Below are 57,671 nucleotides of genomic sequence, written 5' to 3'. Positions count from 1 at the left end.
AGGTACCTATACCGTAGTAGCCAGCTTTGTGGGACTCACCACTCAGTCAGAAAAGGTGGTGGTGGGTGAAGACGAAAAGAAAACCATCAATTTCAAGTTGCAGGAGAACAGCCGGCAACTACAGGAAGTAATTGTTTTTGCCAACACCAACAAGTACAAAGCCGATTATACCTCCAAGTCGCTTCGGCTAATGTCGCCGATCCTCGAAACGCCGCAGAACATTCAGGTGATCGGCAAGCAGATCATTGCCGATCAGCAGGCCTTCGATATGCTGGAAGGCATTCAGCGCAATGTGAGCGGGGTGCAGAAACTGGAACACTGGGACAACTACGCCTACCTCAACATGCGGGGTTCGCAGATTACGGCCTTCCGCAACGGTATGAACGTGCAGATGCCCTGGGGCCGCTGGCCGAGGATATGAGCATGGTCGAGCGCATCGAATTTGTAAAAGGGCCAGCCGGATTTATGCTGGCCAACGGCGAACCGAGCGGATTTTATAACGTCGTGACCAAGAAACCTTCGGGGATCACCAAAGGCGAGGCGTCGTTCAGCCTGGGTAGTTTTGAAACCTACCGCACTACGCTGGACCTGGACGGAAAGCTTTCCAAAGATGGTAAACTACTGTACCGCCTGAACGTAATGGGTCAGCTGAAAGGCTCGCACCGCGATTTTGAATACAACAACCGGTACTCCATCGTGCCCGTGCTCAAGTATCAGATCGATAACAAGAGTTCGCTCACGCTCGAATACACGCATCAGTTTTCGGAAATGAGCGTCATCGGCAGTAACTACGCTTTCTCGAACAACGGTTACGCCGACCTACCCCGCAACTTTACTACCGCTGAACCCAACCTTGATCCTACCATAATTCATGACCAGAGTGTGCTGGGGATTTTTGAGCACTTTTTTAATGAGAAATGGAAGCTCACCGCCCAAATGGCCTACTTCAACTACGATCAGGTAGGGCAAAGTATCTGGCCCTGGGGGATTTCGTCGGTAGACAACCGGTCCATGCAGCGGGGGATTAGTGTGTGGGACGCACTGGGCCTGAACAGAACCGGGCAGATTTTCCTGAACGGTACCGCTCAAACCGGCGGCATCACGCATAATCTGCTGGGTGGCATCGACATGAGTAAAAAAGATTATTTCGCGGATTTCAACCAGGGAGCCGCGCTGGGCGATAGTACTTTCAATATCTACAATCCTGTGTATGGTACTGTTCCCGTCGCCGAAATCCCGACCTGGGACCGCAGCCGCAGCGTCCGGGAACGGGGCGTCAACTACAATTCCAGCTATAGCTCGTTCTACGTGCAGGATGAAATCAAGTTTTTCCAGGATAAGCTTCGCCTGACCCTGGCCGGACGCTATACTACCCTCAAAGATATTAATCCGTACAGCGGTTCGACCGACGACGGTAAGTTTACCCCCCGGGCGGGCGTCAGCTACTCCATCAACAAGCAATCGTCGGCCTACTTTGTGTACGACCAGGCCTTTGTGGCCAATCCCGGCAGCGACTGGCAGGGTAAAAGTTTCGACCCCATCACGGGCAATAATCTTGAGCTAGGCTTTAAGAAAAACTGGATGGGAGGCCGCTGGAACTCCACCATAGCCGCCTACCGCATCACGAAGAACAACGTTCTGACTACCGACGTAGACCACCCGAATCCCATCACTGGCCAGCTGGTATACAGTCGGCAAACGGGTCAGCAGCAGGTCGAGGGCGTGGAGGTAGATATCAAAGGCGAGTTGCTACCTCACCTGGACCTGATCCTGAACTACGCCTATACCGACGCCAAAGTCACCAAAGATTCTGACGAGTCGGTAGTGGGCAATCAGGTACCCGGTGCCACCAAGCACATCCAGAATGGCTGGCTTTCCTATAACCTTCCCAAAAGTGCGCTAAAAGGTCTGAAATTCTCGCTGGGCTATCAGTACCAGGCCGGGCGCTCGTCGTGGTACATCTTCGATAATTCCGAGAGCTCCCTACCCAACTACTTCCGGCTCGATGGCGGCGTATCGTACCAGTCGGGTGCTTTCGGCGTGACGGTCAATGTCAACAACCTGCTGGATAAGTACCTGTATTCGGGCTCGCCCTACGGAGAAATGTACTACTGGCAAACCGAAGCTGGTCGCAACGCCCGTATGACTGTCAACTATCGTTTCTGATCCAGCATGACGTTCAAGAAAATCATTGGAAAAATTCACCTCTGGCTCGGACTAAGTACCGGGCTGGTGGTGTTTATTATCGCCATCACGGGTTGTTTGTACGCGTTCCAGGCCGAGATTCAGGACGCCACGCAGCCCTATCGTTTTGTGGAACCGCAGTCGACCAACTACCTGCCGCCTTCGGTCCTGAAATCCATCGCTGAAAAAGAACTGCCCGACAAGCACCTCCACGCCGTAGAGTACGGGGTACCGGGCAAGGCAGCGCAGGTGTACTTCTACCACTTCGAGCCTTCGTATTATTACAGCGTGTACCTGAATCCCTACACCGGCAAAGTATTGAAGGTAAAAGACATGGATGCCGATTTTTTTCGGATCGTGCTTCTGGGACACTACTACCTCTGGTTACCTCCCGTCATCGGCCAGCCGCTGGTAGCATCGGCTACCCTGATTTTTGCCCTCATGCTCGTGTCCGGCATCGTACTGTGGTGGCCCAAAAACAAGGCCGCTGCGAAGCAACGGTTCTGGCTGCGCTGGCGGGATGGTCTGAAATGGAAGCGCAAAAACTATGACCTGCACAATGTACTGGGCTTTTACTCTTCCTGGTTTGCCATCGTCGTTACCCTCACGGGGTTGGTGTGGGGTTTTCAGTGGGTGGCCCAGGGGGTACATTGGAGTTTGGGAGGAGAGAAATCCCTGCTGTACGAAGAACCGGTTTCGATTAAAAGTACCTCTCCGGCTCTGCTTTCTGATCAGACACCCGCCATCGACAGGGTATGGGCGCTGATGAACAAAGAGCATCCCGATGCCCAGCGGCTGGAAGTACACGTTCCCGAGACCGATACGTCGGTCATCGCCGCTAACGCCAATCCCGACGCCGCTACCTTCTGGAAAACCGATTACCGCTATTTTGATCAATATAGTCTCAAGGAACTACCCGTCAATCATGTGTATGGTCGCTTCAAAGATGCCCGGCTGGCCGATAAAGTCATTCGCATGAATTATGATATTCACGTGGGGAGTATTTTTGGGCTACCGGGCAAAATCCTGGCCTTTCTGATCAGTCTGACCGTCGCAAGCCTTCCTATCACGGGTACCCTGATCTGGTGGGGGCGGCGGAAGAAAGAGCGCGTTTCTCGCCCGAAAATGCAAGCAGCCCGAAGAAAGGAGGTAGAGGTGTAGACAAGCCTAGTTTCCACTGATTGAACAAACAGGGCTTACTGCTGTACAAACATTTTAAATTCGTCGTGTGCTGCGCCTGGCCTTTTTTTGTAGGACAGCCTGGTAGTGTCTACTAATTAAGATATTCTGAAGTAGTAATAATCTTATAATTAGGATTGGCTTCGAGTAAATCTTTTAACACGCCAATGTGCAATTGTCCCATAATCAAAAAGATTCGCTTTGAATTATGATCCAGCTGGGCATTTAGTATGTTTGAGTATATTTTTAGATTTCTGTTATAAAATAAAGTAATATATTCCGCTCCAATATATTTCTCATCTATTTTACCTATATCGACTGTATTAGTTCCATTTTCCGAAAATTTGCCGTTTATCACATAAGCAGGTAAGTTAAAAATCAGGTTGTGAGAGAGGTCGATAAATTTTGGTTGGTTTATTGTTTTTATATAGTCATAAATGGAAAGACTATCTTGCTGGACTTTCTTTTTCATTGGTCTTGCAGTATTCATGAGTTCCAGTAATCCATTTTTGAAAATATCTATATTCTTACCAGAACTTAATAAAGATTGAGAAGTCGATTCATAATGATCAATACCGTAAACGGTTTCTAAGTTTAACATTTTGGCCAGCCTGAAACCAATTTGATACGTTTCTGAAGAGCCGTATTCTATTTCAGAAAGTTTCAAAGTATTTTCCCTATAAGCTTTATACAAACTATCCACCTGTTTTTGTTCACTGGGTTCTTTTTCAACCATTATTTGGTCTGGTGAAAAGGTCCGAAGCTTCTCGGTAAGCTTAATAATTTCTTTTTGTTTTTTGGGGCTGAAAATATCTGAGGAAGGTGTCCCATTATCCATTTGACCCAAATGATCAAATCCAACTAGTAAAATCTCTGTTTTTGGACTATTTTGTGAAAAAATTGGATTTAAGGTTAAAATTATTAAAGCTACTGACAGGATATATCTTTTTTTACTCATTAGTATTGGTTTTGTTATTTGCATTATGCGCAGCGGTCGTATACAACACATTGTTGCGTATCTCGGTTAATAAAAGAACTGCACTTCACGCTTGCATCTGATTTCCCCTACTCTTCTTGGTTGTATCAAATGATAAAAATAAGGGTTTCTTCGTTCAAATTAACCTTTTTGAATCACTTTTCCCAAATCTCAAAACCAAAATCTCTTATTTGGCTTCTGCTTTAAAACCTCTGCTACCTCGTTAACTCTCTGTTTTGTGACCCGGCAAAATCCTGGCCTTTCTGATCAGTCTGACCGTCGCCAGCCTGCCCAGCACAGGTATCCTGATCTGATGGGTGGCGCAAAAAGGCGTTGGCGAAAGCGCCGAAGCCTAGGGTGGAGTTGAGGAGGAAAGTAGAGGCGTAGCAAAGCTCAGTAATTTACGCTTGCTAATTCTGGTTGTCATTCGGTGGCCCAATAAGCAAAAATTACTGGTAACGTTTAGTATATGGAAAGTAGGCGATTTCGAAGCACCAAACTTTCTGTTAAACACAAAGTTTGAAACAAGCCAATACCCTTGAATTCAGTACTATATCGCCTATTTTTTATATACATTGTTGTAAGGCGTTTTCCATTCTTTCATTAAATTCTTTTGGTTCGTCAATATGTAATCCAAGTAGATTAAATCTCTTTTTCATTCCATAAAGACCAACTAATTCGTTCTCCTTTTTCAAGTAAATTATGACATTATGACTTTCAAGTTCTCCAAGTGGCGAAAGTGTTTTGGTCAATTCGTTCTTTCCTAATGATTTTCTTGATAGTTCTACTTTGTCAATATCTGAAAAGGGAATTTCAACTTCATTTAAAATGCCATATTTTAAAGTCAAACTGTTTTGATTTATAGAAATAGGTCTTTGTGTCAGCGATTTCGCGAATCCAAAAATTTGAATAGCTGTATAAATACTTAATGCTGTTAAAATCCAAGCAGCAATAAAACTCAATCTAGTAAGTAAAAAATGAATAGCAATTGTTTCAACGGCAATAATTAAAATGAATACATAAAAAAGAGCAGGTGTTCCGCTTTTTTTATGATAAGTAAATTCATTATCCTTAGTTTCTTTTTTTTTCCAATTTATGAAACCATAGTAGAAAACCGCAACTTCTGTCGAAAATGGTAGCACAAGTTTTTTCGGAAGAATTTCATAGCAGATACTTTTAATGGCGTTAAAGAAGTCTGGTGTAGTACCTTTTAATCCTTTGTATTTTCTAATAGCACTCCGAACTTTAATTACGACAAAAGTCAATATTGAGATTTCAATTACTGGCAAAGCCCAAGTTTTGAAGATTGACAAATATGTTTGACTTTGTTGGGGTAGAAAATATGAACCAATTAAAAGCCCAATTACCATAACAGGAATAACCGTGGTATTCGGGATTTCAGATTTTCGTATTAGCAGAAAGTAAACAAGTGGAACGGTCAAAAGTAGGTCAGCCGTTATGGCGAAATTCAAAGCGTCATTCCCATTTAGAAATGAAGATTTCATCAGCAAAATTAGAGTCCCTAAAAGTGTAAGAGGAATACCAAAATTGATAAGATTCCGATTAATATGTATTATTATGTTCATCCCTTTTTTTTAATGCCTTACAACTCAAATATATACGAAAGTTCTCATGCTGTATCTTCGCTTTTACCTATAAGCAGGCTGTATTTGCAAAAGTCAACAACTAATACTCGTTTACTCAAATTCCATATCCTCTAGTGGACTTTTGATTTTTGCAGATTAATGCAGTTGCTCCGCTCTGTCGAGTGACGATTATCCGTTAGCCCTCCGAGTGGCGCTCCCTCCCGGCAAATTACAATTTATTCAAAATATCCCTTACTACCCCTATCAGCATATAAATAACTACACTCACCAAGCAGGAAAAGGCAAGGTACCCTGATACTGGATAACCCAATATGATAAGTACCCGCGACTTCCATTCCTAACCACAGGTAGGTACCCCTACAAACTACCCTGCCCAGCAACGCATGTCGCCGGACAGGGTAAGTTAGAGGTAGGTAGCATCAAAAATTATAGCGGAGCGTAACCCCAAAGGTCCTTTGATCGCCCAAAACCGCCGCGTACTGTCCGGCGTTTCCCGAGGCGGGCAACAATTGCTCAAAATAATTTGTATTCAGCACATTACGAGCCAAAACCAACACCGACACACCATTGGAAGCCCGAAAACCAAGCCGCCCGTTCAGGAGCGCATACCCATCAATGTTGAGGTACCGGGAAGGCGAAGGACTCGACGAAAACGAGGAACGGTAGTAGGTATCTAACGCGACAAAATAGCGGCCTTTCAGGTTAATCAACTTACCAGAGCTTGAAAACTCCCCGCCCAGCGAGCCCGACCAGCGGGATATGCCGGGTAGCGCCCCGCCCGAGACATCCTTGAAGGCAGTTTCGCCGCCTACTTCTTCCAGGGGTACGGGCGCATTGGTAAACGAAATATACTTCCCGTCCGTGTAAGCCACCGCTCCGTTGACCGAAAGGTGCTCATTCACCCGGATATTTCCATCCAGTTCGGCTCCTGTGACCCGCACCCGCTCCGCATTGGCCAGGTACCCCCGGTTTACGCCCAGCTCGGCCGTCTGAACCTGTATCTGGTAATCCTGAATGTCGGTATTATACACCGTAAAGTTCAGCGTTGCCTGCGGGAGCGGCCGGGTTTTTACTCCTACCTCGTAGTGCGTGACGTATTCGGGCTTTACTTTGGCCAGGTCGATGAGTACTTTTCCGTTGGCGGTAGGCAATCCCCCAAGGTTGACGCCCACGGGTTTGTAGCTGTTGGCGTAGGTAGCGTAGGCGTTCACGGCTTTGGAGGCCTTGTAAGCCAAAGTCAGCTGTCCCGAAAAATTATGCTCATCGACCTGCACGTTAAATTCCTGATTGGAATACACCGCATTTTTGATAGCTAGCAAAGCCGGATCATGGGTTGGCAGGCCCCCATAGGTTTGCCGATTGTAGGCCGCTTCTTTTTGGTCGTAGTTGAAACGGATACCCGGCAAGAGGTGCAATTTGTCGGTGATCGACCAGTCCAGTTGTCCGAAAGCAGCGCCACCGAACGATTGCAGACGGGAGGTAGTGCGGATGCCGTACCCATCGAGGAGGCCGGGCGTCCGCCAGAGCGGGCTGGTAGAGTTCTGGGCAAACCGCCACTGCGCAGTACCGGATTCTTCAGTCTGGTAGGGAGTAGTCCTTAAATCCTGCCAAATAGCAAATACGCCCAGTACCCCACTGAGTCGGGATGTCAGGTGTCCGGTATAGCGGATTTCCTGCGTCCACTGTTCATGGCGGGAAGGCGCCTGGGAAAGGGTCAGTACCGGTAGGCCCGTAAAATCGCGGTCGTTAGAAGGATCCCAGTTCCAGTACCGCCAGGCGCTGGTGGCCGTGAGGGTACCCCCACCTACCTTCGCTTCCACATTGAGTGAAACGCCTCCTAGCTCACTTCTGGATCGCCAGGGCGTATCGTGGTCGATGATCCGATCGAAAGGATTGGTGCTCGGCAGGGCGTAGTTCAGGTCGGCGATGATGTTGTTGAATTGCCGGTAAGGCGCTCGTTGGGTGGTCACCACCCCGGCAATTACCTGGGCGTAGCCGTTGGGATTTTGCCGGGAATTATCGGCCGCCAGGGTAATCCTGACATTTTCTGAGGGCGTATAAAGCAATTGTCCCCTGGCACCCAGATTATTCAGGTCATTGACCGAACTCTGCGTCGCAACGTTGTGGAGGAGGCCGTTTCGCTGGGTACCGGAGAAGGATATACGTCCGGCCAGCTTCTTGCTCAACGGACCTGTCAGGGAGGTTTTGGCCTGGATGTACCCATAATTCCCGTAGCTGACCTCGAAGCTGGCTCCCGGCTGGAAGCTGGCACTCCGGGTGGTAATATTGAAAGCCCCGGCCGTGGTGTTCTTGCCAAACAGGGTACCCTGCGGCCCCCGCAGTACTTCGATCTGCTCGATGTCGATGAAATCAAGCGTCGTGGCGGCAGGACGGGCGTAGTACACACCATCGACGTAGAACCCTACCCCCGGATCAATTCCGTCGTTGGCAAGTCCAAAGGTAGACCCCAGCCCGCGGATGTTCAGGGTAGTATTGCGGGGATTGGACGAGTACAGTTGCACGGTAGGTACCAGCTCTTTGAGCCGGTTGACGTTGAAAGCACCGGCATCCTCCGCCGTGGCCCCCCGAATGACCGTAAGTGGGATAGGTACCTCCTGGGACGATTCCTGCCGCCGCCGCGAGGTAATCAGTACATCGTCAAGCTCATTCGCCTGAGGCTCCAGCCTGATTTCCACCGGACTTCCCGTAATCGTAATTTCCTTTTTCTGATATCCCACGTAGGTAATCACCAGGGTGAAAGGAAGCTTTTGACCCGTTACGAGCGAGAACTCGCCGTTGGCGTCGGTCACGGCTCCATTCGTGGTACCCTTGATAACTACCGAGCAAGCGGGAAGCTTTTCACTGGTACGGGCATCGAGCACCGTACCTGCAATCGTGGCATTGATGATGGGGGCCTGCTGGCCAAAAAGAATTGTCTGGGTGCCGAGAATGCCAAAAATTAGGTATGCTAAAATCTTTTTCATGCGTAGATTGTAAAAAAATGACAGCGAGTATGCTTGATATAAAATAAGATAGGTCAGGTCACCCAGTAAGCCGATTTATAATCAGCGGCGGGTACAACAGTAAGGCCTTCTGAATAGTATAATTGTGTGCATGGTTTAGCTTAGGTTCTGGTTTCGGAAGCAAATATATATTAGTCTATTAAATTTATAGACCATATAGACTAATTCTTTTCAAACAATTTTTACAATGCATCGAAAGGCATTGCATTATCCATCAATTAATAGCACTATCCAGTTCTATAAAGAAATAAGAAAACAGACCCAGGGTACCCTGATCAAGTGGGGAACGTAAAATGTCTTGGGTGAAACAGTCGACGCTTAAAGTAGAGAAAATGAGGAAAGTAGAAATGTAGGGCAAATGATCCAGCTTGACCGATTGGCCAAGCTGGACATGTAGATGAGCCATCCGTATTTGACAAGGTACCCCTACCAAACGACGATCCGTTCGCTTTCGGGTTTGTACATTTTGTCGCCCGGTTGCACATTGAAGGCTTTGTAGAAGGGTGTGAAATTCATCAGCGGTCCGTTCACGCGCCACTTGGCCGGTGAGTGCGGATTGGTATTTACGTACATGCGCAAAAACTCGTCCCTGGTTTTGACGCGCCAGATTCGGGCGATCGAGATAAAGAAACGCTGATCGGGGGTGAATCCATCCAGTTTTGTGGTACTCTTTCCCTGCTCGGTCAGTTTGAAGGCATCGTATGCAATGGCGACCCCGGCAATATCGGCGGTGTTTTCGCCCACGGTCAGGGCTCCTTTTACGTGCACCGAGTCGAGCACGGTAAACTTGTTGTATTGGTCGATTACCTGCTGGGTCCTGGCTTTGAATTTGGCGTAGTCTTCGGGTTTCCACCAATTGGTCACGTTCCCTACCTTATCGAATTGCGCCCCCTGGTCGTCAAAAGAATGCGTTATTTCGTGCCCGATCACCATGCCGATGCCGCCGTAGTTCAATGCGTCGTCGGCATTCACATCGAAATAGGGCGGTTGCAGGATACCCGCCGGAAAAACGATTTCGTTGAGCGGAGGATTGTTATAGGCCGTTACCGTGGGCGGGGTTGTATGCCACTCCGTCCGATCGACCGGCCGTCCTACTTTCGCCAGGCTGTAGAGGTACTCGTTTTTCGTGGCCGCCAACCGGTTTTCAAAGTAGGCGTCGCGCTTCACATCCACCTGCGAATAATCCCGCCATTTATCAGGGTACCCAATTTTCTCCGTGAAGGCGTACAGTTTTTCTTTCGCCTTGGCCTTGGTCGAATCGCTCATCCAGTCCAGCTGGTTGATGCGGGCTTCAAAGGCTTTTTCCAGGTTGGCTACCAATACCTTCATGCGTTTCTTGGCCGCTTCCGGAAAATATTTTTTTACGTACAACTGGGCCAGCGCATCGCCGATCGACCGATCCACCGCCTGTGTCATTTCTTCGGCCGGGGTCTGTTTGACCGCCTGTCCGGTCAGGATTTTGGCGTACGCAAAGGACGCATCCACAAAGGGCTGGCTCAGGTAATTGGCATAGTTGGTCAGCGCATTGGCTTTCAAATAGATTTTCCAGTCTTCGATGGGTACCGATACCAGCATCGCATTCAACTTGTCATAATAGGCCGGCTGCCTTACGTTGACCGAATCGACCTTAAGACCCAGGTCGCTTAGCAGCGTCGTCCACCGCAGGGTAGGTTGCTTCTGGGCCAGGTCGCTGACTGCCATTTTGTTGTAGTTGGCCTTGACGTCCCGGCGTTCGATATTGGTTTTATGCGCGGTTGCCAATTGTTTTTCCAGGTCATAGGCCACGCTTGCGTTTTTCTCCGCCGCCGTCGCCCCGGCTCCGGTCAATTCAAACAGAGTCGCGAGGTACTTTTTATACGCTTTCTGAATCGTGGCGGTTGATGAATCGGTCTTGAAATAATAATCCCGTTCCGGCAAACCAATCCCGGTTTGCGAAAACTGGGCAATGTTGATCGTACTCCGTTTGTTGTCGGGACCGATCTGTAAACCGATGATGGACCCATCCCCTACTTTTTGTTCTTCAACCACCAATTTCAGCAACGAAGCCACATCGGTCACGGCATCGATGCGGGCAAGCAGGGGCCGGATGGGTTCATACCCCCGCTTATTAATAGCCGCCATATCCATGCCCGAAGTATAAAAATCGCCTACCTTTTGTTCGATGCTTCCAGGCGTATTGCGGCGAGCGGAAACGCTATCCAAAATTTCCTGTAACCGGATGCGCTGCGGGTAGTTCATAAACGAATACGAACCTACCCCCGTCTGACTGGCCGGTATCTGGACGCTATCGTACCACATGCCATTGGCGTAGGTAAAAAAATCATCGCCCGGTTTCTTGGTGGCATCTATCCCCGTCAGCACTACGCGGTTGGTATTCTGTGCCGAAACACAACTGAAAGCTCCGGCCGAAAACAGGGCTAACACAAAAAATAAAAATTGTTTCATGGATAGTTTATAGATATGGGGAAAAGTACAGTCGATTCACTCGAATTTGTCAGGAAAGATAGAAATTATGTGGGAAAATGAGTGATGTTTTCTTTCCTGGAAGCGGTCAATCCCCAACGGTGTGAACCTGGTAGGGTACGTAGTCTCCCTTCGGAGGGAATATCTAGAATGCGCGAAAGTAGGCGGATAAACTACAGGTTTAAATTGTACCGTTTGATAATTTTTTTGTATTTATTTGATTAATAAAGCTTTAAAGTTCATCTGTTTGTGGTACTTTGAAGAGCTTCCTGGGCTACCACCCTTGCTGACTACACTTGATTGTCAGGTATTTTGTCCTCAATTTAACCGGGTTTATGTGCTCACATTGATCAAAACCCGATAAACTCCCCTTACGATGAAAAATCCGTTACCCTCTAAAACTGATGTACAGAGTGGCTTGCTGTTGCTGGGAGTACTCCTGCTGCTCATTTCACCTGCTTATGCCAACATCCGCTACGTAGACGCCACCCGCTCAAGCGACAGCGGCAACGGCCTGAGTTGGGTCACGGCCCGCAAGTACCTGCAGACTGCCCTGGACGACGCCGTTTCCGGCGACCAGATCTGGGTGGCACAGGGCACCTACAAGCCCACGACTAGTACCACCGACCGCTTGGCTTCTTTTATCATGAAGGAAGGCGTGAAAATCTACGGCGGCTTCACCAGCGGGCAAACCAGCCTGAGCCAGCGTAACTCCAACCCGGCCACCAACGGAACCGTCCTGAGCGGGGATATCAACAATGACAACGACAAAGTGGGAAATAGCTACCATGTTATTTTTAATGATCAAAATGGTTTGACCGCAGCGGCGGTATTGGATGGGTTCACGGTCACGGGCGGGAATGCTGATATATCTTCTCCGAGTGATGATGGGGGGGGATGTACAACACTTCCAGTAGCCCCACGCTCACCAACTGTTCGTTTCTGAATAATTCCGCTAACGAAATCGGGGGAGGGATATTCAACGATTTCGGTAGTAACCCTACACTTACCAACTGCTCTTTCTTGAATAATTCTGCTTATCTGGGGGGGGGCATGTGCAACTTTAACAGTAATAGCCCCACGCTGACCAACTGCTCTTTTCTGAATAATTCTGCTGATCGCGCCGGGGGGGCATATACAACTTTGACAGTAGTAGCCCCACGTTCACTAACTGCACTTTTCTGAATAATTCCGCTGACTATGGAGGGGGCATTGGCAATAAATACAGCAACCCCTTGCTTACTAACTGCTCTTTTCTGAATAATACCGCTTATACAAACGGGGGAGGGATGTTTAACGAAGGCAGTAGCCCCACACTCACCAACTGCGTATTGTTTGGCAGTGGGGGACAGAATACCATATTCAATTTCGATATAAATAGCACTTTAACGGCCAATTACACCCTTTTCGAGGCATCGGAATCCGATTATACAGGTTCCAACAACCTCACTACTACGGCCAGCCCATTCATTTCCACCAATAGTACCGAGCTAAGGTCCGGTTCACCCGCCATCGACGCGGGTAATAACGCAGCCTACAACGGCCCCGCCACCGATCTGGCGGGCAATCCCAGGACGGTTGGAGGCAGGATCGACATGGGGGCTTACGAGTTTCAGGGAACTGTCCCACAAACCCGCTACGTGAACGCCGCCCGCCCCAACGACAACGGCGACGGACTCACTTGGGCCACCGCCCGCAAGTACCTGCAAACCGCCCTGGCCGACGCCCAATCCGGCGACCAGATCTGGGTGGCGCAGGGTACCTACAAGCCCACGACCGTCATCACCGACCGCTTGGCCTCTTTTATCATGAAGGAGGGCGTGAAAATCTACGGCGGCTTCACCAGCGGTCAGATCAACCTGGCCGACCGCAATACGAATCCGGCCACCAACGGCACCGTACTTAGCGGGGAAATCGACAATGTCAACGGCCTAACCGGAAACAGTTACCACGTTGTTTTTAACGATCAAAACGGGTTGACCGCAGCGGCGGTGCTGGATGGGTTTACCATCGCGGGCGGGAATGCCGACGGAGCCTCATCTCCGAATACTTTCGGGGCAGGTATGTACAACGACGCCAGTAGCCCCACGCTGGCTAACTGCTCGTTTCTGAATAACTCCGCTGGTATTGGGGGGGCATCTACAACAATTATTGTAGCCCCACGCTCACCAACTGTTCGATTCGGAATAATTATGCTGATTTCGGGGGGGCGTGTACAACGATTCCAGTAGCCCCACGCTCACCAACTGTTCTTTTGATAGCAATGCCTCCGGAACCAATGGGGGGGCAATGCACAACGCCGATAGCAGCCCCTCACTTTCCAACTGCTCGTTTCTGAACAATGCCGCCCGTAACGGGAACGGAGGGTGCGTGTACAACACTTCCAACAGTAGCCCTTCGCTGACCAACTGCTTGTTTCTGAGCAATACCGCTAACAACGGGGGAGGAATGTACAACTTTGTCAGTAGTAATCCAATACTGACCAACTGCTCGTTTCTGAACAACTTCGTTAAAAATAGCGGGGTGAGCATGGCCAACTTTTCCAACAGTAACCCCACGCTAACCAACTGCGTACTGTTTGAAGATAGGGGGCAGAATACCATAGTTAATTCTGGAAACAGCACGCTGACGGCCACCTACAGCCTTTTCGAGGCTACGGAAACCGATTACACAGGTTCTAACAACCTCACTACGACGGTCAGCCCCTTCGACTCCTTCACCAGTGCCCAGCTGCGCTTTTGCTCGCCGGCCATCGACGAGGGCGACGACTCGGCCAATGGTACCGTCACCGATTTGGCGGGCAATCCGCGTAAGCTCAGAACCATAGACATGGGGGCTTACGAATTTCAGGGAGCATTCTCCCCGTACACGGCCACGCTTAGCGGCGGTGGTACGATTAGTCTGGGCGGCAGCGCCAATTTGATCGTGACACTCTCAGGCGGCAGTGATCCTTACGCGGTAGTTTACTCCGATGGCAGTGCTAACGCCACAGTCCCCCACTACACCAGCGGGGCCAACATCCCCATCAGCCCTACAGTCACGACGACCTACACGCTCGTGTCGGTGGAAGATCGTAACGACTGCGTGGCTAGTACGCTGTCGGGCAGCGCCACGGTCATAGTGCAGACTCCGCCAATCCGCTACGTGGACGCCAACCGCCCCGACGACATTGGCAATGGTCTGAGCTGGGCCAAGGCCCACAAGTACCTGCAAACCGCCCTGACCGCCGCCCAGTCTGGCGACCAGATCTGGGTGGCGCAGGGTACCTACAAGCCCACAACCAGTACTACCGACCGCACCAAATCTTTTATCATGAAGGAAGGTGTGAAAATTTACGGCGGCTTCAACAGTGGGCAGTTGAACATGACCGACCGCGATACAAATCCCGCCACTAACGGCACCGTTTTGAGTGGAGACATCAATAGTGATAATGCCTTGTCGGGAAATAGCTACCATGTTATTTTTAATGACCAAAACGGATTGTCCGCAGCGGCGGTGCTGGATGGGTTCACGGTCATGGGTGGGAATGCTAATGGTGTTTCTTTCCCCAATAATCGTGGAGGGGGCATTTTTAATTTTTCTAGTAACCCGACGCTGGCTAATTGCTCCTTCCAGGGTAATTCTGCCGAGGCAGGAGGGGGATTGTACGACCGGGAAAGTGCTCCTACGCTGAACTACTGTACTTTTCAGAGTAATTATGCCAATGAAGGAGGAGGAATAGCCAATTTTTTAAACAGCAGTCCTATACTGACCAACTGCTCTTTTCATGGTAATTTTGCTATTAATGCAGGAGGGATGTTCAATCGTTCCGGCAGCAGTCCTACACTAACCAACTGCTTATTTCAAAGTAATTCTGCTACTAGTAGTGGGGGGGCGTGGCCAATGTTTACAGCAGCCCCACGCTTACCAATTGTTCTTTTCAAGGTAATTCTGCTAATAGTAGTGGAGGGGGAATATTCAACCAGTCTGCAAGCCTGATACTTACCAACTGTATAGTGTTTGGAAATGGGGCACAAAACACCATTTTTAATGATAACTCTGTTGGTAGCAGCACCGTGACAGCCACTTTCACCCTTTTCGAGGCCTCGGAGACCGACTACACGGGTTCTAACAACCTCACTACGACGGTCAGCCCCTTCGTCTCCATCAGCAGTGCCCAGCTGAGTCCCTGCTCACCGGCCATCGACGCGGGTCTCAATACGGCCAACACTACTACCATCGACCTGGCAGGAAATCAGCGCCTGATCAACGGTACTATCGACATGGGGGCTTACGAATTTCAGAGCAATCAGAACACCTTTCAGAGAACCTGGATCGGCAGCTTAAACAGTAGCTGGAACGAACCCGGCAACTGGAGTCCGGCCTGCCTGCCTACCGCCGCCGATGCGGTATTTATAAATGCCTCCCCCAATGACCCAATCGTGGGGAGCGGCCTATCGGTTCACACGGGCATAATCACCCTCAATATCAGTGTCACCCTTACGGTGGATAATGGAGGAACGCTCAATGTGCATGGCAGCGGGGGGGCGCTAGGAAATATCAACATGAACAGTGGCATTCTCAACCAGGGGGGATTAATTAAGTATTTGTAAGCCAAGCAATTTTCAAACCCACGACGCCTGTGAGTTGTATAATAAAAAAATAACTGCTTGCCCCGAGCGCAAAGCAGGATTAGCGTGGGGCACGATGGCCGCCCGCTCAGGCAGTATGTACATGGCAGGAAGCACCTATACCCCGCCCAGGCAAAGAATGGGCGTCGATTCAGATCGCGTGCATCTCCGGGTGTAAGGATGCTACTTCCCGTCCGATTTGTAGATAATGGCTATCTGGGCGACTTGGGGTCTTCGTTTGACATTCCCAAAGGCGTGTTAGTCGGGTCGAAGCGAACTCTCCGTAATTCGCTTCGCACTTCGTCGGACAGATAGTTGAAGAACGTCACCCCGGCGGACCGCTCGATTTCTCCCGGTGTCGTCACAAAGTTGTTCCAGCTTTTGTTATCCACCAGATCGGCGTCGTTGGGAAAGTCTACGGCGATTACGGGCGTATTTCTGTCAATTTGCCCGACATCTCCCAGATTTGCCACCGCCACGATCACCTTATAGTTATGCGCCGGCACGCTAACGCGCCCGTTCAGCGTGGTAGCGTAGCCTTTGCTTCCTTTCCCACCCACACCGTAGGACCCCGCCACGATAAACAGGCGGTACCCTTGCCCCGCCAACGTACGGCAGTAAGCCTCGAGTTGAGCCCAGGCTTCGTGGTTAAGCGGCGGGGCCTGAGGAATCATGTTCGTCATCACGAAAGTCGAGGAATTGTCCGCGTCTGACGCCGTGCGGGAGGCCGACGGACAGAGGTGCCCCCGGTCGAAGCCGGAGTTGGTGTAGTCGTCGGGACGTACCCGGTACCAGCCCGTCGGCAGGTCGGGGTCGGGGCGGAAGTCGTCGCGGCGATCGGCCTCGCCCAGCCATTCGGCGTCCGATTCCCAACTTACCCAGTTGGCATGCCCCAGGCTGCGGTTGTAGCTCAGGGCGTACTGTTTTTTCAGAATGAGGTAATTGTCCGCGTCGGTGGTGTCCCGCCGGGCCGCCGTAGGATTCCCCAGGCTGGTATGAATACTTTCGGCCGACTGCGGAATCAATGTCCGCTTCGCGCAGCCTGCCAGCAGCAGGGCCGCCAGCAGACAGGTAAGGATGCTTTGGTTTCTCATGTACGGACAGCCATCGTTTGTATTCCCATGATGTTTTGAGCCGACTGGCCGATTAGGTACAGCCCGACCTCTATTTCTCCCACTTCAAAGTACTGTATGTGTTCCAGATTTTCTTCCAAAATTTTTCTCAGGGCTACGAACCGCGCAGTCCGCTCCTTTTCTTCGGCCTCGTACCATTCCTGATCCTCAGTAACAGGCGACCAGAAACGCTCCGGCTCTTTTTCTTTCACTGCGTCGGCGGCTTCCAAATCAAAAAGATCCACAAACTCTTGCGGGGTAATGTCCTTACTGCCATCCCAGGGCGCGGATAAAAACTGCAAGGGCTCGTCCGATTCGCTGGGATAAAGCAGATCTTCCAGTAAAGGGGCAATTTTTTCGCTGAGCGGCACGGCGGCCAGCGGTGGCGTTTCCTTCATTGATTACGTTCGATATTTTATCCGGGCGATATCTCTTTGGGGTACCTTCATAAAAGCTGTTTCAGAGTATATTCTCCTACTCGTTCTTGCTTTAGCCGAACGAACCGCTCCCATCGATTTTCAATCCATAAGTGTAGGACATGCGGTAAAGCTAAGTGCGAAGCAAGGTGGATCAAGTAAGGTCACTTGAGACTGCTAAGAGACAACGTGCGGCATTAATTTTCAGATTCTTCGCGTTTGCATCGCGACCGAGAGAAAGGCCACCAACAATTACTGAGATGAGTTCCTCACCCTCGATAAATCAAACTAATTTCGGCCAGCTCCTGCCCAATCTGATGAATCCCACCCAGTATTTTTTCGGTTTGCTTGTCCGAAGGCTTTTTATGTCCTTGCACGTACTGGGATAGCAAGGTGGGATTCATCCCAATCTTTTCGGCCAGGAATTTCGCGTTTATCACTTTATAATGTTGAAAGAACTGCTTGAAGTCTATCTCGAATTTCAAGTTATCGTGGTTCAAAGCAATGCCTTCTTCCTCAAAATAAAGCTTGGCGGCTTCCAGCGCGTTGTCCGTGAGTTCAGGTACGGTTCGCCCGGTGGTGAAAACCGGATAATCCTCGGCAAAGCCAGAAAATCCCGTATCGGTTCTCTCCACGATGATCTTAATCTTTTTTTTACTTGCTTTCATGCTCAGTTATTTATGCCTGCGTCTTTGAGGATCTTCTTCTCCAATCCTGTACCTACTTCCTGGCTCCCATGGTTTGGAAAAATCAGTATTCCCGGCTTGCTGTCGTGCTTCATTTTAACGTGTGAACCCTTCTGTGAAATAGGGTACCACCCACCCCTGGTCAAAATTCGATAGAGTTGGGAACACTTCATAGCAACAAAAATGGATTGATAAAAGTAAACAAAAATTTACTTTTTTGGAAATACCCCCCTTACACTACCCCCATCAGCACATAAATGATCAGAATCGCCGACAGCGAAAGTACTAGGGTACCCAGGCTGTGCGTCTGATTCCCTTGTTTAATGTTCATGCCCGTCAGCTGGGTCATGGCCCAGAAGAAACTGTCGTTGGCGTGGGAGATGGCGATGGCACCGGCACCGATGGACAGCACCGCAAAAACCCGCATCGCTTCGCTGTCGAGACCGAGGGTAGCCAGCAGCGGCGCGACGATGGAAGCCGTGGTGATGAGCGCCACGGTGGACGAGCCCTGCGCGGTTTTGAGCGCCAGCGCCATCAAAAACGGCAGGAAAATACCCCAGGAAGCGGCATTAAGGTTAGCACTGACGAGGTCGGCGATACCCGAGTTTTGCAGCATTTTACCAAATACCCCGCCCGCTCCGGTAATCAGGATTACGGGCGCGGCGATCAGCAACGACTCCCCTACCCAACCCGACGAGGCCAGTAATTTCGCATCGAACTTCTCGGGCAGACTGAACGACAGGAACGCCCCGATCAGCAGCGCGATGACGGGACTACCGACAAAGAGTAGAATGGTGGTGAAGACATTATCGCCGAAGGGCAAGGTAGGGTACTTGGCAATGGAAGCCAGCACGATCAAAAGCAGGGGAATGATGATGGGTAGGAAGGCCTGTCCCAGCGAAGGGCGCTTGCCATGCTGCACCTTGCTTTCTACCTCGGCAAAATGGGGTACCAGGTTGACGTGGCGGGTAAAATATTTCACGAAGAAGTAGCAGGGTACCAAAGCCAGAGCACTCACCACAATGCCCCAGAAAATCACCATCCCGAGATCGGCATCCAAAATGCCCGCCGCCGCGATCGGTCCCGGCGTGGGGGGTACCAGCGAGTGACTGGCCGAAATCCCCAGCGTGAGGGCCACCGTGGTGGCAGCGTAGGGTAGCTTGCCTTTGAACGAAAGCGATTTATTGATCGGGTTCATCATGATGAAGGCACTGTCGCCAAACACCGGAATCGACAGGATGTACCCCGTCACCATCATGGCCAGCATTACGGATTTTTCACCGATGACGGCCAGGATCTTCTGCGCGATTACGAAGGCGCCACCCGTTTTTTCCAGGAAGGTACCGATCATCACCCCCAGCAAAATCAGCAGTCCGATGCTCCCCAGCACCCCGCCAAAACCCTCCGAAATGGATTTCAGAATCAAATCGCCGGGCATTCCGGCCAGCAAACCGTAGATGATGGCCCCCACAAAGAGCGCCAGAAACGGGTGGATGTCAAACTTGATGATGGAAACGATAATAAGCGCGAGGGCCAGCAGGATGGTCAACAGAGTGAGCATAGAAGAAGGGTAAAAGTTGCGGGTCGGGTTGTTTCTAATAAGGCTTTACGGCATAACTTTTACTTGACCCTCCAACCAATATCGGATTTTAAGGCTCGTTACTATCCTGAGTGTCCAAGAAATCCTGCTTCCATGCGTCATTGCTTTACTGGTCTGTTTGTTTTGATTTGCGGTTGGGCGGCGGCCCAGGGTACCTTTACGGTCAGCGGTTTCGTGCGGGAGGCGGGGAGCCAGGAGCAGCTGCCCGGCGTCAATGTATACGTACCAGGTACCCCCTACGGTGCCGTGACCAACACCTACGGTTTTTACTCGCTCACAATGCCCGCCAGCGACACACTCCGGCTGGTCTATTCGTTTGTAGGGTACCAAAAGCAGCAGAAGAGCCTGCAATTCACCAAAAATACCGAAATCAACATACTGCTCACCAGCATTAACCAGCTCGAAGAAGTGACGGTATCGGCCCGGCGGCAGGAAGACTATGTGAGCCGCTCGGCCCAGATGAGTACCATCGAGGTACCTATCTCTCAAATCAAAAAGGTACCCGCGTTCTTCGGCGAGAAGGACGTGCTGAAAGTACTGCAACTGATGCCCGGCGTGCAGAAAGGTACCGAAGGACAAACGGGCTTGTATGTACGCGGGGGCGGTCCCGACCAGAACCTCATTATCCTGGACGATGCCGTGGTGTACAACGCCAGCCACCTGTTCGGCTTTTTCTCCATTTTCAACAGCGATGCCCTGAAAAGCGTGGAACTCACCAAAGGGGGTTTTCCGGCCCGCTACGGAGGGCGGCTTTCGTCGGTGCTGGACATGAACATGAAGGAGGGCAGCAAGGAGAAACTCCACGGCGAAGGCGGCATAGGCCTCATTTCTTCGCGGCTGACGCTCGAAGGTCCGTTGGTCAAGGGCAAGTCGTCGTTTCTGGTGTCAGGGCGGCGTACCTACATCGACGTACTGGCGGCACCGCTGATTGCTTCCCAGCAAAAAAATGAACTCAACAAGGTGAAGCCGGGCTACTATTTTTATGATCTTAACGCCAAAGTCAACTACGATCTCGGGAAAAGAGACAAGCTCTACCTGAGCGGGTACTTCGGACGGGACAAGTTTTACGCCAGCGAAAAAGGGCCCGACATCGACTCCCAGAACGGCCTCGACTGGGGAAACACGACCGCTACGCTGCGCTGGAATCACCTGTTTGGCCAGAAACTGTTTGTCAATACGTCGGCCATTGCCAGCAATTTCAATTTCGGCATCGATAGCAACAGCAAGGATAAGAACACCGATGGCAGCACCGGCGATGAGTTCAGCCTGCGGTACAATTCCCGCATCCGCGATTACGGCATCAAGACCGACTTTGATTTTTACCCGGCCCCCACCCACGCCATCAAGTTCGGCGCGCAGGCGACTTTCCACCGGTTTGTCCCCTCGGCGCTGGCCATTGCGGGCTCCTTCCTGAATGAGTCCATTGAACGTTCGGTGACGCCGATCAATACCGTCGAGACGGGTATTTACGCCGAGGATACCTGGCAACCGTTCAATGCCCTGAAAATGAACGTGGGATTTCGGCTGAGTTCTTTCAAGACCGAAACCAAAAATTATGTCCGTCCCGAGCCGCGTTTTTCGGCTGCCCTACGCCTGGCGAAGGACTTTTCATTGAAAGCCTCTTACGCCCAGATGAACCAGTACGTGCATCTGCTATCTAACACCGGGCTGGGCTTGCCCACCGACTTATGGGTACCTACCACCGATCGCGTGGCTCCCCAACAGTCACAGCAGGTAGCCTTGGGGCTGGCGAAGGATCTGGACTCGCCCGCGCTTTCCCTGACGCTGGAAGGGTACTACAAGAACATGAACAACATTCTCAATTATAAAGAAGGCGCTTCTTTCCTAAGTCTGAGCGGTGAGAATGCCAATGAGCTGAGTTGGGAGGATAACATCACCGCCGGCCGGGGCTGGTCGTATGGAACGGAATTTCTGGTGCAGAAAAAAACCGGCCGTTTCTCGGGTTGGGTAGGGTACACGCTGTCGTGGACGAAGTGGAAGTTTCCCGAACTCAACTTTGGCCAGACATTCTACCCGCGCTACGACCGCCGCCACGATATTTCAGTAGTAGGGATTTATGAGCTCAGTCCGCGCATCACGCTGTCGGGTACCTGGGTGTATGGTACGGGCAATGCGCTCACGGTACCGGTGTCGCGCTACAACGCCTACCGCGACAATGCCACCTACCTCCAGAATCAAGTGAGCTGGAACGGTACCTCGGTCAACGAGTACGGCCCCAAGAACAGTTTCCGGGCCGAGCCTTACCACCGCCTGGACTTTGCGGTGCAATTCCATAAAAAACTGAAACACCACGAGCGTACCTGGGAGTTTGGGATATATAACGCTTATAACCGACGGAATCCGTTTTTTTATGATATAGGTACAGAAGACAGTACCGACGCGCAGGGAAAACCCGTCAGTAAGTCGGTGCTCAAACGTTACTCGCTGTTTCCGTTTTTACCCTCATTCAGTTATAATTTCAAGTTTTAGATAACTGTTGGCTAATGGCTGGTGGCTTTTTAAAAACTGATTTACCCATATTACATTCTTTTGATGTACAGTAACGAACGTATCAGCATGATTTTATTCAAATGGCAAAAATGTGGGGGTACCTTTGGGTGGAATAAGCTGCTGAAAATAGTAATATTTTTGGTGGGGCTGGGTACCTTGATTTCCTGCGAAACCTTGGTCAATACGATTCCTGCCGACAAACTACCCCAAACGGAGTCGCAACTGACCCTTTTCGGCTTTATCTCACCGCAGGATACCGTGATCCGGATCAAAGTGGGGCAGACCCGCCCGGTATTCGGCGAGCCTACTTCCGGAAGTACCGATTTTTTCGTCATGGAGGGCGACACGCTCGTTTGGGTGGGTGATGCGCTGCCTACGGCCAGCGTCACGATAAGCGATGGCCAGGCCACGGCTACCCTCCCCTTCCAGGCTTCCGAGCGGTTGTACGCAATTCCGGTGAGCCAGTTCCCAATTCAGGCGGGAAAAACCTATACCCTCACCGTCACCGATGGTACCCGCACCGCCCAGGCAACCTGCACGATTCCCCTCCGGCAGGTTGCCGTCAAAAACTATTCCCTGGATACGGTCATCACGTCCAGTTTTGGAAACCGTGACTCTACACTCACCCTGAATTTTACATGGGACGATTTGCGGGGTCAGGAGGATTACTACCGGATCAGAGCCTACGAACTGTTTGAATATTCGGTGGTCCGTGTGGACACCAACGAGCTTTTTCTGGTCGAAAGCCGGCGTTCGGCCACCTCGTACTTCAACTGGACCGGTACCGATAGCCGCTCTGTGTTCCAGAGCGACGCCAACCTCGACGGGACAACGTTTTCGTCCCCGCAGGGGCGTAAGAAACTAGAAAATCCAACCATGTACAGCAATTTGGGCGGCAGTGCCGTCAAGCCCCAGCGCGGTCCCGAGAGCAAGGGAATCTTTATCCAGCTGCTCCATACCGATGTCCACTACTACCAGTACCATCGTTCGGTGCAGCGGTCGCGGGGCGACAATCCATTTATGGAGCCTTCGCTGGTCTATACCAATGTGGTAGGCGGTTTGGGGGTTTTCGCGGGCTACAACCGGAGCGTCACCACGATCAAACCCTGAAGCCCGGACGCGTGGCGTACTTTTTGTGGGGGTACCCTTGTACCAAATTCCGTAAATTATGAAAAAATGGATAGCCATCTGTCTGCTTGCCGGCGGCCTTGTTGCGTGTGGCCACAACGAATCGTCCGAGAATGTGCGCGACAACGAAACTCCGGTAACCGCCAAGGATGAGGTCGATAACCGCCAGATTCCGCCCGACACCCTGGCCGCCGACACTACCTCGATCCGCTGAAGAACGAACTACACAAAAACGGGGCGCAGAGGACTGATCCTTGCGCCCCGTTTCAGGGTGTGTACAAATGTCTGGTATTCTAAATTACTTCACGGCATCCTGCATGGCCTGAGCCTTCTGTAGGTGCATTTCCAGGACAGGTACCTTACCGGCCGCCCAGGCCTTGATGTCGGCATTCTTACCGTCTTCGGCCTCTTCCTTGAATTCGTCGATGTCTTTCTTATGGTCTTTTACCATGTGATCGGCGTATGCTTTGTCAAACTCCTGGCCGGTTTTCTTGGCCAAGTCGTCATACATTTCCTGTTTGTCTTCACTCAGGGAGGCAGGCAACGTAATGTTCTTCTGTTGAGCCAGCGCCTTTAACTCATCGTTGGCCTTCCCGTGGTCCTCCACCATCATTTTGCCAAAATCCTTCACCGCCGCAGCCGAGCCATTCTTCTGGGCCAGTTCGCCCAACTGTACTTCCATCATACCCCCATCGGCAGCCGCTACGGCAAACTCCGTGTCGTCTTCCATTTTTTCGTCAAACTTAGCCTCGTTTTGATCTTCGGCCACTTCGGTGCTATCTTCCTTTTTGGTTTCGTTACAAGCCACAGCTGTAAAAAGTGAGGCGGCAAGCAGTACATTGAATGCGATCTTTTTCATAGTTTGTTGGTGGTTTAGATTGGACTGGTATTTCACTGATCCGACCATCAAAATTTCCGTGCCAGCCCAAACGTTTATGTTCTTTTCGTAAAAAAGTCCATGTAGAATCCAATGGAAAAACAGATTGAAATCCGGATGCGCCATTGGGTGTATATTGACGATACGAAATTTTTCGGACCGGGACGCATGGAGCTTTTGCAACACATCCAGGCAACGGGCTCGATGGCCCAGGCCGCCAAAGCGATGGGGCTATCCTACAAAAAAGCCGATGTTACGACCGGTGCGGGTTGCGGGGCAAAAACCTAACCAAGTACCTGCTCATCGGGTTACGAAGTGGTATATTCCCTTCCCGAAATCGATCCCGAATTTACGAACCAGGTGGTGCTCATGGCCACGGAGAAAGACGGCCAGCCCCTGCCTACCGGTCAAGGAACATTCCGGTTCATCGCCCCACAGGACAAGAAACAGGCACGGTGGGTACGGGAGGTACATACGATCAGCGTCTATTTTGCCAAAGACTGAACATGGGTACCTTAGGTCCTCCGGAACCAGGACCTGTCCATTGCTTTTGTCAGAAATTGGGTTATTTATGTATATTTGGCCGCGGGATTTGGCTTGAGCGAATGCTCATCTTCTCCCGGCTCGATGACAACCGCTAAACCCAAGACATAACAGGCATGGAAGTACTAGGTATTGACATCGGAGGTTCAGGTATCAAAGGTGCCCCGGTCAATATAGAAACAGGCCACCTCACCACCGAACGCTACCGCCTCCCCACGCCTTCTCCCTCGAAACCCGCCCTGGTCGCGGAGGCAATCAAAGAAATCGTGGAGCATTTTGCGTGGCAGGGCCCCGTGGGTTGCGGCTTCCCAACCGTTATCGACAAGGGCATTGCCCGGGGTCATAGCAACATGGACCCCGAGTGGGTGGGGGTACATATCGAAGAACTCTTCCGGCGCGCTACCGGACTACCCTTCCGGGTTATCAACGACGCCGATGCCGCCGGCCTGGCGGAGATGCACCTTGGGGCAGGGCGCGACAAGTCGGGCCTGGTATTCGTACTGACGCTGGGGACGGGAATCGGTTCGGGGGTCTTTTACAACGGCCATCTACTGCCCAATTTCGAGCTGGGCCGTTTGCTCTACACCAATGGCAAGCCGATCGAGTATTTTGCCTCCGACGCCGCCCGTAAGCGCAAGGAGCTCAGCTACAAAAAATGGGGTAAACGGCTGGATGTGTTTCTCCACCATGTTGTGCGTTTATTCTCGCCCGATCTCATAATTCTGGGTGGAGGTGCCAGTAAGAAATACCATAAATTTCAGGATGTACTGACCATCGATGTACCCATCCTGGTGGCCGAAACCCGGAACGAGGCCGGCATTATCGGGGCGGCAATGGCAGGGTACTCGCTCAGTTCGGAGTTCAGGACTCCTACTTCCTAAAGGTAGAAGTGAAGTATTCTGAGCCCGTAACGTTTTAAAATATAATCAGATACAGAAACAGGAGGACCAGCAGGACGGCAACCAGCTGAATCCAGCGGCTCTGCCGGGGGAATTCATAGCCACAGATCGGACAGGTTTCACTCCGGGCGTCGATATCCATGGCGCAGGAGGGGCATTCCATTGTTTTCATCTTTTTTTTCGTTGATGGTATAACTCAGTTTATTACGGGATCATTCGTCAGGCGCCGGTGATTTCTACCTCTACGCGCATGGCAAAACCATACACCTCGTACTTCATCCGATTGCTGAATACCCTGTCGCGGCTTTCCTGGAAGAACACGTTCCGCATTTCTTCGGCTCTTAATTTTATATTATTCAGGGTGGTAGGGTACCGAAAAAAAGTGATCCTGCAAAACCTCAGCAACAGTTTTCCTGCCAAAACGGAACCTGAGATTCAAAGCACGGCCCACCGCTTCTACCGACATTTCACGGACCTGATCCTCGAAACCATCAAATGCCGTAGCTGTCCCCCTGAGGATATTCTGGAACGGATTCAGGGCGATATCAGCCTGGTAGACCGCCTGTTCGCCGAGAATAAGAATATTCTGTTTCTGATGGGCCACCGGGGCAATTGGGAAATGGCTAACCTGTATGCCTCCCTTCGCTTCGACCACCAATGTCTGGTCGTGTACCGGCCGTTGAAGGATTCAATCTTTGACCAGTGGTTTTTGCGCCTCCGCACCCGCTTTGGTTCCCGGCTTGTGCCGATGGACGACATAGCCGCCGAACTCAGGCAACCCCGCGACCGCCCCTATGTGGTAGTGCTGGCCAATGACCAATCCCCGCAGCCCGATTCGGCCTACTGGACACCTTTTCTGCACCAGGACACGTGCTTTTTTCGAGGCGCCGAGATCCTGGCCCGACGGAACGACCTGACGGTACTTTACGCCGATTTCAGCCGGGATACCGCGCGGCGCGGGTACTATCACGTAGAGATTTCGCTGGTGACCGATGCCTGCAAATCGCTGGGCAAAAATGAAATTCTGGAAAAGCAAATCCGCATGCTCGAGGCTGACATTAACGCTCAGCCCTTTAACTGGCTGTGGAGCCACCGCCGCTGGAAGCATCGCCGGCCCGGGCTGCGTCCCATTTCCTAGCGATCCGCACCGTCAGCGTTTGAATAGTGGCCGGGAGGTCGTAAATTACCGCCGTTTGCCCTATCAACGCCTTTACGATTGGAATCCCTTACCACGAAGCCTGAAAAGAATACCGTCAGCCTGGTACTTTTTTTCCTGCATAATTTTTTCATCAGCATTGGCACCATTCTGGTGTATGTGTGCGCTACGGTGCTCCTGCTGCAAAACAATCCCGACCTCTCGCTGCCCCTGGCCTATTTTCTGGCGGCGGGCGGCTGCATGCTGGCCGGGAAAGTGTACGAGCACTACGAGCATCACCTGGCTCTGAAAAAACTCATCCAGAACCTGATGCTGGTGATCGTAGGCCTGGTGATCTTGCTGTCGGCCGGTCTGCACGTGCTGCCTCCTTTGGTAATAGCGGTAGCACTCATGGTAGGGTACCGGACGATCTATTTGCTGACAAGTCTGGAGTTCTGGGGCCTGTCGGCTCTGGTATTCGACGTGCGGCAGAGCCGCCGTATCTTTGGCATTATCGGTTCCGGCGATTTGCCTGCCAAAGCCATCGGGGCCTTGCTGGCCGTGCTTATCCACTCGTCCTACTCCCTCTACATTCTGCTGTGGGTGGCATCTGGGGCCTTTTTGCTGGCCTACCTCATGCAGTCGCTGACATTCCGCTACACGAATGTACCCGACCACCACGCCGTCAAACGCCGGATTTCCACTACAACCCATCCGGCCCTGATCGATCGGTTGTTCGGGGGTAGCTGGCTGGTGTTCTACCTGTGCATGGGGTTGGTGTTTGTATCGGCGGCGGCCATTTTCATCGAATACAGTTTCTTTTTCAACGTCAAGCACAAGTACCACGACCAAGACGATGTGATGCAGTACATCGGCTACCTGCTCAGCCTGGCGTTCGGAGCGGCCACCCTGATCAAGCTGCTGCTGTCAAGCCGCGTCATCGACCGTTTTGGTTTACGTAATGTTCTGATTTTCCTGCCCCTTACCACGATCGTGGCTTCACTGGGGCTGTACTTCGCTTCGTTTCTTACCACCGAGGAAGTGGTGCTGCTCAATATGTTCAGCGGGTTGTACATTTTTTTCGAAATTACGCGCAAAACCACCTACGATCCGGTTTTTCTGGTCATGTTTCAGCCCCTTTTCCTGCACCAGCGCCTGAAGGCCCACACCCTGGCCAAGGGTTTCTACGAACCGCTGGGCATGGCGATTACGGGGCTTATTACCCTAGTTGCTTACTTCAGCCACCTGCATCCGGCGGCGGGTGCGTTCCTGTTCATTGCGGGGTTTGCCATAATAGCCCTCTATTTTTTAATAAAAGCATACGGGCACTACCTGCTGGCGTTGAAAAACGCCCTCAGCAAACGTTTTCTGAGCGAAAATGATCTGGTATTCCAGCACAATGCCGAGTCGGTAATCCTGAAAAGCCTCGGCAGCCAAACCCCCAGCGATGTACTGTTTGCGCTGAACTGGCTGGCCACCCACCAGCCCGACTCCCTGGGCGAGCACTACGACGCATTGCTGCACCATCCTTCCGACGCGGTCCGCCAACAGACCCTGCAAATCCTGGCGCGACTGGGTACCCCCTACGATCCGACGGAACTCTACGCACTGGCACAACGCGAAGAGGCTGCCGCCAACCGGCCGCTGTACGGGCTCATTGCCAGCCGCCAGGGTACCCTTCCCGAAAACCTGGTGCATGATTTTATCGATTCGGACGACCTCAGTCTGGTCCAGGGAATCGTTATCGGCGGCTGGCACAACGAACACCTGGCCGCCCGGGCCCGGGCGGCCTTGCGTGCACTGACCGAATCGAACGATCTTCAAAGTCAGCAAACGGCCCTCGCCATTATCGAAGCCGTGGCTGATCCGAGCTACCAGCCCTTTGTGCTCCGGTGCTTGCAAAGCGGCTCGGCCGTCCTGGTCGAGAAGGCCATTTCGGTTGCAGCGGTCATTCCCTCACCACAACTCGCGGAGCAACTTTACAGTCTCACCGCTGACCGTGCCTTCGACAAGCAGGCGGTGCTGGCCCTCCTCAAATCGGGGGTACCTGGGCTAGCCTGGATTCGTAAAATCAATGAAAGCGGCCAGCCCCACCTGATTCATTTTGTGGCGCAGGGCTGTGAGCGCTACCGTACTTCCCAAACCCGGCAAATCCTGCTGGAGTTGCTGGACAGTGAACGCCTTCGTACCCGCACCGCCGCCCTGCGCGCGCTGACGCGACTGGATACCCCCGCGACTTCCGCGGCTGACATGGGGGGGTACCTTCAGCAGGAATTCGACCATATTTACCAAATGCTGGGCGGAATGAACGAGGCATGGGGAGCGGCCTTTGAAAGCAGCCTCACGTTTGAAATCAACGAAAGCATCCGACGGATTTTTTACCTGATGATGCTTCAGTACGACAGTAGAATGGTCGAGAACGCCATGCTCAACGTAGAACATACCTCCAAGGAAAAGCGCGCCAATGCCATCGAAATCCTGGATAATATCATTCCCCGCAACGAGTACCTGGCCCTGCACGCCCTGTTGGAAGAAAATACTCCGGAACAAAAACGGACTGTGTTGACCAAAACCGTCTGCCGTCAGGTCGCCCCCCGGCCCCTGCTCAGCTATCTGCTGGAGGGTGGCGTAACCAAGTTCAGTGAATGGACCCTTGTACAAGCCATCCGCGCTACCCCTGAAAAGCAGAGTGCGCTCCTGGTACCTTACGCCGATCACCCCGATGCATTGCTCCGCAAGACTTTTGAAGAGAAAGCCGTTGAAATCGACTTACCTTACCCAAAAAATACGACCATGCATACACATCCTACCACCGGTGTGGTTTCTCCCCTGGAAAAAGTGATGGTGCTGAAACGCAGTCAGCTTTTTGAAAATACCCCCGAAAATGTTCTGGCGGCCATCGTCCCTATTATCGTCGAGCAATCGTGTGAGTTGGGGGAAGTGCTGTTTGAGAAAGGTGAGCTGGGTACCTGCATGTATGTGATCTACTCGGGTACGGTGGAAATCTTCGATGGCAAAACCAAACTGGCCCAGTTTGGTGCCAACGATATTTTTGGCGAACTGGCATTGCTCGACGCCGAAACCCGCTCCGCTTCGGCTGTCATCGCCGAAGATACCCTCCTTTTCCGTATCGACCAGGACGATTTTTATGATTTGATGGAAGAGCGTAGCGAACTACTGAAAAGCGTCCTCAGCATTCTGTGCAAACGCATCCGCCGCCAGAACGATCGCCTGCGCCAGGCCGAACGGCTTTCGGCCTAGGGGTACCTGCGAAGTGGCTGATTGAACGACACATACTTATCACTACCCCTTAATTCACTTAGATACCTCACCAGAAACGGGTATCTGGCCCCTACTCCCTTGCCCTACCGGTTTATGGGTACGCCCGACTTAAATGCAGAATTGTGGAAGGTCAGGAAGCAAGGTTTGCAAGGAAAATAATTGCTTGACAGTCAATCCGATATGTAGTATTTCTTTAAAAACCATCTACCCGTTCGTCCGGAGTGGCATTAAACTTTTATCGAGTTATGAGTTCCAAACAAAGAATCAACTCGATTGAATTTTCATTTTAGTAGAAACGAATCTGACTGAAATCATGAAAAAAATAGCAAGCCTATATATCGTAATTCTGGGCCTGATGGCATCACAGCTGGCCCAGGCCCAAATTAACCCCAACCTAGTGCAGGCCGGAATCGACGCCCTGATGTCGGCTACCATTACCAATGCCCAGATCGCCGAAATTTCGAAAGAAGCGGTGAAAGAAATGGACGCCAAGAATCCCGTAGCCCCGGCGAGCGACGCTTACACCAAACGGCTGAACCGCATCGTGAGCCGCTACCGTACGATAAGCGGCATCCCCCTGAATTATAAAGTATACAAGGTACCCGATGTGAATGCCTTCGCCACCGCCGACGGCAGTGTCCGGGTGTTCCAGGGTCTAATGGATATTATGAACGACAAGGAGATTCTGGCTATCATCGGCCACGAAATCGGGCATGTGGTCAATCATGACTCACACGATGCGGCCAAGAGCGCACTGCGCCGCTCGGCCCTGCGCAATGCCGTAGCCGCCAACGACGGTGTATTGGGGAAGCTATCCCGTTCCGAACTGGGCGGTCTGGCCGATTACATGGCCAGCGCGTCGTTCAGCCGGCAGCAGGAAACCGACGCCGACGATTTCAGCTACGCCTTCCTGAAGCGGAACGGCCAAAGTGTATTGGCGCTGGCGACGTCATTTGAAAAACTAGACAAAGCCGGTGGTGGCAAGGTACCCCAGTTTCTGTCTACCCACCCCGACAGCAAAGCCCGGGCCGCCCGGGTACGGGCCCGCGCCAAACAGGAGGGTGTACGGTAACCTACTTAATTGAACAAAATATTAAAAACAGGGAAGACGGCTGATTTGGGCCGTCTTTCCTGGCTAATGGCTAATTGGTACTGGGAGCTACCACCGCGCCGGGCGTCTTTTCCACCCAAACTCGGATAATTACCCCGTTTTTTTTCGGTGGAGTTATTATATAATCGATGCTGACGGGCCAGTTGTTACGGAAAGCATCGCGTAACAGATCGAGCATTCCTTCCCGGGTCACGCGCTGGTTGTCGTCCCGTAGCTGGAAACCAAAGGCCATCCCGGGTTTCGTATCCAGCTGAATTACCGTCTCCACGTCAATTTGATCGGTGGGCGGGCCGTATTTTGTTCCCACATCGTGGGTTCTGAGCAGGGTAATCCTACCCCGAGCGTTGAGTAGGTCGAGAGGCCTGGCGCTCATGCACATTGCAGCCAGTACGACGATGGAAAGTAAGCTTGAAACACGCATAATAATCTGATTTACATGATGGTTTTAAAAAACATTTTGCCGTGGACTGAAACAAAACCGTAATATCTACCCGTCATTTCAACATGACCCGGATGATCCTACCCGAATGAAGACCATTCCTGACGTAATCGATACTGACTGGCAGGTTGGCTTCAAAAGCCGTCCGCAGCAACCGGACCGAGGAGACATGGCTGGCTTCCGCGGGACCGGGCCGGAGTTGCACGCCGAAATACTGGCCCGGTCGGCTATCCAGCTGCACCACGGCCTCGGCATCCAGTACATCGTTGGGAGGACCGAACTTGGTACCTGCATCGTGGACCCGCAGGAAGTTAATTTTGCCATTGGCCGCCAGCACACTACCCAGCGGATACCCCGTGTAGACCCGGAAAATGCTTCGGCCAAAGGTACCCGCCGTCATCACGCCCGTGACCGGGTGTACTTCCAAATCCCGGACATCGGCCAGGGGCAGCCCATCCATGTAGGACGACCACGCCCAACTTTGCCCGCGGTCCAGCGACTGCCCTCGGTACACCCCCCGGTTGGTGCCGACATACACCGTGTAGGGGTTCATCCGGTCCACGGCGAGGCATTGAACCGTGAGCCCAGTGGGCAGATTCCCCGTAATATCAAGGGCCGTATACGCGGTTCCGGCAGGATTCCGCTGCAACCGGTACACCCGGCCGACGGAGCCGCCCGCGCAACCCAGAAAAACAGTACCTGCCTGCTCGGGATCTATTTCAATGTCGTTTATACCGGCCGACATAGGATGGGCGAATAGAGATTGAAAATTGGTGCCCCCAATTCCCCCAAATAATCCCCCTCGTGAGGTACCGGCCAGATACAGGTCGGTGGTGGGTTCCACGGCCGAACAGGTCACCGAACCTGCCGTCGGCGTAAATATCGTTTGCCAGGTACCCGCTGGGTCGGTAATCCGCCAGAGGCCTGTACAGGCCGCCAACAGGATATTCATTTTCCGGGGATGCAGATGGTAGCGGATGTTAAAACAGGTAGCTCCGTCCGGCAACCCCGTAGACATGTTACTCCAGTTATTGCCGCCGTTAGTCGACCGTTGGATGCTTGATGCGTACTGATTCATCGAATACAGGATATTGGCATCGGTGTCGTCGATGTCGACCGTGGCCCCGTCGCCGCCGTTTTTAGCTTTCCACTCGAGGGTACCCTCGGTCTTGATGGTTCCGTTGTCCTGGGTACCTCCCATGAGTACATCAGACCGGGTGAAAGCGTCGGCGACATCATAAAATTCCACGTTGGCAATGCCTTTGCCGATCTGTTCCCAGGTACCTTTATTTCCATTTTGGGTAGAACGATAGATTCCGCCATCGTTGAGCGTAAAAACGGTACCCCCTGCCCCCGGCAACACCGCAAAGCCGTGGTGATCGGCGTGGGCACTGCCCAGGGGCGTGTTGTAATCGCTCACTTTCTGAAAGGAGGTACCCTGATCGGTAGAGCGCCAGAAGGCGGTACCGCCCAGATACAGGCTGTTTTCATCCAAAGGATTGGCCCAAAGTCCACTCCACAATTCCTGAAAATTACTCGTAGTACCCCACGCCTTTTCCCAGGTCGACTCCTGCGCGCTTCCGATGGAACAACTCAGGTTTGTGGTACGGTAAAGCTGAAAATCGGTGGCTGTCCTGAAACTGGCGTACATTTTGGAACCGGATAATGCGATACTGATCCGCCGCGTACCCTCCGCCGACGGCAGGGTACCCCCAGGACACCCCGTTAGCTTCCGCCAGTTGGCCCCCCGATCATACGACACATAGATACCCGCCACGGCGGCATTATTCGGGTTCGATACCGCGCAGTATAGTCTGTCCCGGGCCCGGTCGATTTCCAGTCCGGTGGCGCCTGCCCCGGAAATCATCAACGTCCAGGTCACGCCGCCATCGGTAGAACGGTAGATCCCATCCTCCGAATTGAGCAGCATAATATTGGCATCCCGGGGGTGAATCAGGAGTTTACCACCATGTACCAGGGCATTCAGGTCCTGCGTGTTGATCTGAATCCAGCTCAGGCCCGCATCATCCGACCGAAAAACGCCCTGGTGCGCCGTGACCCAAAACACCTGATTGGCATTTTGGGACGGAGTTGCCAGGGCCGCCACGCTGACCGAAATCTGATCGGTCAACGGAAACCAGCTGGTACCTCCATCGAGGGTCTTCCACACCCCGCAACTCTGCCCACCAACGTACATCACCTGGGTTGAGCCCAGTTGAAAAGCGATAGCCGAAAGCCTGCCGGTGGCCGTAGCCCAGGGGTACCCAATGTTATTGACGCCCGTAATCACGTCAGGACCCACCGAAATCCAGCGACCAACGGGCGGGTCTGGATTTTCATAAAAAGTCTGGACCGCATTATTGGCCTCATCCGATTCGGCCACCGCATTATCGGCATCCGCTTTGATGGAAATCGTGAAGTGGTCAGGGGCATTTTGAACCGGACAGGATACATAAGCCGACTGGCCCGCCCCCAGGCTCTGGGTGAGAATACTGTACGTTTTTTTGAATCCGGCTTCTGAACTCAGGTCGACCTGGGTACGGACAGGCTTTTTTTCATCACTCGACGAATGATTGGTAACCCGGAAACTGATCGTGACCAGGCGTTTTTTGTCCTGCTGAAACCGGTGCCCTTGCACCGAAACGCCTTCGACCGTAAGATCAAGGGCCGCTGGCAGAGCCGGAGCGGTTTTGTTTACCACCTGCATGCCGCTGGCTGTGCTGGTCACCAACAGTTCGGTTTGATTATCGCTTCGGTCCGATTCGTGCAATTTTTCATCCGGATCGGCCTGCACACGAATCAGATGTTCGCCCGGAGCCGGATTCGGCCATTCGTACGTAACCCGTTCCGAAGCATGCGCGCCCAGGTTCAGTTCCTGTCGGTTGATGAGTTTCCCGTCGGCTGTTATGAATAAATCAAAGGTACCCGTGGGAGCGTCGGCCGAATTAGCCACCGATACCCTGATTTGTCTGCTGGACGGAGATTGGCCCGTGACCGTCAGCTGGCTCACCCGAATGGCCGGCAGTTCGTGATAGGGTAGCTCTTCCTTGTTCTGGGCGAAGCCAGATTCCCGGCCTACAAGCAGCAGGATGACGGCCAGTACGGTGGTGACTATTTTTTCCATAACGTTCCACTGATCAACAAATCTATACCTTAAGTACCCGAAGGAATTTCTTACGGAAATTATTGAAAAATAGACGGTTTGGTACCCGGAACTCGGAGATTTTAGTAAACGGTATGCCTTCCCCAAGTGGTAGGTACCTTGGGCGCACTTTGACTGGTTTGCAAATTTCTATGTACCTTTCAAAAACAAACCATTCCCCTACTCTATCCGATTTCCTATGCAGTCCTTTACCCGACTTCTACCCTTTCTGTTTCTAATCATTCTCAGCGCTTGTGGTACTAAAGACAACACCACCGCCACCGACGAAGAAGGTCTTTCCACGTTCAGCGCCGACAGCCTCAAGCAAGACGTAGCCGTGCTGGCCTCCGACGACTATATGGGCCGCATGCCCTTCACCGAAGGCGAAACCAAGACCATCGCCTACCTGCAACAGCAGTTCAAGTCTCTGGGCCTGGAACCCGGAAACGGTGACAGCTACCTGCAGGAGGTACCTATGGTCAATATCGAAGCCACGGCCGCCCCTACCATGCAGGTGCAGTCGCCCCAGGGTACCTCGACCCTGAAAGCCTTCGACGACTACGTGATCTGGACCGATCGCACCGAACCTAGTATCAGCCTCGACCAATCGGAACTCGTTTTTGCCGGGTACGGTGTGGTGGCGCCCGAATATGACTGGAACGACTACGCCGGACTCGACGTGAAAGGCAAGGTCGTGCTGGTGATGGTCAACGATCCCGGCTTTTGGGCGGGCGACACGACTTTGTTCAAAGGCAAGGAAATGACCTACTACGGCCGCTGGACCTACAAATTTGAGGAAGCCGCCCGGCAGGGGGCGAAGGGCTGCCTCATCATCCACCGTACCGACGCCGCAGGGTACCCTTTCGGGGTGCAGCAGAATAATTTCAATACGTCACGGTTGCAATTGGACAACCGGGGCAAGGACATCCCAAACTGTGACGTAATCGGCTGGGTACCCGAAAATGTGGCGATGAATCTGTTGAAATCAGCCGGTTACGGAGCCGATTTGCTGGCGAAAGCGGAAAAGAAAGACTTCAAAGCCGTGCCGTTGGGGATCAAATTGAGTACCACCATGCAAGTGAAAACCACTTATGACAAAACCCACAACGTCATTGGCAAAATCGTGGGCACTCAGCGCCCCGACGAGGTCATCATCTACACGGCTCACTGGGATCACCTGGGCATCGGTACCCCCGACGCCACGGGCGATTCGATCTACAATGGTGCGCTGGACAATGCCACCGGCACCGCCGGACTGCTGGAACTGGCCCGGGTATTCAAAAGCCTGAAAACCCAGCCTGAACGTACCGTGGTGTTCCTGGCCGTAACCGCCGAAGAGCAGGGCCTGTGGGGGTCGGCCTACTACGCCCAGAACCCGATTTATCCGGTCGCCAAAACCGTGGCCAATATCAATATGGACGGTCTGAATCGTTTTGAACCTACTAAAGATATGGTACTGGTGGGCGAAGGGCAGTCGGAACTGGAAGAATACGTGAAGGAAATCATTGAAAAGGACGGCGGCTATATTTCCGTCGAAACACATCCCGAAGCGGGTTACTACTACCGTTCCGATCATTTCAATTTTGCCAAGGTAGGTATCCCCGCCCTCTACCTCGAATCGGGCGTGGATGTGGTAGGAAAAGGCAAGGCTTACGGACAGAAATTGCAGGATGAATACACCGAAAAAAGCTACCACCAGCCTTCCGACGAGTACGACCCGGCTACCTGGACCATGGAGGGGGCTATCAGCGAATTGAAACTGCTTTTCCGGGTAGGTAAGCGGCTGGCTTTTGAAGAGAAATGGCCCGCCTGGAAAGAAGGTTCGGAGTTCAAGGCCATCCGGGAGAAGCAGAAATAAAACGGCCTTCCGTTCATCCTTTTATTTTACCGCTCGCCCTAAATTCTGTCACACAGCCTTTGCAGACTTTCTCTTTTAGACTTTAAGATAAGAAAATCATTTTTTAATCCTAAAATCTTCAAGAGCCATGAAAATTTTCAAAACTGTGCTGATGATCGCCCTCTGCGGCGGGTTGATGACCGAAGCTTCCTTTGCGGGAGATCCAATCCCGGGCGACCAAACCGAGGGAAACCAGGCGGCCCAAAAGATACCTTTCCAAGTGGGGATGTACCGGATTCAGAAAAGCCTGACGATGAACGTGCTGGTGGAAAAAAAACTGGGCGATCGGGTGGAAGTGCAGTTGGTTGATGAGAAAGGGCATGTACTGTTTGAAGATGTCATGGGAAAAAGGGAGCAGAAGTCCGGTTTCAAGCTCAATTTTTCGGAAATTCAGGATGGCAAATACTCGGTGGTCGTCACCAACGGTGCCCAGGTAATTACCAAAGAAATAAATCTATCCACGCTGAACCTCTACGAAATGCCGGCCCGTACCCTGGTGGCGGGAAATTAGTGGGGTTGAAGCGGGGAAACCGATAGGGTACTCAAAAGGCCCGGGCTGGGTAGAATCGTGATTCTACTCAGCCCGGGCCTTTTATTTCTTTTTCAAGATTCCGTTGAAATCATGTAAGTTTGGAAGTTTATCAGCGTTTTAGTGTTCAATCGAATTGATTGACGCGCTTTCACTCCAAACCTATCGTATTCATGGCTTTTCCCAATCCGATTTCCCGCAAAGAATTCCTGAAAACCGGTGCCCTGGCACTGACCTTGCCGCTGCTTTCGCGGAATATTTCCTTTGCCAAGCCCCCCAAAGACATTGGCCTGCAACTGTACACGCTGCGGGCACTCATGGCCAAAGAACCCAAGGAAACCCTGAAAAAAGTGGCCGACATTGGCTATACCGAACTGGAAACTTTCGGCTATGCCGACGGGAAATACTTCGGTATGGCGCCCAAAGAATTCAAGACCTACCTCAGCAGTCTCGGCATGAATACCCCCAGCGGTCACTATATGCCCGATCAATTGAAAAATGGCTGGAGCCAGATTGTGGACGATGCCGCCGAAGCCGGACAGAAGTACATGGTATGTGCCTTCATCATGCCCAATGAGCGTACCCTGGACAACTACAAAAAATTTGTCGATCTTTTCAACCAATCGGGCGAAACGTGCAAGAAGGCCGGGATTCAGTTTGCCTACCACAACCATGATTTTGAATTTCAGACCGTAGACGGACAGATTCCTTACGACATGATTCTGAAAGGTACCGATCCCAAGCTGGTAAAAATGGAACTGGACCTGTACTGGGCCTCCTTCGCCAAGCAGGACCCCGTGGCGCTGTTTAAGCAGAATCCCGGCCGCTTCCCGCTGGTGCACATGAAAGACATGGCCAAAACCGAAAAACGCGAATTTGCCGAGGTAGGGATGGGTTCCATCGACTTCCAGCGCATTCTGGATGCGGGCAAAACCGCCGGCCTGAAGCACCTCTTCGTGGAGCAGGATGTCACCAAGCAGCCCCCGCTGGAAGCGATTGCGATTAGCTACGCCAATATGAAGAAGCTGAATGTTTGATTGAAGTTGAGGTAGGGTACCTGCCCTGTATCAGGCTCCCTGATTTGATTTCGCTTTCGTGATCTTCGCCCTATCCTGCCTGTTTTCTTTGGATTCATAGGGCGAAGATCACGTTAAATAACCTACATCTTCCGACGTCTTACTTTGTTTTTATTAATTGTAATAAACTCGTTTGACTTTTCAATTTCAAGAGATTTCAGGGTTGTCAGGAGAAAAGCCAGGATCGCATCATAATCCTCTTTATCATAACGAAGGAATATAATAGTCGTTGCAGTCAGCTGATGAGCGAAAATCCATTCTCCGAAGTCCTTATCTTCCGTAATAATTATCTGATTGTTTTTCCGGGCTAAGGCGATAATATCTTTATCGGCCATACCCGCATTCAATTCTTTAATCCATATTACTTCGTAGCTATCGCCCCGAAGTGCCTTCACTAAATTACCATTTAAGCCTTCGTCCGCCAAAATCATAGTCAGACGCTTTGCAAGGTATCTTCACTTTCCAGCACGGAGGCAGCATACCCTATGGAAGCCAAAATATCATCTTTGGTAATGTGGGGATACATCTGGAGTATCTCGTCGAACGTATAGCCACCCGTAATTTTTCGCAGAATTAATTCTACCGTAATGCGAGTACCCTTAATCACGGGCTTACCAAGCATCACATCCGGATTTGCCGTTATTCTATCTATGTAGTTCATATTTCTTGTTTTTGCGCTCAGATTATAAATATACAAATATCCGAGCCAATTCTTTTCTATTCCACAAAATGGACAGGAATGCTTATAAATAATTGTTACGATTAAATCCGGTTGATTGGCATTGCAAAGGGAAACGGGCTATTTTCAGAAAACTCCCGGTCAAGATAACTGATAAGCTGATTCTCACTTCCCCAATTTCCGCTCCACCCGCGTATAATCCACGTACTGATATGGCCCCAGTACCGAGCGTTGCAGCGTGAGGGTGTAGGTACCCCAGGGGTAGGTTACCTCCGTTTTACGGGTTTCCTGCACGAGTTTTCCGGCGGATGGGGTTTTCTTTTTTAGAAACTCCCCCATCACCCGGCCCTCCATGGTAGCCGGTACGGGTAGGTCGTAGATACTCAAAATTGTGGGGGCCAGGTCCACGTTGGAGGTAGGTAGGGTACCTGCCACCGACGCTTTGAAATCGGGGCCACGCGCCAGCAGGGCGATGTTGATTTCGTAGGGGCTCGATCCGCCGTGCCCGGCCACACCGCCCGAAAAGTCGGTGCCCGCGTAGCCCTGGGCATTTTTATCGTCGTTCCAGTTGGGGGCGACCAGAATATCTCCCACGCGGGTCGGGTGGTTGTAATGAATGGTCGCGAAGGAAAGGGTACCATCCACCCAGCCCTGAATCGCGTCATCCGGTCGGGCCTGGGTGAAAATCGCGCCCATCCATTCTTCCTTTTGCAGCGCGGCGACGATTTTCTTTATGGCTTCGGGTTCGTGATCTTTTACGTAAATAGCGCCTTCGGCCACCACCACATCGTCCGATTCCTTGTCTTTTTTCAACCTCTGCGCAATCAGAAAATCCGTGAGATTTTGCTTGCCGACATGCGTCACAAATCCATGATCGGCGGAAATGAGAATATTGATTGAATCAGACAATTCCCTGGCTTTCAGAGCCTCCAAAATCCTTCCAAACTGCGCATCCACGAAATGAATGGCCCGCACGGCTTCCGGCGAACCGATGCCGTGGCTGTGTGCGGCTCCGTCGGGATCGGAGTACCAGATTGCGCTCACCAGCGGTCCCTGCGCGTCGAGGCCGTATTTGAGGTAGGCATCAGTAATCCAGGCGTGGCGGTTTTCGTCCTCCTCTCCGGCGGTTGCAACAGCCCCGAGGTCGGCCAGTACCTGCGGTTTGAAGGATTCGGGCAGGATCAGGTCCGGGTTGATAATCGCCCCGCCGCTGACGGTATAATTTTGCAAATAGGCCTGTCCGGTGGTACCCGAACTGAACACCATCATGCGCTCACCCGCCGATTGAAGCACTTCGCCCAATGAAACGGCGGTCAGCAGCGGACCGTCGATGGCCCCGGCAATTTTGGTCAGGTCGCCGTAGGTAGTACCCACGCTTTTGGTTTTATTGACCTGAGGAAAATACACCGAATTGCCCAGAATCCCGTGGGTACCCGGATACGAGCCCGTAGCGTAGGAAGCCGAATTGACCCGCGTCACGGTAGGGAAAACGCTGTGGTGCCGCTGGCCCACGCTGGCCTTTTGCTTAAAGGCAAAGAGATTGGGCATCAATTCGGAAGTGATATAATCGGGCCGCAGTCCGTCAAAAAAAACGAGCAGGGTTTTATGCCGGGTCGGGGTAGTCTGTCCGTAACCCGACAGGGACAAGAATCCGCCCAACAGGAGACTCAGACAAAAGGTAGGAAGTAGTTTTTTCATACAGACGTTTTGGGTTGGTCATTCCAGTTCGGTGCGAATTACGGTACGTTTGGCGCGGTTGATACCCCAGAGTACCCGCTTGTTTTTTACGGCACGGTCCATGGCAATGCCCTGCCCGGCGATGGGTAGAGGGATGGTTTTTATATAGTCCAGGGTATAGCCAGATCTAGGTAGTTGGAGCACATAGACCTCCGGATGATCGTGTCCAGTAATATAGAGCAGACCATCCTGCCCCCAGGTACCCCCCGAATTGCTCATGGGCGCAAAGCGGTCGAGGAGGTTTTTGGGGTACACCCAGGCTTCGAGCTGCCGCCAGTCCCGGCCGTATTTGACCAGGCTAGTCCAGCGGCCATCCCGCCCCGCGCTGGCATTACGACCGCTATACTCGGCAAAACCCACATACCAGTACCCGTCTTTCTGATCCAGCCAGGTAAGGGAACCGTGCTGGGCGATCCCGAAGCTATGGGTACTTGTGTGTTGCAGAGTACGGGTATCAAATATTTCAACTGAGCTGGTCATGGGCTGATCGGGGTAGTTGGAGTTGGCGCAGTAGAGTTTGCCCTTGATCACCACCCCGCTGTTCAGGTGCACGATGCCCTGCGAGGTACCATCCCAGGAAGCCACCAATTCCCCGGAATTTTTCAGGTACTTGCGGATGGTGCTGTTGTTGATTACATAGAAGTGCGTCGCATCCACCGCCACGGCCTGTTTGGCTTCTTCGACCTGAAATTCCCGGCTCCCGGACTGAGCATGGGCGTTAAATAAAAAGAACGGAGACAGCAGAAGAAAGTAAAGCTTTCGAATCATACCAATTTGAAAGAGCGAAGGATTTAAATTCTAAAAGTACTAAACGAATCGCGATTCGATTTTACGGTATAGTTAAATTCTGCTGATCTACTGAATTCTACCAATTCGCACTAAAATAGGAAAGTGTACGTCTTGAACGGATTGGCTACCCCAGGCTACCGCCAGCTCGGGTCGAAGCTCGTCCAGGGGATCATATCCGTGGGCCGCGATGAAATGCCTGACCGCCGACCAGGTAGACAGGTACCCCAGCAGATGATCCAGCGACCAGACGAGGGTATTGGAAAAAGCGGGTACCTTGAGCTCCGGAAAAGGGAACGGAATGGACTGGTAGTTTTCATCGATGTAGCGTCTTTCCTTATCCCAAAAGCTACCCACGATGTGGTGATAAAAATGATCGATTACGGCATCGACGTTTTTCGAAATTTTTAACAACCCGTACCCCAGCACGACCAGCAGGGCACCGGGCTTGGCCGTGCGGCGGACTTCCTGGTAAAAAGGCTCAAAATCGAACCAGTGAATCGCCTGGGCTACCGTGATGAGGTCAAAAAAATCATCCGGAAAATTGGTTTGCTCCGCCCGCTGCACGGAATATTCGATATTTTCCCGCAGCACCGCCTGCCCGATCTGGGACTGGCTGAAATCCGTCGCAAATACTTCCGCAAACGTTTTTGCCAATTCTACGGCTACCTGACCATTGCCGGTACCGCAGTCCCAGGCGCGACCCTTGTTTTCGGTCAGAGTCGACAGATACGCAAACACCGCCTGAGGGTAGGTTGGGCGGAATTGGGCGTATTGATCGGAACCGGTGGAGAAGTTGTCTTTCATAGCAAATTAAAAAAACACGATTCCCGATTTCTACCTTCCGGAGCATCGGCGGGCGGGTACCTCTTATCCAACGGATTCATAATCCGCATGCCGCCCGCTAGTAGGATTGACCGTTTTCTGATTTTAAGTTTTGTAAACCTAACTGCTCCCAAGCTACCTACCCCCATGATGCACGAAATGAAATCAGGTCGAAAATTAGTGTCCCTATTTCTGGTGACCGGACTCCTGCTGGGATTTTTCCCTGGTTGGGCGCAGGTAGCCGCTACCCTCAAATTGAAGGATTACCGGCCCAATTCCATTTACAATATTCCCAAAACCACCGTACCCAAAGCCAGATACCCCGTCGTGGATTTTCACGCGCACGATTATCCAAAAAACGACCAGGAAGTGGACGAATGGGTAAAAACCATGGATGAGGTAGGTATTGCCAAATCCATGGTACTCACCTACGCCACGGGGGCGGCTTTTGATGCGATCGCGCAGAAGTACGCCCGCTACCCCGACCGATTTGAGGTCTGGTGCGGGTTCAACTATACCGATGCCGACAAGCCGGATTGGGCGCAGCGCGCCGTGGCCGAACTGGTGCGTTGCCACGCAAAAGGGGCCAAAGGCGTGGGCGAATTGGGCGATAAGGGACTGGGTGAGTTGTATTCCAAACCTACCCCCGGCTACGGGATGCACATCGACGATCCCCGCATGAAACCGCTGCTCGCCAAGTGCGCCGAACTGCGGATGCCCGTGAGCATCCACGTTTCCGAAGACGAATGGATGTACCAAAAGCCCGACTCGACCAACGACGGCCTGATGAATGCGGCCAAATGGAATGTAGACATGACCAAGCCGGGCATCCTGGATCACGATCAGTTGGTCGCTACGCTGGAACATGCTGTGCGCGACAACCCCGGTACCACGTTCATTGCCTGCCACCTCGCCAATTGCAATTCCGATTTGGGGAAGTTGGGACGGCTGTTTGATGCCTACCCCAACCTGTACGCCGATGTGGCGGCCCGCTACGGGGAGTTTTCGCCGATACCCCGCTTCGCCAAAGCCTTCATGGAAAAATACGCCAACCGGATTGTCTACGGTACTGACATGGGCAACGAGTCGTCCATGTACCGCATCACCTTCCGGATTCTGGAATCAGCCGATGAGCATTTTTACGAGCACGGGCGCTTCTCCTACCATTGGCCCCTGCACGGACTCGATCTCAACAAGGCCACCCTGAAAAAAATCTATTCGGACAATGCTCGGCGGATTATGAGGTAGGGGGAAGTGGATGCATGGGAGCTACTTCCTGCTTCAATGACTTATGAAAATTCTGACTTTGAGTGTGAATGTAGATGGCCCACTTGTACGCAGATCGCGTTACAGACGCGGCAAGATGCAACGTCAGCGGGCCATCGTCCCGATTGCAGATCAGGGTTAGCGGGATGACCACAGTTGCTCATTTGTAAGTTTCTAATTTTGAAATTAAGTCTGTGATTTCTTTTAGTTGAGCTTTTAGTCTGTCAACGTTCAATTGTTGATTATTAACTAGGTTGTCAAGTTCATTTTTCTTGACTTTTAGTTTTTCAACCACAGTTTGAGCAAAATTTGTTTTTAAGTTTATCCCAGTAAGACCAATAGCAATCACTCTTGCCGAAATCAGATCAAAATAATCATAGCCGTTTTCATAAACATATGTTCCATTTGCGGTAACAACATTTGAAGCACTTGAAGTAAAGGCAATATTAGATTTTTTAAATCTTTTTACGTTTACTGCCAATCCAGAGTGGGCTAGTAAGCCTTGAATTTGTTGAAGTATACAAGTATTACATGAGTCTAAAGTTGCCGTGATTGTACCAACAACATTTTCTACATTTTTTTCATCAAAGTCTAAAAGCGTCCCAATTGGTGTAATACCTGGCCTTGTAGGAAGAAGTACGTTTCCTATAGTCTTACACGATAATGTAATCTCCTGCATGTCCCCATGAGAAAAATTTATACCTGATGAAAATGCCCCAGGCACAGATACACCAGCTTCGCCTGCAAATTCTTTTGTGATTTTGTATGTTTCTTGAAAATTTCTTCCACTCAGAGGAGGAGTTTCCGATATTTCTAGTTGTCTTGCTGTATAAAGCAGTTTAACAGCTTTGCGCATATCTTTTTGTGCAGTATCAATAACAGCAATAGCTCCTAAATACTCTTGAAGCCCTAAACTTGCATCGCCATCAACTCTAATAGTAGATACATATGTTTTTGAAAAATTAACAATTTCGTCATCTATGAGTCTCCTCATTCTATCTACCTCAGGCCTATCAACTTGTTTTTGATTCGGTTTTGTAATGTTGATAGTTACTTCTTTTGGATCCGAAGATGATGCTTGATAAGAGCTGACAATAATTTTATCATCATTCTTTAAAAAAACAACTGTATGTATAAACCTTCCATTTTTATAATCATATTCATAAACGAACATCTCACCAATTGAAAGGGATTTAAATTCACCTGCAGCCAATCCTAAATCATCAGCAGTAGTACTTACATATACACATGCTTTTAATATTGTATCAGATGCATTTGAAATCTTTACTTTTTTAGGAGCTGCAAAGCATTTAATGCTTAATAAGAGGACTAACACGGTTAATCTTTTTTTCATAATATCAAATTTATTAGTCAATATAATAAGAGAACTTGTGAATTTTTAAACAGACTTAAAATATCATATTTTGCTGATTTTTGATACCTAATAACTTATATTTTAATTCTTATAGGCAATCCTTCACCATTGGCTACGCTATAAGAATTGTTGCATTCCTAACATTTTTAATTAAGTTGAGCAATAATATTTGATAGACTAGAACAGCATAAATCTATACAATTTTCGTAAATCCTGGACTTATCCATAGTCAAAAACTTATCAAGCGGTAGTTTTTTTTATATATAGCTATACACCGTGGCTTGTGTCACCACAGGCTCTATTTCCCTACCTATCTTTTGATATGGTGAAGAATTTTACTCAACCTAAACAGATAGACATACATAAATCTATAAATTCCCCTACTTCTTAGCCCTTCCCCTAATCAAAAACTTATCAAGCGGTACATTTTTCTTTTTACGTAACTACTTATAAGAGTGAGGTTATTTTACACTTTTCACCCACCTGCTGATCCACTCCCCTACCAGCGTCTGCGTCTCAGCCGCCGCTTTCAACCCCTGCGTAGTAGGCGCAAAATCACTATCCTGTAACACCTCAAACACGCTATAAAGGCTCCGTTGCAAGATAGGTAGCTCTTTTTCCAGCGCCGCCGCTTGTTCAAGCATTCCTCCCAGCTTCGCTTTGTCTTTCTTTCCGGCTTTGGCGAGTCGGCTGTCCAGGCTCGTGTGCAAAGCTTTTACTTCCTCCGCCATGCGGGTCAGTTGTTGCCGCCCTTCGTACATGGTTTTGGACCAGTCGTGCTGCAATTGGAGTTTTTCGGTCGGCGTTTTCACGCGCGGGTCCATTTTGATGGTTAACGGTTGTTCGTATACTTTCCCGTTTACGGTCAGCCGCACAGTGTAGGTACCTGGCATCACCCAGGGCGAGGTAGGTGCGGGGGCCGTATTGCGGTAGGTGGCCGCGATGGGAAACGAGACCGGGCCCGTGAGCGGGGTATAGTGCAGATCCCACAGAAAGCGGTGCGACCCGGCCTCGCCCGACAAAATCTGCTGGGGTCGGGGCCAGTAGTAGGGTACATTCACGGCGGGCATTTGCCAGGGCTGGTCTTCGGAGGTATAACGCCGCACCAGGGTACCATCGGGCGTCAGGATTTCAAGCGTGACCAGGCCTTGCGCCTTTTCCTGAAAGGTGTAGTTGATGATCGCGCCGTCGGGCGGATTTTGTCCGGCGGGTTCTTCCTGCGGCAGAGGCGTATCGGTATTCATGTTCCAGCGGACGCGGTAGGTAAGCTGAGGCTTGAAAAGCGTCACCGGGGCTTTGGCAACGTCGGCCGTAAGCTGGCGCAGGGGCGTAATGTCGTCCAGAATCCAGAAGCTACGCCCATGGGTACCTACCACGATGTCGTCGTCTTTGATCACCAGATCGCGGATGGAAGTAGCCGGCATATTCAGTCGCAGGCTTTGCCAATTCTCGCCATCGTCGAATGACACATAAACGGCCGTTTCCGAGCCCGCGAAGAGCATTCCTTTGCGAATGGGATCTTCCCGAACAGTATTGATGGGATCGTTGGGCAAGCCCTTCACGATTTCCTGCCAGGTAGCCCCGCCGTCGCGGGTACGCAGGATGTGCGGGCGCTGATCGTCCACCCGAATGCAGTTGATGGCGGCGTACACGACGTTGACGTCGGTATGGCTGGCGTCCAGTTGCGATACTTTGTGCCAGGGTTTGAGGGTAGGTGGCGTCACGTTCTTCCAGCTTTTGCCGCCGTCGCGCGTGACGTGGATCAGGCCATCGTCGGTACCCGCCCAGATGGTACTACTGTCCACGTAGGAAGGCGCCACGGCATAAATCACGCCCCGACGGGGCATTTTCTTCATGTCCTCGGTGGTGTAAATCCCTACACTGGCCGGGATTTCGTCGTAAGTAGCACGGCTCAGGTCGGGACTGATGACTTCCCACGAATCGCCTCCGGTGCGGGTTCTGAACAAAACATTCCCGGCGAAATAGAGCGTTTTAGGGTCGATAGGCGAAAAAAGTACCGGAGCCGTGCGAACAAAACGGTACTTGCCGCTACGCACGGCTTCGGGGGCAATGTTCTGCACCTGTCCGGTACGTTTGTCGAAGCGTGTTACTTTGCCGCCGTACACGATATTCGGGTCGAGCGGATCGGCCGCGACGTAGCCATACTCCTCCACACCTACCGGGTGCCACTCGCGGAAGGTAACCTGTCCGTCGTTACCCCGGCTGGCGATGCCCACCGAGCCGCTCTCCTGCTGTCCGCCCAGTACGTTATAGGGAAAGGCATTGTCGGTACTGACGTGGTAGAACTGCGCCGTGGGCTGGTTGTACCACGAGCTGAACGTCTCGCCGCCGTTGACCGTAATGATCGCGCCCTGGTCGCCCGCCAGCAGAATGATGTCGGGATTGTCGGGGTTGATCCACAGGCGGTGGTAGTCGTCCCCACCCGGCGCGCCCCGGAAATCCTCGAAAGTTTTGCCGCCGTCAACGGACTTCCAGCTCATGACATCGGCAATGAAAATAATGTCGGGATTGGTGGGGTGTACCTTCACTTCGGCAAAGTCGCTACCCCGGCCCCACAGCCGGGGATCGGCGTTGATCAACCGCCACGTCTCCCCCGCATCATCCGACCGGTACACCCCGCCCAACTCGGGCGCATCGACGGTAGCATACAATCGGTTGGGAGCCGAGGGCGAAATGCCGAAACCGATACGGCCAACACCTTGCTCGAAGGTAGGTAGCCCTTTCGCCAGCCTATGCCAGGTGGTGCCGCCATCGGTGGATTTGTACAGCCCGCTTTCCGGCCCCTGCCAGGCGGCATTTTCCCAGGGCCCCTCCTGCGCCTGCCACAAGTCGGCGTACACGACCTTTGGATTGGTGGGGTCGATGGTCACTTGAATGGCGCCCGTATCTTCATTTTTGTACAGTACCTTTTCCCAGTTCTTGCCTCCATCCGTAGTTCGGTATACGCCGCGGGTCGCGTTGGCGCCGTAGGGATGCCCGAGCACGGCCGCAAACACCCGATTTTCGTTGGTAGGGTCGATGCTGATGTTACCAATCTGCTGAGCATCGTCCAGACCGAGATGCGTCCAGGTTTTACCCGCGTCGGTGGACTTGTACATACCGTTGCCTACCGACAGATCGGGGCGGTGCAAGCCTTCGCCACTCGCCACGTACACCACATTGGGATTGGAAGGCGCCACGCCCACGTCGCCGATGGACCCGGTTGGCTGGTCGTCGAAAATGGGGAACCAGGTGCGGCCGTAGTCGGTGGTTTTCCAAACCCCACCGTTGTTGACGCCTATATAAAATACATTCGGCTGCTGGGGTACCCCTACCGCTCCGACGGTACGCCCGCCCCGGTGCGGGCCGATCATACGCCATTGCATCGAGTTGAACAAAGAAGGGTCATAACCCTGCGCCGATACGGCCTGGTGAAGTAGCAGAACGAGGAGAAAGGAGGTAAAGCGTTGGATCATAGGACAAGGTTGAGAGGAAGGTTTACAAGAAGCAGTTTAGATTTTTTTAGCTGTGTCAACAGGTACCCTCACAAGTAACGCGCTAGGATCTACGAATTGACGGGAGGAAAAATACGAAGTTATCAGATAGTATTAGCCTTCCTTTCCAAGGAGAAATCCTTACTATCCATCATTTTTTCTGTACGGAACAAAAGCGAAAAACGTACCCCACGTACAACGGGTCTACCCCACCCACCCAGGCCGTTTCCTGTATTACTCTCAAAAAAACCCAACGAAATTCTATGGCTCACGCATCCGCCATACCCTACGATATGGTTTTTGGCATAACCTGATTGGTATCCCGCGAATTCAATAGTCCCGCCGGAACGGTCAGTTCACCCGTTTGCGGGTCGATCAGTCCGTTGCGTTCCTCTTCAATATCGGTAGCTTGCGTGTAAACGTCCCCGGCAATGCCGTCGCGGCGAAGTTCGTGCTTGAAGAGCCGGATGCGCTCGGCCCGTTCAGCGGCTTCTTCGGGCCCGCCGTAGTCGCCAAAGCCGAAGCCGCCCCATTCGCTGATAACCAAAGGTACCTGCCGCCGAAAAAAGAACGGATCGCCAATCACGAGCGGAAAAGCCGTCACGCCATCCAGATTCCCCGCTTCCAACTGGTCGATGAGTTCTCGCCAGCGGTTGAGGTCAGGGGTATAAATGTGGGCCGTCAGCAGGTCCGATTTCAGGCGGCCTTCCCACGAAATATGACGCCAGCCGTCGTTATCCACCACCAGAAATTGCGGGTAGGCTAGCTGCATGTAGTGGTACATATCCACGATGTACTCTCGGGTTTCGGGATTGGTGGCGATGTCCTGAGCGCCCCAATCCTCGTTGTAGAGGCTCCAAATCACCACGGAGGGGTGGGTACTAATCAGCGACACCATGCGCAGGAGCTCCGCCCGGTGGTTCTGGCGGCTTTGGGGAGTCGAGCTGTGCGGACTGGGTACCTCCACCCACAGCATCAGCCCCAGTTTGTCGGCCAGGTTGTAAATACGCGGATCCACGCCCACGATGTGGACCCGTACCAGATTGCAGCCCAGTTCTTTCATGGCTCGCATGTGCCGCTGCATTTCTTCGTAGGTGGCCGTGCCGGGCTGATAGAGGATGCCGTCGAGGTACACGGGTTTATTGTTGAGGTAGATGTACCGTCCCCGGGCCTCGATTTTACGCAAACCGAAGCGGGTTTCCACCTGGGCTACGTACCCTTCGGCGTCGATGAGCTGCGCCACCAGCAGGTAGCGTGTCGGCGACTCGGGCGACCAGAGTTCGGCGTCGTCCATGTCTAACACTACCCGCTGCTGCTTTTGTCCTTCTTCCAGCCGTAGTGGGTAGTCCGACGTGGTCAATGGCTCAGTACCGTGCAATTCGAAAGCCTGGAGCCGTAAAATGTAATCACCGGGATCGTGAATACGGGTCGTCACGGTGAAGCGCATCAAACGGTCTTCGACCACGCTCACCACGCCGATGCGAGTGCGGAGGCGGTTGCGTTCCACGGTTTCGAGCCACACGCTGCGGACCGCCCCCGTGTAAGTCTGGTACCAGATACCCCCGCGTTTGTAGACGTGCGACTCTTGCTTGCCCCGCGGAATTTCGGCATCCATCGTATCGCCGATTCTGACGGTAAGCCGGTTCTGCGGGCGCAGGTACTCGTCCGGCAGTTCGTAGGAGAAAGAAGTGTATTCGCCCAGGTGTACTTCTTCATCCTCGATGGTACGCAGCGCGTGCCCGTTGAGCCAGACGCGGGTTTCGTAGCCACAGGCTCCAAACGTGAGCTGAATCATAGAACGAGCCGGTGATTCGCTCCGCTCGGGAGCGGTGAATTCCCGTTCGTACCAGGCTACTACCCTATCCCGCCAGCCCGTCGGAGTCGCTTGCGGATTGGCTCTTGCCATATGCTCCTCGATCGACCCGGGCCATTGCGCGGTGCCGCCGTAGGCATGGCCCACGTACCAACGCTCGTGCAAGCCCTGATCGTCGGGATCGAGATCAAACTTCCATTCACCATCCAGAAGCAGGTAGGTGTTGGGGCGCAGGACGGCCCTGGGTAATTCGTTGATGGGTTCTGCTTCGATCGTCCGTTCCGGGCGACTGGCCGAGAGACTGGTGTTGGGATTCTTGCTTTCCATGGGTTGGTCAGGTACCGGTATAAGGCTATGCTGACGATTTTGCACAAAAAACTATACCGATACCTTTTCACTCCCTGGTCAACCTTACAATGCCCCTTCCTTAATTTCCTCAACCACCGCTGGATCCAGCAAGGTGGAGGTATCGCCCAGGTTGGAAGTTTCACCTTCGGCTACCTTGCGCAGAATCCGGCGCATAATCTTGCCTGAGCGGGTCTTGGGCAGGCCCGTCACAAACTGTACCTTGTCGGGCCGGGCGATCGGGCCAATGACGCGGGTGACGGTGGCGGCGATGTCTTTGCGCATCATATCCGGATCGTCGGGCTTGTTTTCCGTGATGATGTAGGCATAAATCCCCTGTCCCTTGATGTCGTGAGGGTACCCTACCACCGCCGATTCCACTACCCCCAGGTGCATATTGATGGCATTCTCGACTTCGGCCGTACCGATGCGGTGACCCGATACGTTGATCACATCATCCACCCGACCCGTAATGCGGTACATCCCGTCCTCATCGCGCAGGCAGCCATCACCCGTGAAGTACATGCCGGGGTAGGTGGAGAAGTAGGTTTGGCGGCAGCGCTCGTGGTCGCCCCAGGTGGTGCGCAGCATGCCCGGCCACGGGAATCTGATGCACAGGTTCCCACTTACGCCGTTGCCTTTGATTTCCTGGCCGGCTTCGTCCACCAGTACGGGTTGCACCCCAGGCAGGGGAAGTGTGGCATAGGTGGGCTTTTCGGGGGTGACGCCCGCGATGGCGGTAATCATCATACCTCCCGTTTCGGTTTGCCACCAGGTATCCACCAGTGGTGTTTTGTCGTGGCCGATATTATGCTTGTACCAATTCCAGGCTTCCTCGTTAATGGGTTCCCCCACCGAACCCAGCTTAGTGAGCGACGAAAGATCGTGGTCTTTTACGTATTCCAGGCCAAAGCTCATCAGCGAGCGAATGGCTGTGGGAGCGGTATAGAGAATATTGACCTTGTGTTTTTCGATAATCTCCCAGAATCGTCCGGCATCGGGGTAGGTGGGTATGCCTTCAAACATCAGCGAGGTAGCCCCATAACAAAGCGGCCCGTAGACAATGTAGCTGTGCCCGGTGATCCAGCCGATGTCGGCGGTACAGAAATGCACTTCGCCGGGCTCGTACTGAAATACGTTCGCAAACGTGTAAGTAGCGTACACCATGTAGCCGCCACAGGTATGCACTACGCCTTTGGGCTTGCCGGTGGAGCCGGAGGTATACAGGATAAACAGTACATCCTCGGCATCCATTTCCTCGGCGGGACAATCCGCATCCACGTACTTCACTTCCTCTTCCCACCAGTGATCGCGGCCTTTGAGCATCGAAACCGGCGTACGGGTACGGGTCATTACGATTACGTTCTTGACGGTGGAGCAACGTTCGAGGGCGTCGTCCACGGTTTCCTTCATCGGAATCACCTTCTGGCCTCGAAACGCCCCGTCGGAGGTTATGACCAACGTACAGCCTGCGTCGTTGATACGGTCGGCGATGGAACGGGCCGAAAAGCCGCCGAAAACTACCGAGTGAATGGCTCCGATCCGGGCGCAGGCCAGCACGGCGATGGCTAGTTCGGGTACCATGGGTAGGTAGATGCACACGCGGTCGCCTTTTTTTACGCCCAGTTTTTTCATCACATTGGCAAACTGACACACGCGCCGATGCAGCTGGCTGTACGTGATCGTGACGGCCGCGTCGTCGGGTTCATTGGGTTCCCAGATGATCGCGGGCTGGTCGCCGCGCTCAGCCAGATGGCGGTCCAGAGCATTCTCAGTAATGTTCAACTTGGCACCTTTGAACCACTCAACTTTGGGTTCGGTGAAGTTCCAATCCAGTACCTTCTCCCAGGGCCTGCGCCACTGGAAGTGACCGGCAATGCCGGCCCAAAAAACTTCGGGATCATCTACGCTTTTCTGGTAGGCGGTTTGGTATTCTTCAAAAGTTGTCGTTTTCATGTTTGTTGTACTAGCAGGTAGGATTAGGGGTGAAAGTTCAATGGGTCCCGATTCATATTTTGGGCTAAAAATTGGGAAAATATACGAAAAGATCGCCTGATTCCACCGATTGCCCCCGAAACCGGGAGCCGCCGTGTACTGTTATCTCATTGATTTTGAATAAATCAAGGGGTACCTTTGGGAATAAAAAAATGAAATTATGGAAACAACTGATAAGCACACCATCCAAGACGATGAAAAGGTGAGTAAAGGAATTCTCTTTTGCCGGAAATTGATGGCCTCTAAACGAGAGATGCAGGAAGAGGCCCGACGGGACATGGAGAAGCCGGAAATTCAAGCCATTGTCCAAGAACTTATGCGGAAGCTGGAAAATGAAGGAAAAAGCGTATGAGTTTGCTTTTCTCGGCGGCAGCGACAGTGCTTACATTTTCCCAACCCGGTTCGGCATCACCTACGAAGTCAGGTTCAAGCCAAGCGGCTATCTTTTCGGTGATGAGCAGCCTTTCGCAGACTCAATATTTGAAGTAGTACTGCTTCCGGCCAGAGGTGATGCCGATAAGGAAAAACCGCTCGATGCCCGTATACCATCTACAGTCGCCGCCATTGTCAAAGACTTTTTCATTCAGAAGGAAACTGTCTTGCTGTATATCTGTGAAGATAATGATGGCAGAGGTGCCGTCCGTAACCGCAAATTCGGACAATGGTTCAATTTCTACAAATTGGAATATCACTTCAAGTTTGACTTTACAATAGGCAGCGCCGAGGAGCAGTATTACAATTCAGTTATTGGGAGAATGGATAATCCTTACAAGAATGAAATTATTGCAGCCTGCTTCGAATTGGCCGAGGACAATAGCAAATGAACATGTATAATCAACAAGATTGACACGTCGGCCCTGACCATTGAATTTTCAACAACCAAATCATTCTCACCAAAATCTATTACCCAGTCAATGAGAAAAATATCATTTTTCTTCTTAGTCGTCTTAATTTGTGGTTGTGCGAAAAAATATTCTAACCCAGTCACTCAGCAGGTAGCAGACAGTCACAGGATCATCGCAATTGTGCCTCCGAGCGTGAACTTGAATACAGAAACGCAGGAAAACGCCATGCGAGAGTCTATTAATTTTCAGCAAAGATTGTATAGTTGGTTATTAAGCTGGAAAGCAAAGAATCAGCTTTCGGTTGATATTTTAAAGACTCGGGAAACGAATGACTTACTTGAAGAGGCTGGCTACTTTGACGGGAACGACCTATCTCCCAGCAAAATCTGTGAAATTTTGGTTGTAGATGCCATTTTGACCTCCCATTACTCATCTCGCCACAAATTTTCTTCGGGCGAATCCAGAGCAATAGGGACAATCCTTGGAGCTGTAAATGGTACATTACCAACTGCTGGACCTGCTACAGGAAAAGTCAGTTCCATTCTGGAATTGTACGATGGAAATACCGGAGAAATGATTTGGGCTTACGAACAGAAAAAATCTACCTATGTAGGAGCTACGCCATATCATACCCGTACTTCCTCAGAGGCAATGGAAAAAATAATGAAGTCAGCCAGCAAAAATATGCCCTATTTCAAGTGGAAGTACAAAGAGTTTAGTTTTTGAGCCTCCAGGGTCAAAATATTCAAATCATAAAAATTTTCAGTGCGTTGCCTCGCCCGCTCCACTCGGCAGCCGGATATCCTCCACAATCTGCTGCACATCCTCCGGCGGTGCCGGCGTAAACGCACTGATGGTGAGCGATACCACAAAATTGACCAACATCGCTACCGACCCGAAGCCCTCGGGCGATATGCCGAACCACCACTCGCTCGCCGGCGGCGGGGTAGCATCGAGCCAGCCCATCTTGTACTTTACCATGTAGTACAGCATCAGCACGGTACCTACCACCATCCCCGCTACGGCTCCCTCCTTGTTCATGCGCTTATAGAAAATCCCCAAAATAATGGCGGGAAAAAACGAGGCTGCCGCCAGCCCAAAGGCCAGCGCCACTACCGCCGCCACAAAACCGGGCGGATTGATACCAAAGTACCCCGCAATGCACACCGCCACCGTGGCCGACACCCGGGCAGCGATCAATTCGCCTTTTTCGGAAATGTCGGGGAAAATCATCTTTTTCAATAAATCGTGCGACACTGAGGACGAAATGACCAGCAGTAGGCCGGCTGCAGTGGATAAAGCCGCCGCCAGCCCACCCGCCGCTACCAGGGCAATGACCCAGTTGGGTAGGTTGGCAATCTCGGGATTCGCCAACACCATGATGTCGTTATCGATCGTCAGTTCGTTAGCCTCCTTATCGGCTACATACTGGATTTTGCCATCGTTGTTTTTGTCGGTGAAAGCCAGCAGGCCGGTTTTCTCCCAGTTTTTGAACCATTTGGGTACCGTAGCGTAGTCACGATTGCTGACGGTTTCGATCAGATTGGTACGGGCAAAAACCGAAATCGCCGGGGCCGTGGTGTACAGAATGGCAATAAACACCAGCGCCAGTCCGGCCGACATACGGGCGTCCTTCACCCGCTTTACCGTAAAAAACCGGACAATTACGTGCGGAAGTCCGGCGGTACCTACCATCAGGGCCAGGGTTATAGCAAACACATCCTGCATTTTCTTGGTACCCTGCGTGTATTCGGCAAAGCCCAGCTCGCGGGATAGCCCGTCGAGTTTATCGAGCAGGTACACGCCCGAGCCATCGGCCAGGGTGCTGCCCATGCCCAGTTGCGGGATAGGTACCCCCGTCATGATGATGGAGATATAAATGGCGGGTACCATGAAGGCAAAAATAAGCACGCAGTACTGTGCGACTTGTGTATAGGTGATGCCCTTCATGCCGCCCATCACAGCGTAAATCAGCACGATCACCATTCCGATAATGACACCCGTATTGATATCCACTTCCAGAAAACGGGAGAATACCACCCCTACCCCACGCATTTGTCCAGCCACGTAGGTGAACGACACCAGCAACGCGCATACCACCGCCACCGACCGGGCCGAATTGGAATAGTAGCGGTCGCCGATGAAGTCGGGCACGGTAAATTTACCGAATTTGCGCAGGTAGGGGGCTAGTAATAAAGCCAGCAGTACATAGCCGCCCGTCCAGCCCATGAGGTACACCGTACCGTCATAGCCCATGAACGAAATAAGGCCCGCCATGGAAATAAACGAGGCCGCCGACATCCAGTCGGCGGCGGTAGCCATGCCGTTGGCCAGGGGCGACACGCCTCCGCCTGCGACGTAGAATTCTTTGGTAGAGCCCGCCCGCGACCAGAAAGCGATGCCAATGTACAGGGCGAAGGTGAGGCCCACAATGATATAGGTCCAGATTTTTACGTCCACGCTAAGTTAGTTGAAAGTTGATAGTGGAGAGTTGATAGTGAAAATTGGAAAGCTGTAATAAAATTTTATTTGCAATCTGCTGATTTACAAAAGCTTGAATTTATAAGACAGGTACTTTCACTTTGTGGCTTTGCCCCTTTGTGCCTTTGGAACTCATTCATCATAGCCGTACTTTTTATCCAGCTTATTCATCAGACGGATGTAGACGAAGATCAGGATGACGAATACGTAAATGGAACCCTGCTGCGCAAACCAGAACCCCAGCTTGAAGCCGCCCAGACGGAAATTGTTCAGCGCATCGGCAAAGAGAATGCCCGCACCGTACGAAACCAGAAACCAGATGGCAAGCAGGATGGTCAGATATTTCAGGTTTTCTTTCCAATAGCGCTGGGCGGAGGTACCCTCGTATTTTTTCATAAAGCGAATGAAATGATGGATTTTCCTAGCCAAAGACCGTAAACCCGTACTTTTACCCCATGAACGCTTCAATTCCTGAATTAACCGACGGCGAGCGGGCCTTTATCCGGGAACACCTCCACGATGATGTGCCGAAACTGCTGCTGCAAAAGCACAACCCGGCCGATCTGGATTTGGGAAAACTGGCCGGGCAAATAACTGCGCGTCAGAAAGCCCGCCACAAGCTACCTTCCTGGTACGCCAACGATCGGCTGCTGTTTCCGCCGCCCCTATCCGTCGAACAGGGGTCTTCGGAAGCTACCGCCCGGTTCAAAGCGAGCCTGGTGTCCGGCCGGAAGCTGATCGATATCACGGGCGGCATGGGCGTGGACTGTTTTTACATGAGTGCGCATTTCGAGCAAACCACCTACTTCGACCAGCTGGAAACCGTTGCCCAGGCAGCGGCGTACAACTTTGCCCAGCTGGGCGTGAGTAACCGGATCGAAGTGCGCGGCGAGGAAGCCATCGCTACCCTGGATCGGCAGCCGGAAACGGCCGACTGGATCTACGCCGACCCCGCCCGGCGCGATGAGCGCCAACGGAAGGTAGCCCAACTAGCCGACTGCACGCCCGACCTGACGCAGGTTCTGCCAGTACTTTTTCGCGCTTCGCCCAACATCCTCATTAAAACCGCCCCGTTACTGGATATCGATTTGGCTATCGCCCAACTCCAATCGGTGCGTGAGGTGCACGTCATCGGGCTGGAAGGAGAATGCAAGGAGGTACTTTATACTTTGGAAAGAGGGTACCCTAGGGGCCAAGAGGTTCCGATTCGGGTACGGCTGTTGAACGCTGAAGGTACCCCTCTGGCGCTTTTTGATTTTACCCGCGGGCAGGAAGCCGCGGTCACCGCACAGTTTGGTGAGCCCGAGACCTACCTGTACGAACCTCACGCGGCCCTGTTGAAAGCGGGCGCCTTCAAAACCATCGCCACCCAGTACGGGCTGACCAAGCTGGCTCCGCATACGCATTTATACACGAGTACCCGCTGGATTCCGGACTTTCCGGGCCGGGGTTTTGAAGTAGTGGCCGTTTGCAAGCCCAACGCCCGGGAACTCGCGGCTTTCGTGCCACAAGGAAAAGCCAACCTAACGCTGCGAAATTTTCCCGGCAAAATCGATGACCTACGGAAAAAGTGGCGTCTCAAGGAGGGAGGCGACGTCTATTTGT

48 protein-coding genes and 1 pseudogene (2 of these 49 only partly in view) are annotated in these 57,671 nt (G+C 51.9%); 25 read left to right on the top strand and 24 right to left on the bottom strand.

The features are described 5' to 3' along the window. The 3 genes in view from GBK04_RS31000 to GBK04_RS23410 are tightly spaced (at most 6 nt apart) and all read left to right on the top strand, a layout consistent with a single transcriptional unit that may run on beyond the window. Positions 1–421, top strand: the 3' portion of a protein-coding gene (locus GBK04_RS31000; protein ID WP_373331267.1) for a carboxypeptidase-like regulatory domain-containing protein. It extends 194 nt beyond the left edge of the window; 421 of the gene's 615 nt are visible here — the last part of the coding sequence; its start codon lies off the left edge, out of view; the stop codon is at positions 419–421. Beyond that, positions 418–2,166, top strand: a complete 1,749-nt coding sequence (locus GBK04_RS23415) for a TonB-dependent siderophore receptor (RefSeq protein ID WP_373331266.1) — start codon at positions 418–420, stop codon at positions 2,164–2,166. Before GBK04_RS31000 ends, GBK04_RS23415 begins: the two co-directional genes overlap by 4 nt. A gap of 6 nt (positions 2,167–2,172) precedes the next feature. Then, positions 2,173–3,345, top strand: a complete 1,173-nt coding sequence (locus GBK04_RS23410; protein WP_152763920.1) for a PepSY-associated TM helix domain-containing protein — start codon at positions 2,173–2,175, stop codon at positions 3,343–3,345. Between the two features lie 112 nt (positions 3,346–3,457). Here GBK04_RS23410 and GBK04_RS23405 read toward each other — a convergent pair whose 3' ends face one another. The 4 genes from GBK04_RS23405 to GBK04_RS23390 form a co-directional block, all read right to left on the bottom strand. Then, positions 3,458–4,321: a DUF5694 domain-containing protein gene (locus GBK04_RS23405; RefSeq protein ID WP_373331265.1), complete on the bottom strand. Its 864-nt coding sequence runs from the start codon at positions 4,319–4,321 to the stop codon at positions 3,458–3,460. 584 nt (positions 4,322–4,905) lie between these two features. Beyond that, a complete protein-coding gene (locus tag GBK04_RS23400; RefSeq protein WP_373331264.1) occupies positions 4,906–5,781 on the bottom strand; it encodes a hypothetical protein in 876 nt (291 codons plus the stop codon). Between the two features lie 584 nt (positions 5,782–6,365). After that, positions 6,366–8,930, bottom strand: a complete 2,565-nt coding sequence (locus tag GBK04_RS23395) for a TonB-dependent receptor (protein WP_152763912.1) — start codon at positions 8,928–8,930, stop codon at positions 6,366–6,368. A gap of 465 nt (positions 8,931–9,395) precedes the next feature. Then, positions 9,396–11,414 carry a M13 family metallopeptidase gene (locus GBK04_RS23390; RefSeq protein WP_152763910.1) on the bottom strand — a complete coding sequence of 673 codons (2,019 nt, stop codon included), beginning with the start codon at positions 11,412–11,414 and terminating at the stop codon, positions 9,396–9,398. A gap of 394 nt (positions 11,415–11,808) precedes the next feature. On the opposite strand from GBK04_RS23390, the gene GBK04_RS23385 reads away from it, so the two are divergent. The 5 genes from GBK04_RS23385 to GBK04_RS23370 all read left to right on the top strand — a co-directional run bounded on the left by GBK04_RS23385 (position 11,809) and on the right by GBK04_RS23370 (position 16,024). Further along, on the top strand, positions 11,809–12,378 hold the full coding sequence (locus tag GBK04_RS23385; RefSeq protein ID WP_152763909.1) for a hypothetical protein: 570 nt from the start codon (positions 11,809–11,811) through the stop codon (positions 12,376–12,378). Beyond that, positions 12,330–12,617: a right-handed parallel beta-helix repeat-containing protein gene (locus GBK04_RS30995; RefSeq protein ID WP_373331263.1), complete on the top strand. Its 288-nt coding sequence runs from the start codon at positions 12,330–12,332 to the stop codon at positions 12,615–12,617. The genes GBK04_RS23385 and GBK04_RS30995 overlap by 49 nt, the downstream gene beginning before the upstream one ends. Positions 12,618–12,667: 50 nt before the next feature. Continuing rightward, a complete protein-coding gene (locus GBK04_RS23380) occupies positions 12,668–13,663 on the top strand; it encodes a choice-of-anchor Q domain-containing protein (protein WP_152763907.1) in 996 nt (331 codons plus the stop codon). Beyond that, positions 13,644–15,410 carry a right-handed parallel beta-helix repeat-containing protein gene (locus GBK04_RS23375; protein ID WP_152763905.1) on the top strand — a complete coding sequence of 589 codons (1,767 nt, stop codon included), beginning with the start codon at positions 13,644–13,646 and terminating at the stop codon, positions 15,408–15,410. The genes GBK04_RS23380 and GBK04_RS23375 overlap by 20 nt, the downstream gene beginning before the upstream one ends. A 77-nt stretch (positions 15,411–15,487) precedes the next feature. Further along, the gene (locus tag GBK04_RS23370) at positions 15,488–16,024 is read left to right on the top strand and encodes a DUF8693 domain-containing protein (RefSeq protein WP_152763903.1); all 537 of its coding nucleotides are present in this window, start codon (positions 15,488–15,490) and stop codon (positions 16,022–16,024) included. A gap of 230 nt (positions 16,025–16,254) precedes the next feature. Here the strand turns inward: GBK04_RS23370 and GBK04_RS23365 are convergent, their stop codons facing one another. From GBK04_RS23365 to GBK04_RS23345, 5 genes are all read right to left on the bottom strand, one after another. Continuing rightward, positions 16,255–17,136: a DNA/RNA non-specific endonuclease gene (locus GBK04_RS23365; protein ID WP_152763902.1), complete on the bottom strand. Its 882-nt coding sequence runs from the start codon at positions 17,134–17,136 to the stop codon at positions 16,255–16,257. Continuing rightward, positions 17,133–17,552: a nuclease A inhibitor family protein gene (locus GBK04_RS23360; protein ID WP_152763900.1), complete on the bottom strand. Its 420-nt coding sequence runs from the start codon at positions 17,550–17,552 to the stop codon at positions 17,133–17,135. The genes GBK04_RS23365 and GBK04_RS23360 overlap by 4 nt, the downstream gene beginning before the upstream one ends. Before the next feature lie 287 nt (positions 17,553–17,839). Then, entirely contained in the window at positions 17,840–18,238 is a 399-nt protein-coding gene (locus GBK04_RS23355) for a helix-turn-helix domain-containing protein (protein ID WP_152763898.1), read from the bottom strand. Positions 18,239–18,240: 2 nt separating this feature from the next. Then, the gene (locus GBK04_RS23350) at positions 18,241–18,429 is read right to left on the bottom strand and encodes a type II toxin-antitoxin system HicA family toxin (protein WP_152763896.1); all 189 of its coding nucleotides are present in this window, start codon (positions 18,427–18,429) and stop codon (positions 18,241–18,243) included. 59 nt (positions 18,430–18,488) lie between these two features. Then, positions 18,489–19,817, bottom strand: a complete 1,329-nt coding sequence (locus GBK04_RS23345) for a GntP family permease (protein WP_152763894.1) — start codon at positions 19,815–19,817, stop codon at positions 18,489–18,491. Between the two features lie 132 nt (positions 19,818–19,949). Here GBK04_RS23345 and GBK04_RS23340 point away from each other — a divergent pair, with 132 nt between their 5' ends. From GBK04_RS23340 to GBK04_RS30990, 3 genes are all read left to right on the top strand, one after another. Further along, positions 19,950–22,346, top strand: coding sequence for a TonB-dependent receptor (locus GBK04_RS23340; protein ID WP_152763892.1), 2,397 nt, complete (start codon positions 19,950–19,952; stop codon positions 22,344–22,346). Positions 22,347–22,433: 87 nt separating this feature from the next. Continuing rightward, entirely contained in the window at positions 22,434–23,477 is a 1,044-nt protein-coding gene (locus tag GBK04_RS23335; RefSeq protein ID WP_373331262.1) for a DUF4249 domain-containing protein, read from the top strand. Between the two features lie 58 nt (positions 23,478–23,535). Continuing rightward, positions 23,536–23,709 (top strand): putative periplasmic lipoprotein, encoded by a 174-nt coding sequence (locus GBK04_RS30990; RefSeq protein ID WP_373331261.1) that lies wholly within the window; start codon positions 23,536–23,538, stop codon positions 23,707–23,709. 84 nt (positions 23,710–23,793) lie between these two features. On the opposite strand, the gene GBK04_RS23330 is transcribed toward GBK04_RS30990, so the two are convergent. After that, complete coding sequence (locus GBK04_RS23330) at positions 23,794–24,354, bottom strand: DUF4142 domain-containing protein (RefSeq protein WP_152763888.1); 561 nt, start codon at positions 24,352–24,354, stop codon at positions 23,794–23,796. A gap of 111 nt (positions 24,355–24,465) precedes the next feature. Between GBK04_RS23330 and GBK04_RS23325 the strand changes: the two are divergent. From GBK04_RS23325 to ppgK, 3 genes and pseudogenes are all read left to right on the top strand, one after another. Then, a pseudogene (locus GBK04_RS23325) lies at positions 24,466–24,621 on the top strand (winged helix-turn-helix domain-containing protein); the annotation flags it as partial. Between the two features lie 66 nt (positions 24,622–24,687). Continuing rightward, a complete protein-coding gene (locus GBK04_RS23320) occupies positions 24,688–24,876 on the top strand; it encodes a hypothetical protein (RefSeq protein WP_373331260.1) in 189 nt (62 codons plus the stop codon). Positions 24,877–25,031: 155 nt separating this feature from the next. Next, a complete protein-coding gene (gene ppgK / locus GBK04_RS23315; protein WP_152763886.1) occupies positions 25,032–25,796 on the top strand; it encodes a polyphosphate--glucose phosphotransferase in 765 nt (254 codons plus the stop codon). 34 nt (positions 25,797–25,830) lie between these two features. Here ppgK and GBK04_RS30985 read toward each other — a convergent pair whose 3' ends face one another. Further along, complete coding sequence (locus tag GBK04_RS30985; protein WP_373331259.1) at positions 25,831–25,986, bottom strand: hypothetical protein; 156 nt, start codon at positions 25,984–25,986, stop codon at positions 25,831–25,833. Positions 25,987–26,064: 78 nt separating this feature from the next. On the opposite strand from GBK04_RS30985, the gene GBK04_RS23310 reads away from it, so the two are divergent. The 3 genes from GBK04_RS23310 (at position 26,065) to GBK04_RS23300 (ending at position 31,303) form a co-directional block, all read left to right on the top strand. Beyond that, positions 26,065–26,952, top strand: coding sequence for a lysophospholipid acyltransferase family protein (locus GBK04_RS23310; RefSeq protein WP_152763884.1), 888 nt, complete (start codon positions 26,065–26,067; stop codon positions 26,950–26,952). A 78-nt stretch (positions 26,953–27,030) separates the two neighbouring features. Further along, the gene (locus GBK04_RS23305) at positions 27,031–30,210 is read left to right on the top strand and encodes an MFS transporter (RefSeq protein ID WP_152763882.1); all 3,180 of its coding nucleotides are present in this window, start codon (positions 27,031–27,033) and stop codon (positions 30,208–30,210) included. 334 nt (positions 30,211–30,544) lie between these two features. Then, positions 30,545–31,303, top strand: a complete 759-nt coding sequence (locus tag GBK04_RS23300) for a M48 family metalloprotease (protein WP_152763881.1) — start codon at positions 30,545–30,547, stop codon at positions 31,301–31,303. A 70-nt stretch (positions 31,304–31,373) separates the two neighbouring features. Here the strand turns inward: GBK04_RS23300 and GBK04_RS23295 are convergent, their stop codons facing one another. Together GBK04_RS23295 and GBK04_RS23290 are read right to left on the bottom strand one after the other, a co-directional pair. After that, positions 31,374–31,763 (bottom strand): hypothetical protein, encoded by a 390-nt coding sequence (locus tag GBK04_RS23295; protein ID WP_152763879.1) that lies wholly within the window; start codon positions 31,761–31,763, stop codon positions 31,374–31,376. Positions 31,764–31,836: 73 nt separating this feature from the next. Continuing rightward, complete coding sequence (locus GBK04_RS23290) at positions 31,837–34,905, bottom strand: VPS10 domain-containing protein (protein ID WP_152763877.1); 3,069 nt, start codon at positions 34,903–34,905, stop codon at positions 31,837–31,839. Positions 34,906–35,122: 217 nt separating this feature from the next. Between GBK04_RS23290 and GBK04_RS23285 the strand changes: the two genes are divergently transcribed. From GBK04_RS23285 to GBK04_RS23275, 3 genes are all read left to right on the top strand, one after another. Continuing rightward, complete coding sequence (locus tag GBK04_RS23285; RefSeq protein ID WP_152763875.1) at positions 35,123–36,781, top strand: M28 family metallopeptidase; 1,659 nt, start codon at positions 35,123–35,125, stop codon at positions 36,779–36,781. Between the two features lie 127 nt (positions 36,782–36,908). Beyond that, complete coding sequence (locus GBK04_RS23280; protein ID WP_152763873.1) at positions 36,909–37,331, top strand: T9SS type A sorting domain-containing protein; 423 nt, start codon at positions 36,909–36,911, stop codon at positions 37,329–37,331. Positions 37,332–37,522: 191 nt separating this feature from the next. Continuing rightward, entirely contained in the window at positions 37,523–38,386 is an 864-nt protein-coding gene (locus GBK04_RS23275; protein WP_152763871.1) for a sugar phosphate isomerase/epimerase family protein, read from the top strand. 122 nt (positions 38,387–38,508) lie between these two features. On the opposite strand, the gene GBK04_RS23270 is transcribed toward GBK04_RS23275, so the two are convergent. From GBK04_RS23270 to GBK04_RS23250, 5 genes are all read right to left on the bottom strand, one after another. Continuing rightward, a complete protein-coding gene (locus GBK04_RS23270) occupies positions 38,509–38,856 on the bottom strand; it encodes a DUF5615 family PIN-like protein (RefSeq protein ID WP_152763869.1) in 348 nt (115 codons plus the stop codon). A 2-nt stretch (positions 38,857–38,858) separates the two neighbouring features. Next, positions 38,859–39,086 carry a DUF433 domain-containing protein gene (locus GBK04_RS23265; RefSeq protein WP_152763867.1) on the bottom strand — a complete coding sequence of 76 codons (228 nt, stop codon included), beginning with the start codon at positions 39,084–39,086 and terminating at the stop codon, positions 38,859–38,861. A gap of 183 nt (positions 39,087–39,269) precedes the next feature. Continuing rightward, positions 39,270–40,802, bottom strand: coding sequence for an alkaline phosphatase family protein (locus GBK04_RS23260; RefSeq protein ID WP_152763865.1), 1,533 nt, complete (start codon positions 40,800–40,802; stop codon positions 39,270–39,272). An 18-nt stretch (positions 40,803–40,820) separates the two neighbouring features. Beyond that, positions 40,821–41,609, bottom strand: coding sequence for a hypothetical protein (locus tag GBK04_RS23255; protein ID WP_373331258.1), 789 nt, complete (start codon positions 41,607–41,609; stop codon positions 40,821–40,823). Between the two features lie 87 nt (positions 41,610–41,696). Then, positions 41,697–42,434, bottom strand: coding sequence for a class I SAM-dependent methyltransferase (locus tag GBK04_RS23250; protein ID WP_152763863.1), 738 nt, complete (start codon positions 42,432–42,434; stop codon positions 41,697–41,699). 165 nt (positions 42,435–42,599) lie between these two features. Here GBK04_RS23250 and GBK04_RS23245 point away from each other — a divergent pair, with 165 nt between their 5' ends. Next, on the top strand, positions 42,600–43,700 hold the full coding sequence (locus GBK04_RS23245; RefSeq protein WP_373331257.1) for an amidohydrolase family protein: 1,101 nt from the start codon (positions 42,600–42,602) through the stop codon (positions 43,698–43,700). A 178-nt stretch (positions 43,701–43,878) separates the two neighbouring features. On the opposite strand, the gene GBK04_RS23240 is transcribed toward GBK04_RS23245, so the two are convergent. From GBK04_RS23240 to acs, 4 genes are all read right to left on the bottom strand, one after another. Continuing rightward, positions 43,879–45,072: a hypothetical protein gene (locus tag GBK04_RS23240; RefSeq protein WP_152763861.1), complete on the bottom strand. Its 1,194-nt coding sequence runs from the start codon at positions 45,070–45,072 to the stop codon at positions 43,879–43,881. Between the two features lie 482 nt (positions 45,073–45,554). After that, positions 45,555–48,569 (bottom strand): WD40/YVTN/BNR-like repeat-containing protein, encoded by a 3,015-nt coding sequence (locus GBK04_RS23235; RefSeq protein ID WP_152763859.1) that lies wholly within the window; start codon positions 48,567–48,569, stop codon positions 45,555–45,557. Positions 48,570–48,873: 304 nt separating this feature from the next. Beyond that, complete coding sequence (locus GBK04_RS23230; RefSeq protein WP_152763857.1) at positions 48,874–50,727, bottom strand: glycoside hydrolase family 2 protein; 1,854 nt, start codon at positions 50,725–50,727, stop codon at positions 48,874–48,876. 84 nt (positions 50,728–50,811) lie between these two features. Beyond that, on the bottom strand, positions 50,812–52,701 hold the full coding sequence (gene acs / locus GBK04_RS23225; protein ID WP_152763855.1) for an acetate--CoA ligase: 1,890 nt from the start codon (positions 52,699–52,701) through the stop codon (positions 50,812–50,814). A 199-nt stretch (positions 52,702–52,900) separates the two neighbouring features. Between acs and GBK04_RS23220 the strand changes: the two genes are divergently transcribed. From GBK04_RS23220 to GBK04_RS23210, 3 genes are all read left to right on the top strand, one after another. Further along, on the top strand, positions 52,901–53,092 hold the full coding sequence (locus tag GBK04_RS23220) for a hypothetical protein (RefSeq protein ID WP_152763853.1): 192 nt from the start codon (positions 52,901–52,903) through the stop codon (positions 53,090–53,092). Next, on the top strand, positions 53,073–53,564 hold the full coding sequence (locus GBK04_RS23215) for a DUF6169 family protein (RefSeq protein WP_152763851.1): 492 nt from the start codon (positions 53,073–53,075) through the stop codon (positions 53,562–53,564). The genes GBK04_RS23220 and GBK04_RS23215 overlap by 20 nt, the downstream gene beginning before the upstream one ends. A 90-nt stretch (positions 53,565–53,654) precedes the next feature. Continuing rightward, on the top strand, positions 53,655–54,311 hold the full coding sequence (locus GBK04_RS23210; protein ID WP_152763849.1) for a hypothetical protein: 657 nt from the start codon (positions 53,655–53,657) through the stop codon (positions 54,309–54,311). A gap of 36 nt (positions 54,312–54,347) precedes the next feature. Here the strand turns inward: GBK04_RS23210 and GBK04_RS23205 are convergent, their stop codons facing one another. Both GBK04_RS23205 and GBK04_RS23200 read right to left on the bottom strand, forming a co-directional pair. Continuing rightward, positions 54,348–56,045, bottom strand: coding sequence for a sodium:solute symporter family protein (locus GBK04_RS23205; RefSeq protein ID WP_373331256.1), 1,698 nt, complete (start codon positions 56,043–56,045; stop codon positions 54,348–54,350). A gap of 153 nt (positions 56,046–56,198) precedes the next feature. After that, positions 56,199–56,462 (bottom strand): DUF4212 domain-containing protein, encoded by a 264-nt coding sequence (locus GBK04_RS23200; protein WP_152763847.1) that lies wholly within the window; start codon positions 56,460–56,462, stop codon positions 56,199–56,201. A 59-nt stretch (positions 56,463–56,521) separates the two neighbouring features. Here GBK04_RS23200 and GBK04_RS23195 point away from each other — a divergent pair, with 59 nt between their 5' ends. Beyond that, positions 56,522–57,671, top strand: the 5' portion of a protein-coding gene (locus GBK04_RS23195) for a THUMP-like domain-containing protein (protein ID WP_152763845.1). The gene runs 62 nt beyond the window's last position; only the first 1,150 of its 1,212 coding nucleotides appear in the window; the start codon lies at positions 56,522–56,524; the stop codon falls past the right edge of the window.

The sequence above is a fragment of the Salmonirosea aquatica genome, from assembly GCF_009296315.1.
GTDB lineage: Bacteria > Bacteroidota > Bacteroidia > Cytophagales > Spirosomataceae > Salmonirosea > Salmonirosea aquatica.
The sequence above is the reverse complement of the archived record's forward strand: the minus strand, read 5'-3'. Positions and strand labels throughout refer to the sequence as shown.

Bases quoted from the DNA above. Each gene is read 5' to 3' on its own strand.
- GBK04_RS23295 (WP_152763879.1), bottom strand. From the start codon at position 31,763: ATGCGTGTTTCAAGCTTACTTTCCATCGTCGTACTGGCTGCAATGTGC.
- GBK04_RS23220 (WP_152763853.1), top strand. From the start codon at position 52,901: ATGGAAACAACTGATAAGCACACCATCCAAGACGATGAAAAGGTGAGT.
- GBK04_RS30995 (WP_373331263.1), top strand. From the start codon at position 12,330: ATGTACAACACTTCCAGTAGCCCCACGCTCACCAACTGTTCGTTTCTG.
- GBK04_RS30985 (WP_373331259.1), bottom strand. From the start codon at position 25,986: ATGAAAACAATGGAATGCCCCTCCTGCGCCATGGATATCGACGCCCGG.
- GBK04_RS23275 (WP_152763871.1), top strand. From the start codon at position 37,523: ATGGCTTTTCCCAATCCGATTTCCCGCAAAGAATTCCTGAAAACCGGT.
- GBK04_RS23390 (WP_152763910.1), bottom strand. From the start codon at position 11,414: ATGAAACAATTTTTATTTTTTGTGTTAGCCCTGTTTTCGGCCGGAGCT.
- GBK04_RS23310 (WP_152763884.1), top strand. From the start codon at position 26,065: ATGGCAAAACCATACACCTCGTACTTCATCCGATTGCTGAATACCCTG.
- GBK04_RS30990 (WP_373331261.1), top strand. From the start codon at position 23,536: ATGAAAAAATGGATAGCCATCTGTCTGCTTGCCGGCGGCCTTGTTGCG.
- GBK04_RS23335 (WP_373331262.1), top strand. From the start codon at position 22,434: ATGATTTTATTCAAATGGCAAAAATGTGGGGGTACCTTTGGGTGGAAT.
- GBK04_RS23345 (WP_152763894.1), bottom strand. From the start codon at position 19,817: ATGCTCACTCTGTTGACCATCCTGCTGGCCCTCGCGCTTATTATCGTT.
- GBK04_RS23330 (WP_152763888.1), bottom strand. From the start codon at position 24,354: ATGAAAAAGATCGCATTCAATGTACTGCTTGCCGCCTCACTTTTTACA.
- ppgK (WP_152763886.1), top strand. From the start codon at position 25,032: ATGGAAGTACTAGGTATTGACATCGGAGGTTCAGGTATCAAAGGTGCC.
- acs (WP_152763855.1), bottom strand. From the start codon at position 52,701: ATGAAAACGACAACTTTTGAAGAATACCAAACCGCCTACCAGAAAAGC.
- GBK04_RS23200 (WP_152763847.1), bottom strand. From the start codon at position 56,462: ATGAAAAAATACGAGGGTACCTCCGCCCAGCGCTATTGGAAAGAAAAC.
- GBK04_RS23240 (WP_152763861.1), bottom strand. From the start codon at position 45,072: ATGAAAAAAAGATTAACCGTGTTAGTCCTCTTATTAAGCATTAAATGC.
- GBK04_RS23395 (WP_152763912.1), bottom strand. From the start codon at position 8,930: ATGAAAAAGATTTTAGCATACCTAATTTTTGGCATTCTCGGCACCCAG.
- GBK04_RS23255 (WP_373331258.1), bottom strand. From the start codon at position 41,609: ATGATTCGAAAGCTTTACTTTCTTCTGCTGTCTCCGTTCTTTTTATTT.
- GBK04_RS23245 (WP_373331257.1), top strand. From the start codon at position 42,600: ATGATGCACGAAATGAAATCAGGTCGAAAATTAGTGTCCCTATTTCTG.
- GBK04_RS23260 (WP_152763865.1), bottom strand. From the start codon at position 40,802: ATGAAAAAACTACTTCCTACCTTTTGTCTGAGTCTCCTGTTGGGCGGA.
- GBK04_RS23235 (WP_152763859.1), bottom strand. From the start codon at position 48,569: ATGATCCAACGCTTTACCTCCTTTCTCCTCGTTCTGCTACTTCACCAG.
- GBK04_RS23410 (WP_152763920.1), top strand. From the start codon at position 2,173: ATGACGTTCAAGAAAATCATTGGAAAAATTCACCTCTGGCTCGGACTA.
- GBK04_RS23385 (WP_152763909.1), top strand. From the start codon at position 11,809: ATGAAAAATCCGTTACCCTCTAAAACTGATGTACAGAGTGGCTTGCTG.
- GBK04_RS23290 (WP_152763877.1), bottom strand. From the start codon at position 34,905: ATGGAAAAAATAGTCACCACCGTACTGGCCGTCATCCTGCTGCTTGTA.
- GBK04_RS23210 (WP_152763849.1), top strand. From the start codon at position 53,655: ATGAGAAAAATATCATTTTTCTTCTTAGTCGTCTTAATTTGTGGTTGT.
- GBK04_RS23340 (WP_152763892.1), top strand. From the start codon at position 19,950: ATGCGTCATTGCTTTACTGGTCTGTTTGTTTTGATTTGCGGTTGGGCG.
- GBK04_RS23405 (WP_373331265.1), bottom strand. From the start codon at position 4,321: ATGAGTAAAAAAAGATATATCCTGTCAGTAGCTTTAATAATTTTAACC.
- GBK04_RS23365 (WP_152763902.1), bottom strand. From the start codon at position 17,136: ATGAGAAACCAAAGCATCCTTACCTGTCTGCTGGCGGCCCTGCTGCTG.
- GBK04_RS23415 (WP_373331266.1), top strand. From the start codon at position 418: ATGAGCATGGTCGAGCGCATCGAATTTGTAAAAGGGCCAGCCGGATTT.
- GBK04_RS23285 (WP_152763875.1), top strand. From the start codon at position 35,123: ATGCAGTCCTTTACCCGACTTCTACCCTTTCTGTTTCTAATCATTCTC.
- GBK04_RS23355 (WP_152763898.1), bottom strand. From the start codon at position 18,238: ATGAAAGCAAGTAAAAAAAAGATTAAGATCATCGTGGAGAGAACCGAT.
- GBK04_RS23215 (WP_152763851.1), top strand. From the start codon at position 53,073: ATGAAGGAAAAAGCGTATGAGTTTGCTTTTCTCGGCGGCAGCGACAGT.
- GBK04_RS23270 (WP_152763869.1), bottom strand. From the start codon at position 38,856: ATGATTTTGGCGGACGAAGGCTTAAATGGTAATTTAGTGAAGGCACTT.
- GBK04_RS23360 (WP_152763900.1), bottom strand. From the start codon at position 17,552: ATGAAGGAAACGCCACCGCTGGCCGCCGTGCCGCTCAGCGAAAAAATT.
- GBK04_RS23265 (WP_152763867.1), bottom strand. From the start codon at position 39,086: ATGAACTACATAGATAGAATAACGGCAAATCCGGATGTGATGCTTGGT.
- GBK04_RS23350 (WP_152763896.1), bottom strand. From the start codon at position 18,429: ATGAAGTGTTCCCAACTCTATCGAATTTTGACCAGGGGTGGGTGGTAC.
- GBK04_RS23250 (WP_152763863.1), bottom strand. From the start codon at position 42,434: ATGAAAGACAACTTCTCCACCGGTTCCGATCAATACGCCCAATTCCGC.
- GBK04_RS23280 (WP_152763873.1), top strand. From the start codon at position 36,909: ATGAAAATTTTCAAAACTGTGCTGATGATCGCCCTCTGCGGCGGGTTG.
- GBK04_RS23230 (WP_152763857.1), bottom strand. From the start codon at position 50,727: ATGGAAAGCAAGAATCCCAACACCAGTCTCTCGGCCAGTCGCCCGGAA.
- GBK04_RS23300 (WP_152763881.1), top strand. From the start codon at position 30,545: ATGAAAAAAATAGCAAGCCTATATATCGTAATTCTGGGCCTGATGGCA.